General features: G+C 68.8%; 51 protein-coding genes, 1 other RNA gene, 1 pseudogene and 1 riboswitch (2 of these 54 running past the window's edge). Of the genes and pseudogenes, 14 read left to right on the forward strand and 39 right to left on the reverse strand.

Features of this window, described 5'->3' with window-relative positions; genetic code table 11:
• The 6 genes from JI752_RS05375 to rsmI all read right to left on the reverse strand — a co-directional run.
• Nucleotides 1-54: the 5' portion of a penicillin-binding protein 2 gene (locus JI752_RS05375; RefSeq protein WP_216960245.1), read on the reverse strand. The gene continues 1,887 nt to the left of window position 1, outside the view; 54 of the gene's 1,941 nt are visible here — the first part of the coding sequence; the start codon lies at nt 52-54; its stop codon lies off the left edge, out of view.
• A complete protein-coding gene (gene ftsL, locus JI752_RS05380) occupies nt 51-320 on the reverse strand; it encodes a cell division protein FtsL (RefSeq protein ID WP_216960248.1) in 270 nt (89 codons plus the stop codon). The genes JI752_RS05375 and ftsL overlap by 4 nt, the downstream gene beginning before the upstream one ends.
• Nucleotides 317-1,423, reverse strand: coding sequence for a 16S rRNA (cytosine(1402)-N(4))-methyltransferase RsmH (gene rsmH, locus JI752_RS05385; protein WP_216960251.1), 1,107 nt, complete (start codon nt 1,421-1,423; stop codon nt 317-319). The genes ftsL and rsmH overlap by 4 nt, the downstream gene beginning before the upstream one ends.
• Before the next feature lie 11 nt (nt 1,424-1,434).
• On the reverse strand, nt 1,435-1,881 hold the full coding sequence (gene mraZ / locus JI752_RS05390) for a division/cell wall cluster transcriptional repressor MraZ (RefSeq protein WP_216960254.1): 447 nt from the start codon (nt 1,879-1,881) through the stop codon (nt 1,435-1,437).
• Between the two features lie 647 nt (nt 1,882-2,528).
• Nucleotides 2,529-2,883: RNase P RNA component class A (gene rnpB, locus JI752_RS05395), an RNA gene on the reverse strand.
• A 298-nt stretch (nt 2,884-3,181) separates the two neighbouring features.
• Nucleotides 3,182-4,033 carry a 16S rRNA (cytidine(1402)-2'-O)-methyltransferase gene (rsmI, locus tag JI752_RS05400; protein WP_216960258.1) on the reverse strand — a complete coding sequence of 284 codons (852 nt, stop codon included), beginning with the start codon at nt 4,031-4,033 and terminating at the stop codon, nt 3,182-3,184.
• Between the two features lie 208 nt (nt 4,034-4,241).
• Here rsmI and JI752_RS05405 point away from each other — a divergent pair.
• The 5 genes and pseudogenes from JI752_RS05405 to JI752_RS05425 all read left to right on the forward strand — a co-directional run.
• Nucleotides 4,242-5,498 (forward strand): annotated as a pseudogene (locus JI752_RS05405) (penicillin-binding protein activator); the annotation flags it as partial.
• Nucleotides 5,482-5,862 (forward strand): YraN family protein, encoded by a 381-nt coding sequence (locus JI752_RS05410; RefSeq protein ID WP_216960265.1) that lies wholly within the window; start codon nt 5,482-5,484, stop codon nt 5,860-5,862. The pseudogene JI752_RS05405 and the gene JI752_RS05410, both read left to right, overlap by 17 nt.
• Nucleotides 5,863-5,951: 89 nt before the next feature.
• Entirely contained in the window at nt 5,952-6,956 is a 1,005-nt protein-coding gene (locus JI752_RS05415) for a DUF4349 domain-containing protein (protein ID WP_216960268.1), read from the forward strand.
• A 1-nt stretch (nt 6,957) separates the two neighbouring features.
• Nucleotides 6,958-7,491, forward strand: a complete 534-nt coding sequence (locus tag JI752_RS05420) for a metal-dependent hydrolase (protein WP_216960271.1) — start codon at nt 6,958-6,960, stop codon at nt 7,489-7,491.
• The gene (locus tag JI752_RS05425) at nt 7,488-8,870 is read left to right on the forward strand and encodes an FAD-linked oxidase C-terminal domain-containing protein (RefSeq protein ID WP_216960274.1); all 1,383 of its coding nucleotides are present in this window, start codon (nt 7,488-7,490) and stop codon (nt 8,868-8,870) included. Before JI752_RS05420 ends, JI752_RS05425 begins: the two co-directional genes overlap by 4 nt.
• Nucleotides 8,871-8,877: 7 nt before the next feature.
• Here the strand turns inward: JI752_RS05425 and JI752_RS05430 are convergent, their stop codons facing one another.
• From JI752_RS05430 to glyA, 10 genes are all read right to left on the reverse strand, one after another.
• Nucleotides 8,878-9,063 (reverse strand): hypothetical protein, encoded by a 186-nt coding sequence (locus tag JI752_RS05430; RefSeq protein WP_216960279.1) that lies wholly within the window; start codon nt 9,061-9,063, stop codon nt 8,878-8,880.
• A gap of 114 nt (nt 9,064-9,177) precedes the next feature.
• Entirely contained in the window at nt 9,178-10,137 is a 960-nt protein-coding gene (gene thiL / locus JI752_RS05435) for a thiamine-phosphate kinase (RefSeq protein WP_342317247.1), read from the reverse strand.
• 86 nt (nt 10,138-10,223) lie between these two features.
• The gene (gene nusB, locus JI752_RS05440) at nt 10,224-10,685 is read right to left on the reverse strand and encodes a transcription antitermination factor NusB (RefSeq protein ID WP_216960285.1); all 462 of its coding nucleotides are present in this window, start codon (nt 10,683-10,685) and stop codon (nt 10,224-10,226) included.
• Complete coding sequence (gene ribH, locus JI752_RS05445; protein WP_216960288.1) at nt 10,682-11,149, reverse strand: 6,7-dimethyl-8-ribityllumazine synthase; 468 nt, start codon at nt 11,147-11,149, stop codon at nt 10,682-10,684. Before ribH ends, nusB begins: the two co-directional genes overlap by 4 nt.
• Nucleotides 11,150-11,233: 84 nt before the next feature.
• A complete protein-coding gene (ribB, locus tag JI752_RS05450) occupies nt 11,234-12,346 on the reverse strand; it encodes a 3,4-dihydroxy-2-butanone-4-phosphate synthase (RefSeq protein WP_216960291.1) in 1,113 nt (370 codons plus the stop codon).
• Nucleotides 12,347-12,358: 12 nt separating this feature from the next.
• On the reverse strand, nt 12,359-12,964 hold the full coding sequence (locus JI752_RS05455) for a riboflavin synthase (protein WP_216960294.1): 606 nt from the start codon (nt 12,962-12,964) through the stop codon (nt 12,359-12,361).
• Between the two features lie 173 nt (nt 12,965-13,137).
• Nucleotides 13,138-13,330: riboswitch (FMN riboswitch) on the reverse strand.
• Nucleotides 13,331-13,472: 142 nt separating this feature from the next.
• Nucleotides 13,473-14,234: a class I SAM-dependent methyltransferase gene (locus JI752_RS05460; protein WP_216960297.1), complete on the reverse strand. Its 762-nt coding sequence runs from the start codon at nt 14,232-14,234 to the stop codon at nt 13,473-13,475.
• A 23-nt stretch (nt 14,235-14,257) separates the two neighbouring features.
• On the reverse strand, nt 14,258-15,352 hold the full coding sequence (gene ribD / locus JI752_RS05465; RefSeq protein WP_216960300.1) for a bifunctional diaminohydroxyphosphoribosylaminopyrimidine deaminase/5-amino-6-(5-phosphoribosylamino)uracil reductase RibD: 1,095 nt from the start codon (nt 15,350-15,352) through the stop codon (nt 14,258-14,260).
• Nucleotides 15,352-15,873: a transcriptional regulator NrdR gene (gene nrdR / locus JI752_RS05470; RefSeq protein WP_216960303.1), complete on the reverse strand. Its 522-nt coding sequence runs from the start codon at nt 15,871-15,873 to the stop codon at nt 15,352-15,354. Before nrdR ends, ribD begins: the two co-directional genes overlap by 1 nt.
• Nucleotides 15,874-15,972: 99 nt before the next feature.
• Nucleotides 15,973-17,226, reverse strand: a complete 1,254-nt coding sequence (gene glyA / locus JI752_RS05475) for a serine hydroxymethyltransferase (RefSeq protein ID WP_216960306.1) — start codon at nt 17,224-17,226, stop codon at nt 15,973-15,975.
• A 170-nt stretch (nt 17,227-17,396) separates the two neighbouring features.
• On the opposite strand from glyA, the gene lpxO reads away from it, so the two are divergent.
• The 3 genes from lpxO (at nt 17,397) to pyrF (ending at nt 21,240) form a co-directional block, all read left to right on the forward strand.
• Nucleotides 17,397-18,302 carry a lipid A hydroxylase LpxO gene (lpxO, locus tag JI752_RS05480; protein WP_342316983.1) on the forward strand — a complete coding sequence of 302 codons (906 nt, stop codon included), beginning with the start codon at nt 17,397-17,399 and terminating at the stop codon, nt 18,300-18,302.
• 190 nt (nt 18,303-18,492) lie between these two features.
• The gene (gene ettA, locus JI752_RS05485) at nt 18,493-20,154 is read left to right on the forward strand and encodes an energy-dependent translational throttle protein EttA (protein ID WP_216960325.1); all 1,662 of its coding nucleotides are present in this window, start codon (nt 18,493-18,495) and stop codon (nt 20,152-20,154) included.
• 273 nt (nt 20,155-20,427) lie between these two features.
• On the forward strand, nt 20,428-21,240 hold the full coding sequence (gene pyrF / locus JI752_RS05490) for an orotidine-5'-phosphate decarboxylase (protein WP_216960328.1): 813 nt from the start codon (nt 20,428-20,430) through the stop codon (nt 21,238-21,240).
• A gap of 375 nt (nt 21,241-21,615) precedes the next feature.
• Here the strand turns inward: pyrF and JI752_RS05495 are convergent, their stop codons facing one another.
• Together JI752_RS05495 and JI752_RS05500 are read right to left on the reverse strand one after the other, a co-directional pair.
• Complete coding sequence (locus JI752_RS05495; RefSeq protein WP_216960332.1) at nt 21,616-23,064, reverse strand: DUF1501 domain-containing protein; 1,449 nt, start codon at nt 23,062-23,064, stop codon at nt 21,616-21,618.
• Nucleotides 23,065-23,074: 10 nt separating this feature from the next.
• A complete protein-coding gene (locus tag JI752_RS05500) occupies nt 23,075-24,799 on the reverse strand; it encodes a DUF1800 family protein (protein ID WP_216960335.1) in 1,725 nt (574 codons plus the stop codon).
• Nucleotides 24,800-25,062: 263 nt separating this feature from the next.
• On the opposite strand from JI752_RS05500, the gene JI752_RS05505 reads away from it, so the two are divergent.
• Nucleotides 25,063-26,406 (forward strand): NCS2 family permease, encoded by a 1,344-nt coding sequence (locus JI752_RS05505; RefSeq protein WP_216960337.1) that lies wholly within the window; start codon nt 25,063-25,065, stop codon nt 26,404-26,406.
• 4 nt (nt 26,407-26,410) lie between these two features.
• Here JI752_RS05505 and JI752_RS05510 read toward each other — a convergent pair whose 3' ends face one another.
• The 14 genes from JI752_RS05510 to gspE form a co-directional block, all read right to left on the reverse strand.
• The gene (locus JI752_RS05510) at nt 26,411-27,277 is read right to left on the reverse strand and encodes a glycosyltransferase family 2 protein (RefSeq protein WP_216961831.1); all 867 of its coding nucleotides are present in this window, start codon (nt 27,275-27,277) and stop codon (nt 26,411-26,413) included.
• Entirely contained in the window at nt 27,264-28,118 is an 855-nt protein-coding gene (locus JI752_RS05515; protein ID WP_216960340.1) for a glycosyltransferase, read from the reverse strand. Before JI752_RS05515 ends, JI752_RS05510 begins: the two co-directional genes overlap by 14 nt.
• Entirely contained in the window at nt 28,115-30,379 is a 2,265-nt protein-coding gene (gspD, locus tag JI752_RS05520; protein WP_216960344.1) for a type II secretion system secretin GspD, read from the reverse strand. The genes JI752_RS05515 and gspD overlap by 4 nt, the downstream gene beginning before the upstream one ends.
• 8 nt (nt 30,380-30,387) lie before the next feature.
• Nucleotides 30,388-31,233: a general secretion pathway protein GspN gene (locus JI752_RS05525; protein WP_216960346.1), complete on the reverse strand. Its 846-nt coding sequence runs from the start codon at nt 31,231-31,233 to the stop codon at nt 30,388-30,390.
• Nucleotides 31,223-31,873, reverse strand: coding sequence for a type II secretion system protein GspM (gene gspM, locus JI752_RS05530; RefSeq protein WP_216960349.1), 651 nt, complete (start codon nt 31,871-31,873; stop codon nt 31,223-31,225). The genes JI752_RS05525 and gspM overlap by 11 nt, the downstream gene beginning before the upstream one ends.
• Before the next feature lie 4 nt (nt 31,874-31,877).
• Nucleotides 31,878-33,101, reverse strand: a complete 1,224-nt coding sequence (locus JI752_RS05535; protein ID WP_216960352.1) for a PilN domain-containing protein — start codon at nt 33,099-33,101, stop codon at nt 31,878-31,880.
• Nucleotides 33,098-34,003 (reverse strand): type II secretion system protein GspK, encoded by a 906-nt coding sequence (locus JI752_RS05540; protein ID WP_216960355.1) that lies wholly within the window; start codon nt 34,001-34,003, stop codon nt 33,098-33,100. The genes JI752_RS05535 and JI752_RS05540 overlap by 4 nt, the downstream gene beginning before the upstream one ends.
• Nucleotides 34,000-34,647 carry a prepilin-type N-terminal cleavage/methylation domain-containing protein gene (locus tag JI752_RS05545; protein WP_216960358.1) on the reverse strand — a complete coding sequence of 216 codons (648 nt, stop codon included), beginning with the start codon at nt 34,645-34,647 and terminating at the stop codon, nt 34,000-34,002. Before JI752_RS05545 ends, JI752_RS05540 begins: the two co-directional genes overlap by 4 nt.
• Nucleotides 34,644-35,066, reverse strand: coding sequence for a prepilin-type N-terminal cleavage/methylation domain-containing protein (locus JI752_RS05550; protein ID WP_216960361.1), 423 nt, complete (start codon nt 35,064-35,066; stop codon nt 34,644-34,646). Before JI752_RS05550 ends, JI752_RS05545 begins: the two co-directional genes overlap by 4 nt.
• Nucleotides 35,063-35,518: a GspH/FimT family pseudopilin gene (locus JI752_RS05555; RefSeq protein ID WP_216960364.1), complete on the reverse strand. Its 456-nt coding sequence runs from the start codon at nt 35,516-35,518 to the stop codon at nt 35,063-35,065. The genes JI752_RS05550 and JI752_RS05555 overlap by 4 nt, the downstream gene beginning before the upstream one ends.
• 24 nt (nt 35,519-35,542) lie before the next feature.
• Nucleotides 35,543-35,977, reverse strand: a complete 435-nt coding sequence (gspG, locus tag JI752_RS05560) for a type II secretion system major pseudopilin GspG (RefSeq protein ID WP_216960366.1) — start codon at nt 35,975-35,977, stop codon at nt 35,543-35,545.
• A gap of 133 nt (nt 35,978-36,110) precedes the next feature.
• On the reverse strand, nt 36,111-37,328 hold the full coding sequence (locus JI752_RS05565) for a type II secretion system F family protein (RefSeq protein WP_216960368.1): 1,218 nt from the start codon (nt 37,326-37,328) through the stop codon (nt 36,111-36,113).
• A gap of 137 nt (nt 37,329-37,465) precedes the next feature.
• On the reverse strand, nt 37,466-37,807 hold the full coding sequence (locus JI752_RS05570) for a GIY-YIG nuclease family protein (RefSeq protein ID WP_216960371.1): 342 nt from the start codon (nt 37,805-37,807) through the stop codon (nt 37,466-37,468).
• 88 nt (nt 37,808-37,895) lie between these two features.
• Nucleotides 37,896-39,617: a type II secretion system ATPase GspE gene (gspE, locus tag JI752_RS05575; protein WP_216960373.1), complete on the reverse strand. Its 1,722-nt coding sequence runs from the start codon at nt 39,615-39,617 to the stop codon at nt 37,896-37,898.
• A gap of 182 nt (nt 39,618-39,799) precedes the next feature.
• Between gspE and JI752_RS05580 the strand changes: the two genes are divergently transcribed.
• Nucleotides 39,800-40,333 carry a hypothetical protein gene (locus tag JI752_RS05580; protein WP_216960375.1) on the forward strand — a complete coding sequence of 178 codons (534 nt, stop codon included), beginning with the start codon at nt 39,800-39,802 and terminating at the stop codon, nt 40,331-40,333.
• 240 nt (nt 40,334-40,573) lie between these two features.
• On the opposite strand, the gene purL is transcribed toward JI752_RS05580, so the two are convergent.
• The 3 genes from purL to xerD all read right to left on the reverse strand — a co-directional run bounded on the left by purL (nt 40,574) and on the right by xerD (nt 47,284).
• The gene (gene purL / locus JI752_RS05585) at nt 40,574-44,482 is read right to left on the reverse strand and encodes a phosphoribosylformylglycinamidine synthase (RefSeq protein WP_216960378.1); all 3,909 of its coding nucleotides are present in this window, start codon (nt 44,480-44,482) and stop codon (nt 40,574-40,576) included.
• Between the two features lie 138 nt (nt 44,483-44,620).
• Entirely contained in the window at nt 44,621-45,472 is an 852-nt protein-coding gene (locus JI752_RS05590) for a DsbC family protein (RefSeq protein ID WP_216960380.1), read from the reverse strand.
• A gap of 858 nt (nt 45,473-46,330) precedes the next feature.
• Nucleotides 46,331-47,284 (reverse strand): site-specific tyrosine recombinase XerD, encoded by a 954-nt coding sequence (xerD, locus tag JI752_RS05595; protein WP_216960383.1) that lies wholly within the window; start codon nt 47,282-47,284, stop codon nt 46,331-46,333.
• 29 nt (nt 47,285-47,313) lie between these two features.
• Here xerD and JI752_RS05600 point away from each other — a divergent pair, with 29 nt between their 5' ends.
• The gene (locus JI752_RS05600) at nt 47,314-47,787 is read left to right on the forward strand and encodes an RDD family protein (RefSeq protein ID WP_216960386.1); all 474 of its coding nucleotides are present in this window, start codon (nt 47,314-47,316) and stop codon (nt 47,785-47,787) included.
• Nucleotides 47,788-47,846: 59 nt separating this feature from the next.
• On the opposite strand, the gene lptG is transcribed toward JI752_RS05600, so the two are convergent.
• Nucleotides 47,847-48,947: an LPS export ABC transporter permease LptG gene (lptG, locus tag JI752_RS05605; protein WP_216960389.1), complete on the reverse strand. Its 1,101-nt coding sequence runs from the start codon at nt 48,945-48,947 to the stop codon at nt 47,847-47,849.
• Nucleotides 48,944-50,050 (reverse strand): LPS export ABC transporter permease LptF, encoded by a 1,107-nt coding sequence (gene lptF, locus JI752_RS05610; RefSeq protein WP_216960392.1) that lies wholly within the window; start codon nt 50,048-50,050, stop codon nt 48,944-48,946. The genes lptG and lptF overlap by 4 nt, the downstream gene beginning before the upstream one ends.
• A gap of 303 nt (nt 50,051-50,353) precedes the next feature.
• Between lptF and JI752_RS05615 the strand changes: the two genes are divergently transcribed.
• From JI752_RS05615 to JI752_RS05625, 3 genes are all read left to right on the forward strand, one after another.
• Nucleotides 50,354-51,832, forward strand: coding sequence for a leucyl aminopeptidase (locus JI752_RS05615; RefSeq protein ID WP_216960395.1), 1,479 nt, complete (start codon nt 50,354-50,356; stop codon nt 51,830-51,832).
• Between the two features lie 101 nt (nt 51,833-51,933).
• A complete protein-coding gene (locus tag JI752_RS05620) occupies nt 51,934-52,356 on the forward strand; it encodes a DNA polymerase III subunit chi (RefSeq protein WP_216960397.1) in 423 nt (140 codons plus the stop codon).
• 92 nt (nt 52,357-52,448) lie between these two features.
• Nucleotides 52,449-55,220 (forward strand): valine--tRNA ligase, encoded by a 2,772-nt coding sequence (locus tag JI752_RS05625; protein ID WP_216960412.1) that lies wholly within the window; start codon nt 52,449-52,451, stop codon nt 55,218-55,220.
• Between the two features lie 127 nt (nt 55,221-55,347).
• Here the strand turns inward: JI752_RS05625 and JI752_RS05630 are convergent, their stop codons facing one another.
• Nucleotides 55,348-55,863 carry a hypothetical protein gene (locus JI752_RS05630; RefSeq protein ID WP_216960415.1) on the reverse strand — a complete coding sequence of 172 codons (516 nt, stop codon included), beginning with the start codon at nt 55,861-55,863 and terminating at the stop codon, nt 55,348-55,350.
• A 71-nt stretch (nt 55,864-55,934) separates the two neighbouring features.
• Nucleotides 55,935-56,399 carry the 3' portion of a ribosomal protein S18-alanine N-acetyltransferase gene (rimI, locus tag JI752_RS05635; protein ID WP_216960418.1) on the reverse strand. It continues 30 nt past the right edge of the window, so the window shows 465 of its 495 coding nt (coding positions 31-495); its start codon lies off the right edge, out of view; it ends in the stop codon at nt 55,935-55,937.

Consider the following 56,399-nt stretch of genomic DNA (forward strand, 5'->3'; position numbering starts at 1 on the left):
CGGCCCGCTGCGTCCGGACTTGTTGCCACGCGAATGCTTCGAAGGGCCGTTCATGGACGGATCACCACGGTTTCGGCGCCTTCGGGGAACTTCATGCCCAGGCGGTCGCGCGCGACCTGGTCGATGCGGTTGCTCTCCGCCCAGGTGGCCTGTTCGAGCTGGAGGCGGCCGAACTCGATGTTGAGTTCGTCGCGCGAACGCTCCAGACGGCTGAGCTGCACGAACAGCTGCCGGTGCTCATGGCGCGCCTGCACGACGGCCAGCGCCGAAACGACGTTGGCCACCACCAGCACGCTCAGCAGCAGGCGCACGACGCTCACAGTCGCGCCTCCTCGTGCCGCTCCACAGCAGCCGGGAATCGGGTACGCGGAAGACGGAATCGCCGGAGTTCCGGCTCACCGGGCGCCATCGCTTCCCGCCGGTCTCCACGGCCCGTTGCCGGCTGTGCCGTGTCGGAGACGCCGTCCGAGGCGTTTGCGCCTTCCTCGTTCCCGATTCCCAGCTTTTCCGCCACGCGCAGTACCGCGCTGCGAGCCCGCGGATTGGCCGAGGTTTCTTCGTCGTATGCCTTCTGCGCCGAACCGATCGCGCGCAGCACCGGCGTGAACGCCACCTCTACCGGCATGCGGCGGTTGGCCGGCGGCGCCTTGCTGTGGCGCGCGATGAACTGCTTGACGATGCGGTCTTCCAGCGAATGGAAGCTGATCACCGCGAGCCGGCCGCCGGGCTTCAGGCGCGCCAATGCGGCGTCCAGGCCGGTTTCCAGGTCGACGAGTTCGCGGTTGATGAAGATGCGGATGGCCTGGAAGCTGCGCGTGGCCGGATGGATCTTCTGGTCGCCGCGCGGCACCACGGAGGCAATGAGATCGGCCAGCTGTGCGGTGCGTAGCAGCGGCTGCGCGTCGCGACGGGCCACGATGGCGCGCGCGATCTTGCGGCTCATGCGCTCCTCGCCGTAGGTCCACAGGACGTCGGCGATCTCGCGGTCTTCGGCGCGCGCGAGCCACTGCGCCGCGCTCTCGCCGCTGTCGGGGTCCATGCGCATATCCAGCGGGCCGTCCTTGCCGAAGCTGAAACCGCGCTCGGCGACGTCCAGCTGCGGCGAAGACACGCCCAGGTCGAACAGCACGCCGTCGAGACCGGCGGCGGTTTCGTTCCACTGCGCAAGCTCGGCGAAGCTGCCACGGAAGACCGCGACGCGGGCGTCCTGCGCGAACTCGCGCATCGCCACCGCAATCGCTTCGGGGTCCTTGTCCATGAGCAGCAGACGGCCTCCGGGGCCGAGTCGTTCCAGCACGCCGCGCGCATGACCGCCACGCCCGAACGTGCCGTCCAGGTACGTTCCATTCCCGCGCACGTTCAGGCCGTCGAGCACCTGCGCGTACATCACGGGAAGGTGGCCGGAAAGCGCGCCGCGCTCCATGCCACCCACCGTCACAGCTGAAGGTCGAGCAGCTCCGCGCTCAGATCGTCGTCAGAGACCGTCTGACGGATCTGCGCGTGGTGCGCCTGCTCGCTCCACAGTTCGAACTTGTCGCCCATGCCCAGCAGCACGGCCTTCTTCTCGATGCCGACCGCGGCGCGGTGGCTGGCCGGGATGCTGATGCGCCCGTTGCCGTCGAGCTCGACGAACGCCGCCGCGCCGACGAGCTTGAGCTGCATGCTCCGGTTGACCGCCTTCGCCTTGGGCAGCGCATTGACCTGGTCGCGCAGCCGCTCCCACGCAGCCTGCGGGTACAGGTACAGCGAGCCGGACTCGAAGGGGTTGTAGGTGATGACCAGGCGACCGGCGCATTCACGCGCGACGACGTCACGGTAGACGGTGGGCACCGCCAGCCGGCCCTTGTCGTCAATCGTGATGGCGGTCTCACCCTGGAACATTGAGCACCTGTTGGGGCCGCCTCTAGGCGGGCGACTTGATCCTGGAAAACCACAAAAAACCCGGTTTTCCCTCAGATGCCCACCTTAGGCACGCCCCACAGGGTTGTCAACAAGTTTTAGGGAGCAAATTCACCTGTCTCGTCAATGACTTGCGAAGAACTTCACAGGTTTGTTCAAGACTTATCCACTACCCATTGTTTAGTCTCAAATTTTGAGACTTGACCACCTTGTCGCAGGACATTGGCAAAGCCCGGCCTAATGCCGAAAGGCCGATGCTGCGCCGCAGCACCGGCCTTCCATTTGCGAAAACGATCGGAATCCTTCGATCGATCACCGAGGCCTAACACGCCAGCCACCCTGACGAACGAGCCAGCCCCCTTTAGCAAAGGGGGCGCCGCGGCAGCGGCGGGTAATTGGTGGCGATGCCTCGGGGCCCGAAGTTTCGCTACGCGAAACTTTGGGGTTCTTCCCAGGCCAGCCTGGATCACCCGGACCTAACCCACCGATCACCCTGACGAAAGACGCCAGCCCCCTTTGGTAAAGGGGGCGCGGCGGCAGCCGCGGGGAATTGGAGGCGATGCCTCGGGGCCCGAAGTTTCGCTACGCGAAACTTTGGGGTTCTTCCCAGGCCAGCCTGGGAAGAACAGGCGCGGAGCCGGCCTGTAAGCCGGGTTCTGTCGTGGACAGTCATTCCTCTAGGCGCAGCGTCACCGCTACGCTCAAGCAACCTACCCGGAGACACCGCGGGCCGCGGCATTGCCTCCCTATTTGGTCTTGCTCCCGGTGGGGTTTGCCGTGCCGGTCCGTTGCCGGACTCGCGGTGCGCTCTTACCGCACCGTTTCACCCTTACCACGCACGTCTTGCGACGCCGTTCGGCGGTCTGCTCTCTGTTGCACTTTCCGTCGGCTCGCGCCGCCCAGGCGTTACCTGGCACCGTGCCCTGTGGAGCCCGGACTTTCCTCGGCATCCTTTCGGATGACGCGACTGCCTAGGCCGACTCCGCGAGGCGAATTCTACTGCTTCGCAGCTGAATTCACCTCCCGAAGTTTGCTGCGCAAACTTCGGGCCCCGCGCCGCCACTCCAATTCCCCGCGGCTGCCGCCGCGCCCCCTCTACTAAAGGGGGCTCTGGCTTCGACTACGGAGGGCTGGCTTCGAGGGGGTTGCCTTCGACCAAATGGGCTGTGGCGCCATGCCCGAGCCCGTGTTCCGCGGCGATGCCACCCCAAAAAGCCGTCATTCCCGCGAAGGCGGGAATCCAACTGTCCGGCCTATCACCCTCGCCGCAACGCGGGAGGCATCACTCGTCGGAGTGGTACAAGGCCTTGCGCGGCGCGCCGCTCAGCTCGGCCGCCAGCTTCGCCGCCTGCGACGGCTTCAGATGCTCGGTGAGCTTGGCGTACAGCCGGCGACCCTCGGCGATGGCGGCGTCGGCGTCCTCGCCCGCGCCTTCGACGATCACCACGAACTCCCCCTTGCGCTGGTTCGGATCGGCGGCGACACGCGAGCGCAGTTCGCCCAGCGTGGCATCGAGCACGGTTTCGAACAGCTTGGTCAGTTCGCGTGCGATTACGCCGCGCCGCGATTCGCCGAATGCGGCGGACAGGTCTTCCAGCGACTCTTCGATGCGGTGCGCGGATTCGTAGAAGATCAGCGTGCGCACCTCGCCGGTGAGCCGCGAGAGGCGTTCGCGGCGCGCGGACGCCTTCGCCGGGAGGAAGCCTTCGAATACGAAACGGTCGCTGGGAATCCCCGCCACGCTCAGCGCGGCGATCGCGGCGCACGCGCCCGGCACGGGCGAGACCCGCAGGTTGGCGGCGCGCGCGGCGCGCACCAGGCGGAAGCCGGGGTCGCTTACCAGCGGCGTGCCCGCGTCCGAGACCAGCGCGAATGATTCGCCCGCTTGCAGGCGCGCGACCAGGTGCACGGCCTGCGCTTCCTCGTTGTGTTCGTGCAGCGCGATCAGCGGTCGTTCCAGACCGAAGTGCGAGAGCAGCTGGCGCGTATGGCGCGTGTCCTCGGCGCAGATGGCGTCGACAGTCTTCAGGGTTTCCAGCGCGCGCGCGGAGAGATCGCCAAGGTTGCCGATGGGCGTGGCGACGACGTGGAGGGTGCCGGGGGCCTTCGAGGCGCCTGGTTGGGACGTGTGCATCGTGCGTCTGCGGTGGGGCCGGGTAGAATCCTAACCGGTTCCCTCAAGAACGCCGTGTAGCGGCGCGCGCATGCCGATGATCCAGGCTTCCAACCGTTGGGCAATGAAGTGGATGTTCGCGGCGGCCATCAGTGCCGCGCTGCTGGGCGGTTGCGCCACGGTTTCCACCACCGGCACGTCCAGCTCGCAGCAGAGCCGCAATCCGGCCATCGCCCAGGCCGGCGAGCTCGCCCGCAACGGCGCCGCGCTCACCGGTGCGGCGCGCAGCGCCAATGAGCGCGAGATCGAGCGCCTGCTGTCCACGCTCGACAACGCCACCCTCGCCCGCGAGGCCGCGTCGCTCGCCGCCGGCGACCCGCTCTACAACCACGCCGGCCAGGCGCTGCTGCGCCGCGGCCTGCCGCTGCCGCGGCCGTTCGACCGCACCGGCTGGAACTTCGACGCCGCCAATCGTCCGGCGGCCGAGGGCGACGGTTACCGCCCGCCGGTGAAGGTGGCCGTGCTGCTGCCGATGTCGGGCAATCTCGCCGTCGCCGCTGCGCCGGTGCGCGATGGTTTCCTCGCCGGCTACTACGGCGAACCGCGTCGCCGCCCGGACGTGAGCTTCTACGACACCGCCGACACGGCCGGCGGCGCGCTCGCCGCGTACGACCGTGCGGCGCTGGAAGGCAACGATTTCGTGGTCGGGCCGCTGGGCCGCGACGAGGTCAACGCGCTGTTCTCCAGGGGCCCGCTGCAGGTGCCGGTGCTCGCGCTCAACCGCGGCGATGCCGCGCCGCCGGCCGGCAACGCCAGCTTCTCGCTCTCGCCGGACGACGAGGGCATCGCCGCCGCCGAATACCTGCTGGGCCTCAACGCCAAGCGCGTGCTGGTGATCGCCGCCGCCGACGACACGCAGCAACGCGCCGTCGCCAGCCTGCGCGAACGCCTGGTTGCGCGCGGCGCGACGGTGACCGATGTCGTCGGCGAGGGCACGTCCGATTTCGTGCCCTACGCGCAGAAGGAAGGCGGCGTGGACGCCGTGTTCCTGGCGGTGAAGGGCAGCAGCGCGCGCCTGCTGATGCCCCGCCTCGCCCTCGCCGGCCTGGCCGGCAAACCGCGCGTGGCGACCTCGCAGCTGCTCTCGGGCACCGGCAAGGCCGAGGAAGACCGCGCTCTGGACGGCATCGCCTTCCCGACCGAAATCTGGACCACGCGCGGCGTGCCGGGCCTGCCGCCGGCGGCGATCGCCGCCGCGCAGCTCAACAGCACCAAGGGTCCGGCCGCGCGCCTGTTCGCGTTCGGCTTCGACGCCTGGCAGATCACCGCCTACCTGCAACGACTGGCGACCACCGCCGACGGCCACATCGACGGCGCGACCGGCACGCTGCGCCTGGACGGCTTCGGCAACGTGCAGCGCACGCCGGCCTGGTCGACCTTCACCGCCGGCATCGCCACGCCGCTGGCGGATGCGTCCCGCCGCTGATCGCCGCGCCCGCGGCGCGGCGGTGGAAGCCGCCGCGCGTGCGTACCTGGCTCGCGCGGGACTGCGCGATGTCGCCGCGAACGCGAGCTACCGTTTCGGCGAACTCGACCTGGTGATGCTCGACGGCGCCACACTGGTGTTCGTGGAAGTGCGCTACCGGCGCGACGCACGCTTCGGCGGCGGCGCGGCTTCGATCGACGGGCACAAGCGCCGCAGGATCGTGCAGGCCGCCCACGCCTTCCTCGCACAGCATCCAAAGCACGCGAACGCGCCGTGCCGCTTCGACGTGGTCGAAGCCGACGGCGATCCCGCCTCCCCTCGCCTGAACTGGCTGAAGGACGCCTTCCGCGCCGACGACGTCTGAGGGCAGTTCGTATTGCGCGTGACGATGGGCAACCCCGACTATCGCGGGCATCCGTTGGCCATGACGCCATGACGAGAGGGAACCGATCGATGCGTATCAAGCTCCATGCGGGCCTGCTGGCCTGCGCGTTGGTGTTGGGCGGGTGCTCCAGGCAGGACCACGCGGCCGATGCCGAGAGTGCGGCCGACGCCGCGATGGAGGCCCCCGCCGCGAGCGCGGCCCCCGCTGCAAGCGCGGCCGATGCCGCGATGGACGAGAGCGCGCCCCCCGCCGCGTCGGCTCCGGCGCAGCCCGCCTCCGCACCGGCCGATATGCAGACGCAGCTGGAATCGGCTGTGGCGACGCAGCCCTCGGGCGAACGGCGCTTCATCCGCACCGCCTCGGCCGAATTCCGCGTGGGCGATGTCTCCCGCTCTGCGCTTGCGATCGAGGATCTGGTGGCCCAGCAGGGCGGCTTCGTCGCCAGCAACCGCATCCAGACCCACGTGTTCGAACGGCAGACGCGCCCCAGCGGCGACGGCAAGCTGGTCGAGCTGTCCACGTACACCGTGCGCGGACAGCTGCAGGTCCGCGTGCCCAGCGAGCACACGCAAACGTTCCTGCGCGCGCTCGCGCAGCATGTGGAGTTCCTCGACAACCGCAACTTCGAGGCGGTCGATGCGCAGTTCGAACTGCTGCGCCAGCGCCTGGCGTATGCGCGCCACCAGGACGCGCAGCGTTCGCTCGGCGACGTCGCCGCCGAGCGCGGCAAGACCGGCGAAAAGATCGACGCGATCAACGCGCGCGCCGATGCCCAGACGCAGCGCGATGAAGCGACGATCGCACGGGCGACGCTGGAAGACCGCATCGCTTTCGCCACGATCGACCTGACGCTGTACCAGGCACCTCAGGTGAGCCGCGCCGAACGCATCGACGTCGAAGAGGTCGTGCGTCGCGATGGCCCGGGCTTCTTCGCGCGACTGGGTCATGCGCTGCAGGCGGGCTGGCGCGGCGCGCTGGACGTGTCCATAGCGCTCGCGCTGTTGTGGCCGCTGTGGCTGGCCATGCTGGCGGCGGCGTTCGTCGTGCTGCGCTGGCGCAGGCGCAAGCCCTGACATGCCGACCGTCTTCACCCATGCCGTGGTGCCGCTGGCGATCGGGATTGCACTGGGCCCGCGCGCCATCGATCGACGCTTGCTGCTCGCCGGCGCGGTCGCCGCGGTGCTGCCGGACGCGGACGTCGTCGCGTTCAAGCTGGGCATCGCCTATGCGGACGACTTTGGACATCGCGGCGCCAGCCATTCGCTGGTGTTCGCGGTGACACTGGGCCTGCTCGCGGCCTGCTTCCACGGCGCGCTACGCAGCGCACCATGGAAGGCGGCACTGTGGTGTTTCGCCTGTGCGTTGTCGCATCCGCTCCTGGACGCGCTGACCAACGGCGGGCTCGGCGTCGCGCTGTGGTGGCCCTGGTCGGATGCGCGCCTGTTCGCACCGTGGCGCCCGATCGCGGTGTCGCCGATCGGCGCGGGATTCTTCAGCGCACGCGGGCTTGCGGTCATCGCTTCGGAAATCCGCTGGGTGTGGCTGCCCTGCGCGTTCCTCGCGATGACGATCCTTGCACTGCGCCGGGCAGTATCCTCGCGTCCATGAGTTCTCTGCCGCACGCACTGACGTCCGAACTGCAATCGCTGCTCGGCGACGGCTGGCGCACGGACGCCAGCGAACGTCTCACGTATGCGTATGACAATTCGCGTCGGCAGGCGTTGCCCGACGCCGTCGCGCTGCCGACGACGACCGAACAGGTCGTCGCGCTGGTGCGCGCCTGCCGCGCGGCGCGCGTGCCGGTGATCGCGCGCGGGCGCGGCACCAACACCACCGGCGCGGCGGTGCCGGTCGCGGGCGGCGTGGTGGTGTCGTTCGAACGCATGAACCGCATCCTCGACATCCGCCCCGGCGATCGCTGCGCGGTGGTCGAGCCGGGCGTGCTCAACGGCGACCTGCAGGCGGCGCTGAAACCGCACGGCCTGTTCTGGCCGCCGGACCCGACCAGCGCCGGCTACAGCAGCATCGGCGGCAACCTCGCCTGCAACGCGGGCGGCCCGCGCGCGGTGAAGTACGGCGCCACGCGCGACAACGTGCTCGCGCTGACGGCCGTTACCGGCACGGGCGAGCTCATCCACTGCGGCACCGCCACGACCAAGGGCGCGACCGGCTACGACCTGCAACGCCTGCTGGTCGGCAGCGAGGGCACGCTGGCGTTGATCGTCGAAGCCAGCCTGCGCCTCACGCCCGCCCCGAAAGCACGCCGCGCGCTGCGCGCGATCTACCGTGACGTGTCATCCGCCGCGCAGGCCGTCGCGCGATTGATGGCGCAGCCGGTCACGCCGTCGATGCTGGAATTCATGGACTGCGATGCCGTTCGCCTGGCGCGCGACGTCGGCGGCGCGGACCTTCCGCCCGATGCCGGTGCTTTGCTGATGATCGAAGCCGACGGCGATGCCCAGACATTGCCGCACGACATGGAGGCGTTGATGCGCGCCGCCGACGGCGACGGGCTGGTGTCGCTCGACGATGCCGCCGACGAGTTCGCGCGCGAGAAGCTGTGGGCCGCGCGCAAGGCGCTGTCGCCATCGCTGCGCACGCTCGCGCCGGGCAAGATCAACGAGGACGTGGTGGTGCCGGTGTCGCGCATCCCGCAGCTGGTCGACGGCGTGCAGGCGCTGTCGCGCGAATTCGACCTGCCCATCGTCTGCTTCGGCCATGCCGGCAACGGCAACCTGCACGTCAACCTGCTTTATCACCCCGAGGACGATGCGCAAACCGCGCGTGCGCATGCGGCGATGGCACGCGTGTTCGCACTGACCTTGTCGCTGGGCGGCACGCTGTCGGGCGAACACGGCATCGGGCTGGCCAAGCGCGAGTTCATGCCGCAGGCGATCGACGCACCCACGCTGGCGATGATGCGCGCGGTGAAGGCGGCGTTCGATCCGGACGGGATCCTCAACCCGGGCAAGCTGCTGCCGGATTGACGCGGGTCTAGAGGAACTGGTCGAGCTTGCGCATCACCAGCATCATCCCGACCACCCAGCACAGGATCACCATCACCACCGCGCCCCAGTTGTTGGCCATCCTGCCGCGACGGCGCTGGACCCAGAACCCCACCGCAAGCAGCACGGTGGGCACGATGAAGAACAACAAGCCGAGCAGCAGCCTCGTCTCCACGCGAATCCTCCTTCGGGTTGGTGCCGGCGCAGCGGGTCGCCTCGGTGTTCGCGCGATGCATCGGCGCGTTCGATCTTACGCCGGGGCCGTGACGCTGGCGCGCTCCCTCCGGGCTCAGGTGAAATGCACGAAGCCGGCCCGGGCCGGCTGCCACTGGCTGCCGTCGGCAAGCAGGGCGCGCACCGCGTCGCCCTCCTCGATGCGGCCGATGCGCGCCACCGGCGTGCCGGCCTCGCGTGCGGCACGTTCGACCTCGTCGCGAAGGTCGGGCGATGCGGTGAAGCACAGCTCGTAGTCATCGCCGCCGCTCGCCTGGAGCGCGCGGCGCGTCTCGCCGTCGAACCTTGCGCGCAGGGCGTCGGATGCGGGCAGGCGCTCCAGGTCGATCTGCGCGCCCACGCCGCTGGCACGGCACACATGCGCCAGATCGGCGAGCAGGCCGTCGGACACGTCGATGCACGCATGCGCCACATCGACCAGGCTGCGCCCCAGTGAAAGGCGCGGCGTCGGGCGATCCAGCCGCGCACGCAGCCAGGCATCGCGTGTGCCGCCGTCGCGCCACTGCGCAAGCGCGCCGGCGGCGTCGCCCGGCGTGCCGCTGATCCAGACATCATCGCCCACACGGGCCGCATCGCGTCGCAGTACGCGGCCCGGCGCGGCGAAGCCATGCACGGTGACGCTGATCGACAACGGACCGCGCGTCGTATCGCCGCCGACCAGCGCGACGCGGTGGAGATCGGCCAGGCCGAGGAAACCGTCGAGGAAGGCCTCCACCCAGCGTTCATCGCCGTCGGGCAATGACAGCGACAACGTGCACCACGCCGCCTCCGCGCCCATCGCGGCCAGGTCGGACAGGTTCACCGCCAGCGACTTCCAGCCGATGTCGGCCGGCGCGGTATCGTCGGGAAAATGCACGCCGGCATTGAGCGTGTCGGCCGCGACCACGAGGAGCCGGCCGGGCGGCACGCGCAGCAGCGCGGCGTCGTCGCCGATGCCCAGTTCCACGTCGTCGCGACGGGGAACGCGGCGGCGGATGCGATCGATCAGATCGAACTCGGGCGCGATGCGATGCACTTCAGCCACGATCGTCTCCATCGCGCCGCGGCGCGTGACAGCGGCACAGTCGCGGCGTGAGGAATCGTCCGTGCGCCGCGATGTTCTCAGCGCGCCTTGGGCGCCTTCACTTCCGTTGCGCGCCACTCGGCGGCGGCGTGGTCGAGTACGCCGTTGACGTAGGTGTGACCGTGCTCGGCGCCGAAGCGCTTGGCCGTTTCGATGGCCTCGTTGATCACCACGCGGTACGGCACGTCCGGACGCAGGCGCAGCTCGTAGGCGGCGATGCGCAACACCGCGCGCTCGATCGCGTCGACCTGGTCGATATCGCGGTCGAGGAAGGGCTTGAGCGCCTCGTCCAGTTCGGAGACATGCTGGTCGACGCCGCGCACGAGGTCCTCGAAGTATTCCAGGTCCGCAGGCTCCTTGGCCTGTTCGTGTGCGAACTGCGCAATCACGTCGCGCGCGGTGGCGCCCGACATCTGCCACGCGTAGACGGCCTGCAGCGCGCGGCGACGCGCACGCGAACGGGCAACGGGATCGATTCCATCCGGACGACGACGGTTCATGGCAGTTGCCCCAGCAGGTGACTCATTTCCAATGCGGCCAGCGCCGCCTCTTCGCCCTTGTTGCCGTGCGTGCCGCCGGCGCGGGCCTCGGCGTCCTCGTGACGCTCCACGGCGAGCACGCCGTTGGCGACGGGCAGCCCGTAATCCAGTTGCACACGCATCAGGCCGTCCGAACAACCGTCGGCCACCTGTTCGTAATGGCGCGTGTCGCCGCGCACGACGCAACCCAGCGCGACCACAGCGGCGTGCTTGCCGGCCTTGGCCAGGCGCGTGGCGACCACCGGGATTTCCCAGGCGCCGGGCACGCGGATGACGTCGACCGCGCTTTCGGCCACGCCGTTGTCGGCAAAGGTCTTGCGCGCGCCCGCGACCAGCGTATCGGTGATGCGCGGGTTCCAGCGGCTGGCGATGATCGCGAAACGCGCGCCTTCGGGGCTGCGCAGGTCGCCTTCGTAGTGGGTCATGGGGTGTTCTTCGTGAAGGGCGGGAATTCTAACCCGTCGCGGCTCCCTCCCCTGTTTAGAGGGGAGGGTCGGGGACGCCGGGGTTCAGTGCGGCAATTCGACGTACTCGACCACTTCCAGCCCGAAGCCGGCCAGGCCAATCTGCTTGCGCGGCGTGCCCAGCACGCGCAGCCGGCCCAGGCCCAGGTCGGCCAGGATCTGGCCGCCGGCGCCGTTGCGCCGCCATTCGGCCAGTGCGTGGGCACGGGCGGACGGGGCCTCGTCGGCGTGCTGGGGCGCGCGGATGCGGGCCAGCAGGCTGTCGGCGTCGGCATGGTCGGCCAGCAGCACCAGCGCGCCACGGCCTTCGGCGGCGATGGTCCGCAGCACGTCGCCCACGGCGGGGCCGAAGTCCGGCCGGCGCCAATGCAGCGCGTCCGCCAGCGGGTTCTGCACATGCACGCGCACCAGCGTCGGCGTCGCGGGATCGGGCTCGCCGCGGCGCAGGGCGAAGTGCAGCGCGTGGCTCAGGCGATCGCGGTAGGTGACCAGTTCGAACGGGCCGTGCTCGGTCTCGATCGGGCGCGCGTCGACGCGCTCGACCGTGTGCTCGGTGTTCAGGCGGTAGCGGATTAGCTCTTCGATCGAACCGATCTTCAATCCGTGCTCGGCGGCGAAGGCCTCCAGCTCCGGCCGGCGCGCCATGCTGCCGTCGGGGTTGAGGATCTCCACCAGCACGCCGGCCGGCTCCAGGCCGGCGAGCAGCGCCAGGTCGCTCGCCGCCTCGGTATGGCCGGCGCGGTTGAGCACCCCGCCCGGCTGCGCCTGCAGCGGGAAGATGTGGCCGGGCTGCGACAGGTCGCTCGCCGCCGCGTCGGGCCGCACGGCCGTGCGCACGGTGTGCGCGCGATCGTAGGCGCTGATGCCGGTGGTCACGCCTTCGGCCGCCTCGATGCTGACGGTGAAGTTGGTGTGGTGCGGCGAAGTGTTGTCGCGCACCATCGGCGGCAGGCCGAGCTGACGGCAACGTTCGCGCGTGAGCGACAGGCACACCAGGCCGCGCGCGTGCGTGACCATGAAGTTGATGTCCTGCGGGCGCACGAGTTCGGCGGCCATGATCAGGTCGCCTTCGTTCTCGCGGTCCTCGTCGTCGACGATGACGACCATGCGACCGTTGCGGATCTCTTCGAGCAATTCGGGAATCGGGCTGAAAGGCATGCGTGCGTTCCCTTATGCGTTGACGGCGCGATCGGCCAGCAGCCGTTCGACATAGCGCGCGACGAGGTCGATCTCCAGGTTCACTGCATCGCCCACGTTCGTGTGCGCGAAGCGCGTGTGCGCGACGGTGTGCGGGATCAGCGCGACTTCGAAGCCGGTGTCGTCCGCTTCGTTCACGGTGAGGCTGACGCCGTCGACGCAGATCGAGCCCTTCTTGGCGATATAGCGCAGCAGCGGCGCCGGCGCGGTGAAGCGCCAGCGCTGCGCGCGCGCGTCGGGTTCGATGCGCTCCACGCGGCCCACGCCATCGACGTGCCCGCTGACCAGGTGACCGCCGAGGCGATCGGTCGGACGCATCGCGCGCTCCAGGTTCACCGCGTCGCCGACCGAGAGCGCGCCCAGCGTGGTGAGCGCGAGCGTTTCATTCGATGCATCGGCGGCGAAGCCGCGCGCGTCGAATTCGATGACGGTCAGGCATACGCCGTTGACGGCGATGCTCTCGCCCAGTTGCACGGCGTCGAATGGGAGCGTGCCGACTTCGACGCTCAGGCGGACATCGCCGCCGCGATGCTCGGTGGCGGCCAGCCGGCCGACGCCTTCGATGATGCCGGTGAACATCAGCGCCCTCCCCGCTTCAGGCGCGAAAGGGAGACGAAGGCTACTGGCGAGGTTCCGGCACGCGGATGCGCCGGCGATTGCGGTAGGAGCTGCATATGAAACGTTTCCCGATCAAGAAATGAGCGAAAAACGCCTCAAGGCATGAGGCAGGCGCACGGCACGGGGCCGTGTGCGGCTGTCTTCTTTCATCCGGACTTTCCGGAGCCCACGGTCGCCCGCGATTTCCGACCGTCGGCTCCGGCATTGGACCGGATCTGCTGACCTTCGCGCATTGAGTCTTGCATCAATGTCGAAGCGCTCGCGGGCTCGCACGGACGAACCGTGCCTACCGCCGGTGGGGAGTTCCACCCCGCCCTGAAGACGTTACGAGTTGTTTTTGCCGGCGAACCGGCCCGCGAATTCTAGCACCCGGTCCAGCGCGGGCCCGGCGGATGGTGTGTTCCGGCGATGGTGCGGAAAGGCCGCCGAAGCCCTGCCCGTTCATGCGGACTGGGCGAAGCGGTCCGCCCTAGGCCTTCCGCCGCAAATGCAGGAACAGCGGCCACTGGATCGTCCGCGCCTCGTCCGCATCCCCCCAGGCTGCCGCCAGTGCGGGCGCGTGCCGCGCGACGGGGTCTTCGCCGGTGTCAGCCGCGCAGCGGGCCACGGCGGACATGCTGGACAGGTAACGCAGGAACTGCGGCAGTCGCCATTCCATCTCCAGCCAGAGCGAAGGCGCCGGCAGTGCCGGGAACGGCCACTCGTAGCCGGCGTAATGCGCATCCACCTGCGCCCGCTCCGGCGGCCAGTACGGTTCGATGCGGGAGCGGAACGCCGCCACGGCCTCGACCATGCCCTCGGGCGCGATGAAATCGCCATAGCCCCATGCCGCCAACACGCCACCGGGCGAGAGTACGCGTTCGCACTGCGCGAAGAACGTCGGCCGGTCGAACCAGTGCAGCGCCTGTGCGACCGCCACCAATTGCACGCTCGCGTCGGGCAGTGTCGTGCGCTCACCGGGTTCGACCGCGAGGCTCACCTTGTTCGTGCCCGGCTGCGCCCAATGCTGCGCGAGCTGCTTCGCACTCGGCTCGGTCGCATGCACGTGGGCGAAGCGCGCCGCGAGCCCGCGCGTGGCCTGGCCGCTGCCGCAACCGGGCTCCCACACGCGCGCCGTGCGCGGCACGACGTCGGCGATCGCATCGAACAGCGCGTCGGGGTATTCCGGTCGCGCCTGCGCATACGCATCGGCGATGCCGGAGAAGTGGTCTTTGAAATCCGCGCCGGTCATGGCGGCTACTCGAGTGCATGGACTCAGGTTTGCGGATCGGGCCTCATCAGCAGGCGGATGTCCTGTCCGAGGTAGCGCGATTCGACGATCGACATCTTCACCTTCTGCGCCATCGTGTCGATCGCCAGGCCGTCGAACATCGGCCGCGCGCGCTCGCCCAGCAACACCGGCGCGACGTACAGCAGGACTTCGTCGACGAGGCCGGCGCCCAGGAACGCGCCCGCCAGCGTCGCGCCGGCTTCGAGCTGGATTTCGTTGACACCGCGTTCGGCCAGCAGTCGCAGCACGGCGTCGAGGTCGAACCGGCCTTCGTGCACCGGCACGGCCGCATGATCGGCCTGGAAACCGCGCGGCGCTTTCGCATCGGGCGCGTGCAGATAGAGCGTGGGCGCATCGCCCTCGCGTACGCGACCGCGTGCGACGGTGGCCAAGCCCGGATCAAGCACCACGCGCAGCGGCGGCACGAAGGGCGTGTCGTCGGGGAAGCGCACGGTGAGCGCGGGATCGTCGGCGAGCACGGTGCCGGCGCCGGTGACGATCGCGCCGCTGCGCGCGCGCCAGTGCTGCACGTCCAGGCGCGAGGCTTCGCCGCTGATCCACTTCGATTCGCCGCTGGCGAGCGCGCTGCGTCCGTCCAGGCTGGTCGCCAGCTTCACGCGCAGCCACGGCCGACCGCGCTGCATGCGCGAGAGGAAGCCGCGGTTGATCGCGCGCGCCTGCGTTTCCATCAGACCCGATTCCACCGCGATGCCGGCCGCGCGCAGCTTCTCGAAGCCGGCACCGTCGACCTGCGGGAACGGGTCGCGCATCGCCGCGATCACGTGCGAAACGCCGGCGGCGATGAGCGCATCGGCACACGGGCCGGTGCGGCCGGTGTGCGCGCAGGGTTCGAGCGTGACGTAAGCCGTCGCACCCTTCGCGCGTTCGCCCGCCTCGCGCAGCGCGAACACTTCCGCGTGCGGTTCGCCGGTGCGCTGGTGCCAGCCTTCGCCGACGACCTCCTCGCCGTGCGCGATCACGCAGCCGACCATCGGGTTGGGCTTGGTCGTGTACGCGCCGCGCTCGGCCAGGCGCAGCGCGCGGGCCATCATCGCGTGATCGGTTGCGGTGAAGGCCATCAGCGTTTGCCCTTGCGTGGGGACGGCTCGGCATCTTCGTCGAGCAGCGGCAGCTGCCCTTCGCCGGCGTTGTCGCTTTCCAGCCGGTCCAGTTCCTCGCGGAAATCGGCCACGTCCTGGAACGCTCGGTAGACGGAAGCGAAGCGCACATAGGCGACGTGGTCGAGCTTGCGCAGCTCGGTCATGACGAAATCGCCGACGCGGCGCGAAGGCAGTTCGCGTTCGGCCGTCATGCGCAGGTGATGCACGACGGCGCGCACGGAGGCTTCGATCTGCTCCTCCGACACGGGCCGCTTCTGCAGCGCGCGGTCGAAGCTGGCGCGCAGCTTGCGCGTTTCGAACGCCTCGCGGCGACCGTCGCTCTTGATGATCAGCGGCAGCTTGAGCTCGATGGTTTCCAGCGTGGAAAACCGCTCGCCGCAGGCTTCGCACACGCGACGGCGGCGGATCGTCGCGCCGTCGTCGGACACACGCGAATCGATCACGCGGGTGTCGTTGTGCTGGCAGAAGGGACAGTGCATGAGGACCGGGATTCGTGATTAGGGATTCGTGATTCGGAAGGGCGAAAGCCGGTGGCGTCGATTACGAATCCCGAATCCCGTCATCCCGAATCCCGCTACTCAGCCGTAGACCGGGAACTTCTTGCACTGTGCCGTCACCTTCTCGCGCACGGCGGCGATGACGGTTTCGTCCTTGGGCGCGTCGAGCACGTCGCAGATCCAGTTCGCCAGTTCGACGCAGTCCGCTTCCAGGTAACCGCGCGTGGTGACGGCGGGCGTGCCGATGCGCAGGCCGGACGTGACGAACGGCTTCTGCGGGTCGTTCGGCACGGCGTTCTTGTTGACGGTGATGTGCGCCTTGCCGAGCGCGGCTTCCGCGTCCTTGCCCGTCACGCCCTTGCCGATCATGTCGATCAGCATCAGGTGGTTCTGCGTGCCGCCGGAGACGATCTTGTAGCCGCGCTCGATGATGACCTTCGCCATCGCCTGCGCGTTCTTCACGACCTGCTGCTGGTAGGTGGTGAATTCCGGCTCCAGCGCTTCCTTGAAGGCGACCGCCTTGGCGGCGATGACGTGCATCAGCGGACCGCCCTGGATGCCCGGGAAGACGATCGACTGCAGCTTCTTCTCGATTTCCTCGCCGGCGCCCTTGGCGACGATGATGCCGCCGCGCGGGCCGCGCAGCGTCTTGTGCGTGGTCGAGGTGACCACGTGCGCGTGCGGCAGCGGGTTGGGGTACACGCCCGCGGCGACGAGGCCGGCGACGTGCGCCATGTCGACGAAGAGGTACGCACCGACCTTGTCGGCGATGGCGCGGAAGCGTGCCCAGTCGATCTGCTGCGAATACGCCGAGAAACCGGCGACGACCATCTTCGGCTTGTGTTCGACGGCCAGGCGTTCGACTTCGTCGTAATCGATCAGGCCCTGGTCGTTGACGCCGTACTGCACGGCGTTGAACAGCTTGCCCGAGGCGTTGACCTTGGCGCCGTGGGTCAGGTGGCCGCCGTGGGCCAGCGACATGCCCAGGATGGTGTCGCCCGGGTTCAACAGGGCGAAGTACACGGCCTGGTTGGCCTGCGAGCCCGAATGCGGCTGCACGTTGGCGTAGTCGGCGCCGAACAGCTGCTTGAGGCGGTCGATGGCCAGCTGCTCGGCCACGTCCACGTACTCGCAACCGCCGTAGTAGCGCTTGCCGGGGTAGCCTTCGGCGTACTTGTTGGTCAGCACGCTGCCCTGGGCCTCCATGACGCGCGGGGAGGCGTAGTTTTCCGAGGCGATCAGCTCGACGTGGTCCTCCTGGCGGCGCGCCTCGTTGGCGATGGCCTGGGCGAGTTCATCGTCGTAACCGGCGATGCGGGCGGAGCTGGGGAACATTCGCGAACCTCGGGCGTGGGGTGAACGGGGGGCCGGCGGGGGCCCGAAAAGCTGGCGCGGCCGGGGCGAAGATGGTAGCCCAGGCCTTAAAATGCAGCCAGCGAGCACGCCGGCCGGAAGGCCGTCAACGCGAACATCCCGCCCCAAACCCCACAGGGAATCCTCCGACCGTGAAATGGGTCTTTGTCCTGCTGTTCCTCGCCAGCGCGGTGTACGTGCACCTGCGCGGCCGGGTCCGGCACCGCCTGGGCCGGCAATTGCTGGACCACTCCACCTTCATGGCGCCGATCAACGTACTGATGTACGCCTTCTCGCGCGTGCCGACGACGCCGTTCATCCAGGAGCCCGGCCAGCACTTCCCCGAGCTGGAACCGCTGCGCCAGAACTGGCAGGCCATCCGCGAGGAGGCCCGCCGCCTGCGCGAGCTGCAGCACATCAAGGCCGCCGACGGCTACACGGACGTGGGCTTCAACTCGTTCTTCCGCCGCGGCTGGAAGCGCTTCTACCTGAAGTGGTACGACGAGGCCCACCCCTCGGCGGCCGAGCTGTGCCCGACCACCACCGCCCTGCTCCGCCAGATCCCGAGCGTGAAGGCGGCGATGTTCACCGAGCTGCCGCCGGGCAGCGAGCTGCGTCCCCACCGCGACCCCTACGCCGGCTCGCTGCGCCTGCACCTGGGCCTGGAAACGCCCAACGACGACGGCTGCTTCATCGACGTGGACGGCCAGCGCTACAGCTGGCGCGACGGCCAGTGGACGATGTTCGACGAGACTTACATCCACAGCGCCCGCAACGACACCCAGGCCAACCGCATCATCCTGTTCTGCGACGTGGAGCGGCCGCTGCGCTTCGGCTGGGCCCGCGCCTTCAACCGCTTCGTCGCCCGCAACCTGATCGCCGCCGGCGCCTCGCCGAACATGGAAGGCGACAAGACCGGCCGGATCAACCGCCTGTTCAAGTACTTCTACGCCCAGCGCCTGAAGGCCAAGGCCCTGCGCGAACGCAACAAGACGCTGTATTACGGCCTGAAGTACGCGGCCGTGGCGCTGGTGGTGGCGTTCATCGTCTGGATTTGACGCCGCCGGGCGCTCTCATGCCCCTCCCCCTGCCTCGCAGGGGGAGGGGGCGATTGAGGGAGCGCCCAACCTGAAGCCCGCAGCCGTCAGGCTGGGAAACCGCACCCGCCTGCGGGATAATCGCCGCTTCCAACCGCCCGACGCAGGCCATTCCCGGCCGGCACGGGCGCGTCCCGGTTCCGGAGAGCGCATGCAATACATCTACACCATGAACGGCGTCAGCAAGGTCGTGCCGCCGAAGCGTCAGATCATCAAGGACATCTCGCTGTCCTTCTTCCCGGGCGCGAAGATCGGCCTGCTGGGCCTCAACGGCGCGGGCAAGTCCACGGTGCTGAAGATCATGGCCGGCGTGGACACCGACTTCGTCGGTGAAGCGCGCCCGCAGCCGGGCATCAAGGTCGGCTACCTGCCGCAGGAACCGCAGCTGGATCCGGAAATGACCGTGCGCCAAGCCGTCGAAGAAGGCGTGGGCGATGTGATCAACGCCCAGGCCGCGCTGGAAGCGGTCTACGCCGCCTACGCCGAGGACGGCGCCGATTTCGATGCGCTGGCCAAGGAGCAGGAACGCCTGGAAGCCATCCTCGCCGCCGGTGACGCGCACACGCTGGAGAACCAGCTGGAAGTCGCCGCCGACGCGCTGCGCCTGCCGCCGTGGGAGGCGGTCGTCGGCAAGCTCTCGGGCGGTGAGAAGCGCCGCGTCGCGCTGTGCCGCCTGCTGCTGCAGAAGCCGGACATGCTGCTGCTCGACGAACCGACCAACCACCTCGACGCCGAGTCCGTCGAATGGCTGGAGCAGTTCCTCGCGCGCTACACCGGCACCGTCGTGGCCGTCACGCACGATCGCTACTTCCTCGACAACGCCGCCGAGTGGATCCTCGAACTCGACCGCGGCCGCGGCATTCCGTGGAAGGGCAACTACACCGACTGGCTCGTGCAGAAGGACGAGCGCCTGAAGCAGGAAGAGAACCAGGAAAAGTCGCGCCAGAAGGCCATCCAGAAGGAACTGGAATGGGCCCGCCAGAACGCCAAGGGCGGCCGCTCCAAGGGCAAGGCGCGTCTTGCGCGCATCGACGAGCTGCAGTCGGTCGACTACCAGCGCCGCCAGGAAACGAACGAGATCTTCATTCCGCCGGGCGAGCGCCTGGGCAACAAGGTCATCGAGTTCAAGAACGTCAGCAAGAAGTTCGGCGACCGCCTGCTCATCGACAACCTGTCGTTCTCGGTTCCGCCGGGCGCGATCGTCGGCATCATCGGCCCCAACGGCGCCGGCAAGTCGACGCTGTTCAAGATGATCACGGGCCAGGAGAAGCCCGACAGCGGCGAGATCGACATGGGTTCGACCGTGAAGCTGGCCTACGTCGACCAGAGCCGCGACAAGCTGGAAGGCAACCACAACGTCTTCCAGGAAGTCTCCGGCGGCCTGGACATCCTCAACATCAACGGCATCGAGATCCAGTCGCGCGCTTACATCGGCCGCTTCAACTTCAAGGGCCAGGACCAGCAGAAGATGGTCGGCTCGCTGTCGGGCGGTGAACGCGGCCGACTGCACATGGCCAAGACGCTGCTGCAGGGCGGCAACGTGCTGCTGCTCGACGAACCGTCCAACGACCTGGACATCGAAACGCTGCGTGCGCTGGAAGACGCGCTGCTGGAGTTCCCGGGCAACACGTTCGTGATCTCGCACGATCGCTGGTTCCTGGACCGCATCGCCACCCACATCCTCGCCTTCGAAGGCGACTCGCACGTGGAGTTCTTCCAGGGCAACTACCGCGAGTACGAGGAAGACAAGAAGCGCCGCATGGGCGACGAAGCGGCCAAGCCGCATCGCCTGCGCTTCAAGGCGTTGAAGTGACGATCTGACCCGCGCCCGCATCTGCGGGCGCGGCTTTGTCAGATCGTCATCCCGGCGAGGCCGGGAGCCAGGCCCGCATGCTGTCCGACGCAAGTGAGTTCGTTACAGATCTGGAGCTGTCATCCCCGCGAAGGCGGGGATCCATACCTCCGCCGTATCACGCCTGACGAAGGGTGACGCGTTTGCGAGTTGGATGGTGCCGCCATTCGGCGGCCCAGAAGACCCCGCCTTCGCGGGAATGACAACAAAGAACAAGAAAGACAAGGACCCAGCATGACCTTCATGTCATCCCTGAAACATCGCTGGAGTGAAGCCGACTCCCTGGTCTGCGTCGGCCTCGATCCCGAACCTTCCAAATTCCCGGCAAAGTTCGCGAACGATCCCGATGCGGTCTTCGCCTTCTGCCGCGACATCGCCGACGCCACCGCGCAATACGCCTGCGCGTTCAAGCCGCAGATCGCGCACTTCGCCGCCCTGGGCGCGGAAGGCGCGTTGCAGCGACTCATCGCGCACATCCACGCCACGCATCCCGGCGTGCCGGTGATCCTGGACAGCAAGCGCGGCGACATCGGCAGCACGGCACAGCATTACGCGTCCGAAGCCTTCGACCGCTACGCCGCCGATGCGGTGACGGTGAACCCGTACCTGGGCCGCGATTCCGTGCAGCCCTTCCTGGATCGCGCCGATCGCGGCGTGGTGATCCTGTGCCGCACGTCGAATCCGGGCGCGGGTGATCTCCAGGATCTCGTCATCGACGGCCGCCCGCTGTACCAGCACGTCGCCGAGAAGATCGCGCGCGAATGGAACGGCAACGGCAACTGCTCGCTGGTCGTCGGCGCGACATGGCCGGCGCAGCTGAAGGAAGTGCGTGCGATCGTCGGCGAGGTGCCGTTCCTGGTGCCTGGCGTCGGCGCGCAGGGTGGCGACGTGGAAGCGGTCGTGACGAACGCGAAGACCGCTGACGGCACCGGCCTGATGGTGAGCAGCTCGCGCGCGATCCTGTATGCCTCGTCGGGCGCGGATTACGCGCAAGCGGCTGCGAATGCGGCGCGTGAGTTGCGCGATCAGATCAACCGGTATCGCTGAAATCCACGCGCCGGTTCGCTGAACCACGCGCGCCGTGGGTGCTTGAGCCCCTCTCCCACCGGGAGAGGGGTTGGGGTGAGGGTCGGCGGAGTGTCAGCGCCGGAGCTCGCGGGGCCGCTATCAAGCCGATCGCAAGAAGCAAAATGGATTCCAGCTTTCGCTGGAATGACGGTGAGCAGCGTCGAGGCTGCGGGCCTGGATCCCGGCCTTCGCCGGGATGACAGCAGGGTTCTGCAGTGCCGCACAGTCACGGATTTCGATAGCGAGATCGCTGCCATCCATGGCGTCACGCAACGGGCTTCGGATCGCCCTGCCCGTCCATCCATGGCCGGGCGTTCGGCAGGCCACGCGGCAGTGCCGCGTAAGCGGCCTGCCTCACCCCAAGAACCCCACCTTCGACGAACCGAAGTTCTCGATCCCCGGGAAGATCGTGCTCACCTCGCCAGCCGGCAGACCGAACCACTGCGCCAGCGTCGCACCCATCTGGTTCACCGACATCGTCGGCACCATGCGTCCGCGACCGACCGCCTGCGCGCCGTCGAGTTCCAGCAGCGGGTAACTGCCCCACACCTGTTGCCCGCGCAGCGCGCCGCCGTTGGCCGCCGCACCGCCCATCACTAGCTGCACGCCGCCCCAGCCGTGGTCGGTGCCGTTGCCGTTGCTGTTGAGCGTGCGACCGAAGTCGCTCATCGTGAACGCCGTGGTGTCGTTGAGCGCGCCGATCTCCGCCAGCGCCGCGCGGAACGCCGCCAGGCCTTCCGACAGCTGCCGCAGCAACTGGCCGTGGCCGTTCGCCGCCATCTGGTTCTGGTGCGTGTCGAAACCGCCCAGGCTTACGTAGTAGATCTGCCGGCGGTGATTGATCGCCGACGTCCGGCTGGCCTTGATCATGCGCGCGACCATGCGCAGCTGCGAGGCGATGTTGCTGCCGGTCGGGAACACGGTGGCGATGTCGCCGCCGTTGACCGGGTCCAGCGCCACGCGCAGCGTGTCGTTGAGGTTGATCGCGCTTTCGCCGATCACCGCGTACTGGTCCTGCATGATCGGCGTGTGCGAGGCCTCGATGATCCCGCGCAGCGATTCGTAGCGGATGCGGTCGGCATTGTTGCCGTTGTTGCGGAAGCGGTTGATCGTCGCCGCGCCGCCGGAGGACATCGCGAACGGCAGCGTCGTCTGGCCGAACTGGAACAGGTTGCTGCCGGAGATCGAGATCGACGGCGGCAACGACTGCAGCCCCAGGTTCGACGCTTCCACGCGGTCGCCGAGCAGACCGCCCCAGCCGGTGACGCCGGCGCGGTTGGTGTGCCCGCGCATCCACAGCTTCTGCTGATCGTTGTGCGAGTACAGGTACGGCGGCAGCGCCTTCAGGCGGCGGACGACGTCGTCCTTCGTCAGCGGCACCGTCAGCGGCCCGACGTTGGCCAGGAACGCCAGTTCACCCGCATCGAACAACGGCTTCATCGCCGCGCAGCCGGGATTGAGGCCCCAGGTCTTGCCGCCGGTGTCGGTGACCTGCACCAGCGCGTCGCGCGCATAGCCCAGGCCGAACGGATTGGTGGTGGCCTCGAACACGCCACCGCGGCTGGTCAGGTACGCCGCATGCTCGGCCGCCTCGTGCGGGATCAGCATGTTGAACGAGTCGCTGCCGCCGAACAGGAAGATGCATACCAGCGCCTTGTAGTCGTTGCCCGGCAACGGCTCGGCGGCGAATGCGCGGCCGACGAGTTCGAGCTGCGGCATCAGCGCATAGGCGGCGCCGCCGGCGATCACGGCCTGCACGCGGCGCAGGAACGCGCGGCGGTCTTCGCGAATGGAACGGGACATGGTCGGGCTCCTAGCGCTGGATCGCGAATTCGGGGGTGGCCATCGCCAGCAGCACCAGCGACTTGGCGCGGTTGCCGGCGGACTCGTTGGCGGTGGCGAGGCGGTCGAGCATCCCCACCATCGCCTGCGACGTGGCGGCGCTGAGCGCGCCATGGAACATCAGCAGGTTCACCCGCTGCACCATGCCGGCGTGATCCTTCGCTTCGGCCAGCGCGGTGAGCTGCACGAGGTCGAGGTACGGCGCATTCGAGGTCGTCGTCGGCGGTGTGGCGGCGTTGTTCCAGACCAGCGAATCGTGCTGGTTGAGCATGCTCAGGTACGTCGCTTCCGTGAGGATCTGGAACTCCGGCGCGAACATGCCCTGCACGCCGTCGGCGGCGGGAAGCCGGTAGTCGGGCTCGAAGAAGTTGAACACCGACGGCGCGCGTTGCGATTCCTGCTGCAGCGAGGCGCTCAGGTCGCCCGCGTTGGAGAACGCGAAGCGCACCTCGCCCGTCGCGGCAGGCACGTAGCGCGCGTTGAAGGCACGCCACACTGTGGCCAGCTTCACCAGCGGTTCGCGTGCCTTGCCGAAGCTGCCGCTCGTGGGCGGCAGGCGTGCTTCGATGTCCAGCAGCACGGCGCGGATCACGCGACCCAGATCGCCCCGGCTGTCCACCCACACGTTCGCCACGCGCTCCACGTATTCGCTGCTGGGATTGCTGGTGACGAAACGCTGGATCAGCTGGCGGCTGATGAACGGCGCGACGTTGGAATGCCCGGCGAGCGCGTCCAGTGTCTTGCTCAGGCTCGCCACGCAGTTGTTGCCTTCGTTGATGACGATGCCATCGAAGATGGTCTTGGGCTGGTCGTCGTGGAAGGCGGCGTGGCATTCCATCGGTGCGTAGCTGGTGTTGTCGCCGCGGCCGAATTGCGCGTCGGTCTGGCCGGCATAGGTCCACCCGGTGAACACGCGCGCCATGCCGCTGACGACCTGCTCGTCGTAGGTCGGAATCGTCTGGCCGCTGGCATCCAGCACCGGCGTGAAGTTGCGGTTGCGCTTCACCAGGCCGATGGAGAACAGCTGCATCACTTCGCGGCCGTAGTTCTCGTCGGGGGTGATGTTGCGGCGCGGATCGGCCTTGCGGTTGCCGACGTGGCTGAGGAAGTAGCCCATCGCCGGATGCACGCTCACCTGCTCCAGCAGCGTGCGGTAGCTGCCGAACGCGCCACGCGCCAGCGTGTCCTGGTAGTCGGCGATGCGGAACACGGTGGCGTTGGAATCGGCGACTTCGCGATCGGACACCACCATGATCTCGCTCAGCGCGAAGGCCATGCGCAATCGCAGCTGGTCGCGCCCGTTCGCCGCCTGCCACAGCCAGTAGTTGCGGCGATTCTGCGGCGTCGGCGTGGCGACGCCGTTGGCGACGAGCTGCTGCAGGTGCGGCAGCATCAGCGTCGGCGTCTCGGCGATCTGCTCGTCGATCCAGCGCTTGTAGCCGATCTGGCGCACGCGCGTGATCTCGGCCGCGGTTGGTCCGAACGTCGCCTGCGTGAGGAAGCGCGCCGCGTCGGCGTCGGTGGCCGGGATGTCGGGATACGGCGCCGGCTGCTGCGGCGTGCCCGGCGAACCCCCGCTCCCGTCGGACGGCGGCGCGAAGGTGCCGCCATCGCTACCACCGCCGCCCCCGCACGCGGTGAGCACGCAAAACGCGAGCGCGAGCATGCCGGCTCGCGCGCCCTGCCTGATGTCCATGAGAATCCCCTGTCGGCCGCAAAGCACGCGGCGAGCGGTGCGCACGGTAGCGCGCACACCCCTGCCACAATCGGCGCTACGTCCGGGTTTCAAAATCCTGAACGTGACCGGTGTATCAACTCTGCAACGCGGCTTTTGCCGCCTGGGGCGATCGGACGGCCGGGGCCGGTGGGCGGCATCACGCGGCGCAGGCGACGATTTCCCGATGCTGCGCTGCGCGACACCGCGCTAACCTCCACGCCCGCCCTCCCCCAGGACTCGCCATGTCACGCCCTGCGCCCCGCTTCCTGGACTCGCTGTTCAAGCTGGGACGGCACGGAACCGACGTGCGAACCGAGGTGATCGCCGGCATCACCACCTTCCTCACCATGTCCTACATCGTGTTCGTGAATCCGAGCATCCTCGGCAACACGGGCATGGACACCGGCGCGGTGTTCGTCGCCACCTGCCTGGCCGCGGCGATCGGATCGCTGGTGATGGCCTTCGCCGCCAACTACCCCGTCGGCATGGCGCCGGGCATGGGCCTGAATGCGTTCTTCGCCTTCACCGTGGTCGGCGCGATGGGCTACACCTGGCAGCAGGCGCTGGGCGCGGTGTTCGTGTCCGGCGTGGTGTTTTTGCTGCTCACCATCACCGGCGCGCGCGCCTGGCTGATCGCCGGCATTCCGCATTCGCTGCGCAGCGCGATCACCGCCGGCATCGGCCTGTTCCTGGCGATCATCGCGCTGCAGAAATCCGAAGTGATCGTCGGTGATCCCGACACGCTGGTCGCGCTCGGCAACCTGCGCCAGCCCGAGCCGCTGCTCGCCGTCGCGGGCTTCCTGCTGATCGCGGTGCTGGAAGCCTGGCGCGTACGCGGCGCGATCCTGATCGGCATTCTCGCCGTCACCGCCACGGCGCTGCTGTTCGGGCGCGTGCAGTACCACGGCATCGTCGACCTGCCGCCGAGCCTGGCGCCGACCTTCATGCAACTGGACATCCGCGGCGCGCTCGGCGGCGGCGAAGGGTTTTCGCTCGCGGCGATGCTGCATGTGGTGATCGTGTTCGTGCTGGTGGAGGTGTTCGACGCCACCGGCACGCTGATGGGGGTCGCGCGCCGTGCCGGGCTGCTTCCACCGGACGATGCGTCCGCCGCGCAGCAGAAGCGTTTCGGACGTGCGCTGTTCGCCGACAGCACGGCGATCCTCGCCGGCTCCATGCTCGGCACCAGCAGCACGACGGCGTACATCGAAAGCGCCTCGGGCGTGCAGGCCGGCGGCCGCACCGGACTCACCGCGCTGGTGATCGCCGCGCTGTTCCTGCTCGCATTGCTGTTTTCGCCACTGGCCGCGATGGTGCCGCCGTACGCGACCGCGCCGGCGCTGCTCTTCGTTGCCGGGCTGATGCTGCGCGAACTCGGCGACGTGCACTGGGAAGACCTGACCGAAGCCATCCCCGCCGCGCTGTGCACGCTGGCGATGCCGTTCACCTACTCCATCGCCAACGGCCTGGCTTTCGGCTTCATCGCCTATGCGGTGCTCAAGCTGTTCACCGGACGCGCGCGCGAAGCGCATGCGGCCGTGTGGGTGGTGGCGGGGTTGTTCGTGCTGCGGTTTGCGCTGGAGTGAGCGCTCAGGCCTTCATCCGCGCACGCAGATACGCCACCGGAAACCGCAACCAGATCGCCGCGAACACCGCCGCCGCCATGCCCGTGCTGCGGCGTGGCGCTTCGAACTTGCGGAAGTAGCGCCACAGGCCGCGGTGCTTGTGCCATTCCACGAAGAACGGGCGCGAGCGGCTCGACACACCGCGCACGTGCAGCACGCGCACGTGGTTGGCCACGGCGACCAGCGCGCCGGATTCGCGCGCGCGACGCGACAGGTCGAGGTCTTCGGCGTGCAGGCGGTAGCCTTCGTCGAAGCCGTGCAGTCGTTCGAACAGCGCGCGCGGCATCAGCATCAGCGCGCCGGACACGGCTTCCACCTGCTGCAGCGCGCGCGTGTCGTCGATGGGAAGCTCCAGCTTCGGCGCCGGCGTGCCGCCGAGCGCGGCGCTGAGCATCGCGCCGAAGTCCGGATCCCGGCGTCGTGCCGCGCCGTCGCGCACGCCGTGGTCGTCGACCAGGTCCGCGCCGAGCAGCGCTTCGCCCTGCGGCGCGGCGAGCGTGCGCAAACGCGCGAGCGTGTCGCGTTCGACCATGCAATCGGGATTGACGAAGGCCAGCCACTGCTCGCCTTCGCCCACGTCGCGCGCGCCCTGGTTGCAGGCCACGCCGAAGCCGGGATTGTCCGGGTTGGCGATGAAGCGCACGCGCGCGTCCGCGCTGGCGTGGCGCTGCACGATTTCAAGCGTGCCGTCGTCGGAACTGTTGTCGACCACGCGGATCGCGCTCACGCCGTCCGCGGCGCGCAGGCGCACCAGGCAGTCGTCGATGGTTTCAGCGCTGCGGTAAGTCACCACCACCGCAGCGATGCCGGCGTTGGGGTCAGGCGAAGAGATCACGTTGCGGTTCCGGCGGTCCAAGGTTGTCGAGCAATGCGGTGAGCTGGACACGCGAGGCACGCAGCGGGTCCTGCATCAGATAGTTCGCCAGGCGCGCGTGCCAGTCGGGCCAGCGGGCAGCGAGCGCATCCATGTCGCCGTCGAACGGCAGGCCCTCGGCTTGCCGGCCGACGAAGGCGGTGTCGCACAGTACATTGCGCCAGCCCAGGCCCGCCAGTCGCAGCGAGAGGTCGATGAGCGCCGCGTACCACGACCCGTAACTGCTGGCGTCCAGCCCGCCCGCACGGCGTCGGGCGACGCCGCGCACCAGCACGGCGTGGCTGACCGCGGCCGGCAGTTCGGGATGCAGCGCCGGCATCGCCTTGGCTGCGCGCGCGATGCGGTCCAGGTCCGGCGGCACGGGGTCGATCTCGCCGATGCGCGGCCAGGCGGCCGCTTCGCCTGCATTGCACCAGGGCGTCGCCGTGGCGATCGCGCCGTCGCTGGCAAGGCCGGCCGACAGGCGCGCCAGCCAGCCCGGCGCCGGCACGGCATCGCTGGCGAGCACGACGACGTCGGCATCGCCGCAGGCGGCCAGCACTTCGTCCAGATGCGCGACTTCGCCCACGCTGCGCTGGCGGCGGGTGTAGTCGGCCTTCAGCGCGGTGCGCGCGACCCAGCGCTCGATGATCGCGTAGCCGCGCGGGCCGGCCTGCGCATCGTCGGCCAGCCACACCGGCGTGCCGGGGGCGGTGGCGGCGTCGAGCGCCGCGAGGCAGGCGTCGAGCGCTTCGTCGTCGCGGCCCACCGGCACGACGACGACCGGGCCGGCGATGGACGACGAAGCCGTCGTCGTCACTGCTGGCCTGGCCGTCGCGGCTTGCGCTGCAGGGGTTCCATCGCGCGGAAACGACGCCCGTACTCGTCGGTGAGATCGCGCGCTTCCTGCGGGTTGCGGACGATGGTCGGCGTGAGCAGGACGATGACTTCGTTGCGCGTCTTGCTCGAACGCTGCGCTCCGAACAGGCCGCCGATCACGGGGATGCGGCTCAGTCCCGGGAAGCCGGACGCGCCACGCTCCACACCGTCGCTGATCAGGCCGGCGAGCATCACGGTATCGCCACTCTGCACGACCGCTTCGGTCTTGAGCTTGCGCGTGTCGATGCGCACGTTGCCATTGGGATCGGCCGTGTCCGGCGCACCGGGCGAGCTGACCTCCTGGACGATGTCGAGGAACACGACGCCGTCCTTCGCCACGCGCGGACGCACCTTGAGGATCGTGCCGGTATCCAGGTACTGCACCTGGCTGTAAGAGTTGTCGACGCCGACGCCGGGATTGACCGTGACCGAGGAGATCGGGATGCGGCTGCCGACATTCAGCGTGGCCTCCGCGTTGTTGCGCACCATCACCGACGGCGTCTGCAGCAGTTGCAGGTCGGTGACCGCGTCCAGCGCGCTGATGACGGCCGCCGCGTTGCGCCCGAGGAAGGTCCAGGCCAGGCCGGCGGGGTTGCCGGTGGCGGACTGGACGCTGCCGGCCAGCGTGCTCCACGTGGTGCGACCGACGGCATCGGGGAGGCCGGCGTCGGTGACCGCGCGCTCGAAGTACCAGTTGACGCCGTACTCGAGCTCGCCCTTGAGCTGGACTTCGACCACCTGCGCCTCGATGTGCACCTGCATCGGCATCACGTCCAGGCGCTCGATCACGTCGCGGATCGACTTCCACGCAGAAGGGCTGGAGCGGACGATGATCGAATTGGTTTCCTCCACCGCAGACACGCCGACGCGGTCGCCGTTGACGTCGAGCGTGAGGCTGGTGTTGCCGGCTTGCCGGCCGTTGAGCGAAAGGGAACCGCCCGAACCGCCTGTGCCCGAGCTGCCGCCGATGCCCGTGTCGCTGCCCGAATCGTAATTGCCTCCCAGCGTCGCGGAGCTGCCGCCGTCGGTGTCCTTCAGTTCCACCGATTCCAGGCCCGGCATCAGCGACGGAGGGCCGCCGCCGTTGTCGCCTCGCCCGGAGCGCCCGGAACCGAACACGTCCGACAGCCGGTCGGCGAGGTCCTTCGCCTTGATGTACTTCAGCTCGTACGAGTACAGCTGCACGCTGCCACCCGCGCTGTCGATGCGGTCCAGCCACTGCTGGATGTCGTCCAGGTAGTTCGCCTGCGAGGTGATGACCAGCACGGCGTTGGCGCCTTCCAGCGGCATGAAGCGGAACATGCCCGCGACCGGCGACTTGCTCTGCTCGCCGAAGACCTTCTCCAGGTCGGCCACGACCTTGGTCGCCTTGCCCGACTGCAACGGGAACACGCCCACCGACATGCCGGCGAGCCAGTCCACGTCGAACACTTCGATGGTGCGCAGGTAGTTTTCGAGTTCGGCGCGGCTGCCGCCGACGGTGATGACGTTGCGCGAGTTGTCGACGTTCACTATCGCGTTGGGTCGCGCGTACGGCTTGAGGATCTTCTCCATCTCCGTCGCCGAGACGAACTTCAGCGGCACGGTGCGCACTTCGAAACCGCGCGCGGTGTTGGCCGCGCCGGTGCGTGCGGCGACGTTGCCGGCCAGCGCCTGGTCGGAAGGCACGATGTTGTAGCGGCCACCGCTGTAGACCAGGCGCGCGTTGTTCCAGCCCAGCACCATCTCCAGCAGGTTCAGCGCTTCGGCCGGGCTTACCGGCTTGGGCGTGGCCAGCGTCACCGTGCCCTGCACGCCCGGCGCGATGACGTAGTTCTGGCCGAGCATGTCGCCCAGGATCGCCTTGACCACGGCGTGCAGCGATTCGCCTTCGAAATTGAACGTGGCCGAGCCGGTGGTGCCGCCCAGGTTCGGCGGCGGTGCGGTCGCGGCGCTGCGGTTGATGACCTGCCCCGTGCCCCGACGGATCTGCGGACGCGCATCGCCGCCCACGGTCGACTGCGGCAGCGGTTCCTGCGCGCCCGGTGCGGCGGCGGTGTTGCCGGGCTGCGGTCCGGGCACGCCGTCGCGTCGCACGCTGGGCACCGGCGCGGTCGCGCACGAGGCCAGCAGGCTGGCGATGGTGGCCGCGGCCAGTGCCTGCGTGGCGCACGCTCTGGCCTTGGAGCGGAGGGGACGTGGTGTTATCGGGCGGTGCTTCATGCGGTCTCTCATGGCGTCTGGCCGGGGGGCGCGGCTTGCTGCTGCCGCATCTGCGCGCGACGTGCTTCGATCCGCTTGCGGATCGCTTCCATCTGCGCCTCCGGCGTCATGGGCGCGTTTTCGCTGGGGTCGACCACCGGCGGCGTAACGGGGGTCGTCGGGGGACTGGCTGGCGTGGCGGCGTTGCGGTTCTGGGACGGGGCGTTGCCGCCCGAGGGCGGCGCCACGCGCTGGGCGGTGATCTGGCTCTTGTCGCCCGGCGGCGGTGGTGGCGGCACCGGCACGCCGACCGGCAGCGGACGGTTCATGCCGGGCGCTGCGGTGTTGATCGCGGTCGGCGGCTGGCCGCCCTGCCCGTCGAACACGCGCAGGGTCATTTCGCGACGGCCTTCGGGTCCTTCGAAAACGGCGCTGCGCGCGTCCAGCGACGTCAGTCGCCAGGCCGGATGCGAGTCGGGCACTTCGCCCAGCCGCACACGCACCGACTCGCTGCCGTCGGCCGGCTGCAGGATCGCCATGCGCAGGTTCGGCGTGATCAGCACGCTGGTCAGCACGTAGTCGAACGCGGTCTGCTGCCCCTCGCCGTCGCCCTGCCCTTGCAGGAAGAACGGCTTGGGTTGGCGATCCTGCGTGAACAGCGGGCGCTGCGCGATGGCGGCGTACTGCGGGAACGGTCCCAACCGCTGCGGCGCCGACGCGCGCGCCTGCGGCAACGGGCGCAGCAGGCCGGGATCGGGTTCCAGCGCGTCGGCATGGCGCCCCATGCCGAGCAGCGCCAGCAGCCATGCAAGCAGTGCCCAGCCGGCGACGGTCGCCAGCAGCCAGGTGCGGGGGCCGGCGTCGTCAAGGCGCACGCGTCGCCTCCGTGCCGGTCGGTGCCGGTCGCAGGTAGCCGTAGAGATCGAACGACACGTCCAGGCCGCCGTCGCCGGTGGGCTGGGTGTTGCCCGGCAGGAAGTAACCGCGCGAGGACAGCACGTTGAGATTGCCGACGAACAGGCGCGGTGCGCCGCTTTCCAGTGCGTAGAGCACGCTGGCCAGTTCCGGCGTGCCGCAGCGCATGCGCACCTGCACCACCACGCGCGCGTAGCGTTCGCGGCGGGGCTCGCTGAGCGGCGAACGGTTGCTGATCTGGCAGCTGCGATTGCCCGGACTGGCCTGCGCGACCACCGCTTCCAGCCGCTGCACGAGGCTGGCCGTGGCCAGTTCGGCGCTGCTCTCGGGCAGGAAACCCGGCGTGCGCGCCTGCTGCGCGCGCACCTGCGTCAGCCGTTGCTGCACCTGCGGCGCCTGCTGCAACTGCATGCGCTGGCGCAGTTCGCGCTGCTGCAGGGAGGCGATGCGTTCGTTCGCATCCAGCATCGGCACCGTCCACCACGGATGCACGAGCACCAGGTACCCCATCGCCAGCGCCGCGAACAACAGGCCCAGTGCGAGCCATTGGTCGCGGCCGATGCGGCGCGCGGGTGTGGCAGGCACGTGGGCGAGGGTCATCGGATCAGCCGCCATCGGCGTCCTCCGTCGATGGCGGCGGGCTTTGGGCGCGCGAAGCGGCGGCGGGCGTGGCGGGGCCGAGCTCCGCGGTCAGGGTGAAGCGATCCCGGCCGCTGGCCGGATCGGGCATCAGCGCGCCGGTGAGCGAAGGGGCGCGCCACAGCTTGGATTCCTGCAGGCGCTGGATCAGCGACGGCGCTTCGCGGCTGAGGCCGATCATCAGCAGGTTGTTGTCCTCGATGGCCAGCTTTTCCAGGTACGTGGTGTCGGGCAGACGACGGGTGAGTTCGTCCATCACCTCCACCGCAGTCGGACGCTGCGCGCGTTCCCGGTCGAGGAAGGCCTGGCCTTCGATCAGGTCGATCAACGCCTGCCGCTGCGCGGCGGCGCTGCGTGCGGCGGCGGCCTGGCTGGCGATGCGCTGCTGGAGTTCGTCCGCGGCGGCGCGGCGGTTCTCCAGCAACTGCCACATCGTCGCCGCAACGGCGACCACCGCCACCGCGGCGAGTGCGAGATTCCAGAAGCGGAACGCGTCGCCATGGCGACGGCGCTGCGCGGGATCGAGCAGGTTGACGCCCAGCGGCGTGCCGTTCTCGGCGCACAGGTCCACGCCCGCCAGCGAGCGCGCGAGCGGGCCGAGCGCGGCCAATGGCGCGTCCAGGCGCTGGCGCGGCACGACCACCAGTTCGGCGTCGATCAGGCCATCGCCATCGCGGCGTGCCAGCACGCGTGCGTCGTAGGCGACGGTCTCGACGGTGAAGGGCGTCTGCCGGTCGATCTCGAAGCCCACCACGTCGCGCAGTCGCTCGCCCGCGGCGGCGGGCAACGACAGGCGACGGCGCAGGCCGGTCGCGGCCGGCAGGAGCAGCCAGCGCGGCAGGTCGGTCAGGCGCGCGGGCAGCAGGGTCGCCAGCGGATCGACCGGGGCGACGATGGCGTTGTCGTCGGGCAGGCCCAGTTGCGGCACGGTGCCCAGGTCGCGCAGGTCGCCGCCTTGCTGCAGGCGAAGCTGCACGCCATCGACTTGCAGTTGCAGCAGCAGGCGGCCCCGGTCGAAGCCGAGCACGCGCCGCACCCGCGCCGGCAGCCATGCGGCGAGGTTGTGCGCCCACCAGTGGACGAACCCGCCCGCGCCGGGCGCCAGCCGCGCGCCGAGGCGGCGCAGCGTGTCCTGCGCCCAGTCGGCGGCAGGCCGGTTTCCAGGCCGGCTTTCGCTCCTTGCGTTCATCGCGGTGATGCTCCCTCCTCCCAGCGCAACGGCACATACGCCATGCCAGGCAGGCCCCCTCCGCCCGTGCGAACCACCGCTCGCAGCAGCGACTGCCGACCATCCGGAAGCCGTGCGCGGCTGTCGATACTATAGGTGCCGCTGCCGGCGCCGACCATGTTCGCACCTGGCAGGGCTCCGTCCACGGGAAGGCCACCGCCCGGCCCTCGCCGCTGGGCAACCAGGTCGGTGCCGTTCATCCCCATCGCGTCGAGCACCTCCGCCGAGGCATACGCCGGGTCGGGCTGGGCACGGCCACTGAAGACGGTGAGGTCCGGCTCCAGCTTCGCGTACAGCGCCGGCGTCATGCCCAGCACCTGCTGGAGTTCGGCCACGCTCTCGAAGTCGGCATCCTTGGCCCCGTAGGGCCGGCCGGCGGCTTCGTAATCGCCGTCCTCGGCGCCACCTGCGGGCTGGGTGAGCGGATCGGAGTCGCGCCAGTCGATGATCGCCGCGGCGATTCGCTCGGCCTGCTGCGGCTCGGCTCCGGCCTTGCGGACCAGAGCCGACAGCAGGGGATGCCCGGCCTGGTTGAGATCGACCTTGCCGTTCTCGTCGACGATCTTCACTTCCACCTGCGCATCGCCGAAACGCCAGCGGTAGGGGCGTCCGTCGGGCTTCCATTGCAGGCGCGGATCGGTGAGCGGAATGCGGGTCAGCGCGTATTCGAGCCCGGCGCGCGAGGCGTTGGACGCGACCAGCCCGCGCACCAGCACGCGCCCCTGCAAGGCCTCCACGCGCGCGGCGAGGGCGAAGCCGCCGATCAGCGCCGTCAGCAGCACGATCAGCCACAGCACCAGGATGAGCGCCGCACCGCGCGACGCGGCGCCACGCACGGGAACTGGGGTACGCGCGCGACTCATTGCGTCTGCACCGGCGCGGCGAAACTGCTGAAGGCCGGCGCCAGCGGCAACGCGACCACCACCGGCGGCCAGGCGGCGCCGTTGCGATCGATCATCGTGACCTCGACCAGCAGCGGCAGTTGTTCGCTTGCCTCCCACTTGTCGAGCCACTCGCCCAGGCGTCCTTCCTCGTCCAGCGCGCGGTAGCGGAAGCGCGCTTCACGCAGTCCATCGACCAGCACTTCCGGCGGTCGTGCGTCGCGTTCCTCCACGGTCTTGCCGGCTAGCACCATGTTCAACGCCAGCGTCATGCGGACTCCGTCGCCGTCGTCCTCGACGGTGAAGTCGTGCAGATACGGGCCGCCGCGGCCGAGGTAGTCCGGCAGATCGGCGACGAAACGCATGCGCTCGGGCTCGCCGATGAAGCGCACCGCCACCGCGCGCGATTGGTCGAAATCGAAACCGACCGGACGCGAGCCGGTGATGCGCGTGCGCAGGAAACCTTCGACCGCGCGCATGCGCTCGCTGCGATCGGCCATCGCCTCGCCCCGCGCCGCGGTGCGCGTGGCGGCGCCGAGCGTGGCGAACGCCAGCGCCAGACCGGCCACGAGCAGCACCATCGCGATCAGCACCTCGATGAGCGTGAAGCCGTGCGCGCGCCTCATGGCAGCGAGCCCCCGCTGCCGGCCGCGGCGATGCGCAGCGTGCGCAGTTGCAGGCGCTGGTTCGGGCCGTCTCCCCACTGCATCGCCAGGGTGATCTCGAACAGTTCCGGCGCGGCCATCGCCATCGGTTGGTTACTCGCGGCCACGGCGGCATCGCGCCAGGGCGACACACGCAACTGCCAGCGGTAGCGGCCTTGCTCGAATTCGCCGTCGCGCTGGCCGGCGGCGATGCGTTCGCCCACGCCGACCTGGTCCATCAGCGACTGCGCATACAACGCCGCGCGTCCTGCATCGCTCGACACGCGCACCTGCCGCGCCGCGCCCGAGAGAATGCCCAGCAACAACGTCAGCGCCATCGCCAGCAGGGCGAAGGCGACGATCACTTCCAGCAACGTGTAACCGCGTTGGGCGCGTCTCATTGCGACACCTGCGCGCGCTTGAGCTTCACTTCACCGGTCAGCCAGGCGACGTCGATGTTCCATGCCGCCTTGCGCGCACCCAGTTGCACGCGACCGCCGGTGCTGGCGCCGTCGGGAAAGAACACGATCGCCCCTTCGCTGCGCCTGGGCTGGACTTCGCGCGCGCCGGTGAAGGTGATGCGCAGGTTTGGCGGAATGTCGCCGCTGCGGCCCATCGGCGCGGTCCACGCGTGTTTGGCCGGATCCAGCGTGAACCGCTGCGGCTGTCCGGTGGCGATGGCGTGCGTGCGTGTGAAGCGCAACGCCGCCGCCACCGTCTTGGCTTGCGAGCGCAGTTGCAGGCCTTCGCGTCCGCCGCTCATTGCCGACAGGGCGAGCACGCTGATCGCGGCGATCAGCGCGATCACCAGCAGCATCTCCAGCAGGGAAACGCCGCGTGCCCGACGATGCATGGGAAGACCCCGGACCTGTCTGGCTTACTCGTACTTGATGTCGCCGTCGACGCTGGTGCCGCCGGGCTTGCCGTCCTTGCCCAGGCTGACCAGGTCGAACGGTCCGCTCTCGCCCGGCGCGCGGTACTCCAGCGCGTGGCCCCACGGATCCTTCAATTCCGCCGGCTTGGCATACGGACCCAGCCAGCCGTTGACGTCGCTGGGCTGGGTGACCAGTTCATCCAGCGCGGTCGGCAGGCGCCCGGTGTCCATCTGGAACGACTCGATTTTGCCCGCCATCGTCTGCACCTGCGCCTTGGCGATGTTGTAGTCGCCACGGTCCTTGCCACCGAGCACGCGGCTGCCGACGAAGGCCAGCACCGCACCGATCAGCACGATCACGATGATGATCTCGATCAGGCTCATGCCGCGCTGGCGGGCGGACGACGGCGAACGGGTCAAAGAGCGGCGATTGCGCATGTGGGTTCCTTGTCGAAAGGCGTCCGGGGTGAACGTGGGTCGAATGATGATCGCAAAGCAGGGGTATCAGGGTGACTGCGCGGGACGGCGTTCAGTTCCATGACTGCGCAGAACGCTTGCCGCGTGAGCGCGATCACCCTATCGCATTGGTCAGTCCATACAGCGGCATCAGCACGGCCATGACGACGATGCCGACGACCGCGGCCAGCACGATCGTCACCACCGGCACCAGCGCCGCCAACATGCGGTCGAGCGCGAGCGAGGTTTCCTGCTCGAACGTCTCGGCCGTCTTCACCAGCATCGCGTCCAGCGCACCGGACTCCTCGCCCACCTGGATCATCTGCAGTGCCAGGCGAGGGAAGCGCTTGCCGCGTCCGAGCGCGGTGGACAGCGCGATACCGTTCTTTACTTCCTGCGCCGCCGCTTCCACGTCCGCCGCCAGCACGCGGTTGCCCAGCACGTTGCGGCCGATGCCCAGCGCGGTGATCAGCGGCACGCCGTTGCGCACCAAGGTTCCGAGCGTGCGCGCCAGGCGCGCGGTCTCGGCCTTGGCCACCAGGCCGCCGACGAAGCGTCGCTGCAACAGCCACGCATCGAAGGCTTCGCGGAATACCGGATCGCGGCGCTTGCGGTCAAACCACCACAGCGCCAGCGCGGGCAATGCCAGCAGCACGATCCACCAGTCGCGCACGAACAGGCCGATGCCGAGCACGATGCGGGTGAACAGCGGCAGCTCGGCGTCGAGGCTTTCGTACATCGCGCCGAACTGCGGGACCACGTAACCGAACAGGAACAGCAGGCTGCCGCCAACCATCACCAGCAGGATCGCCGGATAGATCAGCGCGTTGACGACCCTGCCTTGCAGGGCGCGCGTGCGTTCCAGGTAATCGGCCAGGCGCGCGAGGGTTTCCTGCAGGCTGCCGCCGGCTTCGCCCGCGCGCACCATGTTCACGTACAGGCGCGAGAACGTGCCGTGCTGGCGTTCCAGCGCCGCAGACAGCGAACTGCCGCCGCGCACGGCATCGCGCACGTCGCCGATGGTGCGGCGTGCGGCCTCGTCTTCGGGCAACTCGAGCAGGATCGTCAGCGCGCGATCGAGCGGCTGGCCCGCACCGAGCAAGGTCGCCAGCTGCTGGGTGAACTGCACCAGGCGTGCGCCCGCGAACGGCCTGGGCTTGAACAGCGTGCGCCACGTCGAAGCGCCCGACGCCTCGCTGGCGAGTTTCGCCTCCACCGGCAGATGCCCCTGCTCCTGCAATCGCGCGACGACTTCGGCGCTCGTGCCGGCTTCCATCTGGCCGTCGAGCAGTTCGCCGCGCGGGTTGAGCGCCTTGTAGTGGTAGAGGGGCATTGTCGGCCGGGATTCGGGATTCGGGATTCGGGATTCGGGATTCGGGATTCGGGATTCGGGATTCGGGATTCGGGTAGAGCGTATCTGTGTTGCACGTCATTCCCGCGAAAGCGGGAATCCAGTGACTTCCTTGCGCCTCAGGTCGCTTGATCGCCGCTTTGGCGAGGATGACGAATAGGCGATTGCGCGCCTGTCATCTCCGGCCACAAGTCACGCCAATAGGGATTGCCCGCCTCGACAAGCCCGATCTTCCATTGCCGCCGCCACTTCTTGATCTGCTTCTCGCGTGTGATTGCCGACTCCATCGTCTCGTGCGCTTCGTACCAGACCAGACGAGTCACTTCATACCGATCACTGAACCCCTCGACTACATGCTCGCGGTGCTGCCAGATGCGCTTGACTGGATCGCTCGTCACGCCCAGGTACAAGGTGCCGTTTCGACCACTCGCCAGGAGATAAACGCAAGGCTGCCTTTCCATTCTCGTCCGTGAAAGATAAGTCGCTGGATTCCCGCTTCCGCGGGAATGACGTGAGGGGATGACTACGCTCCCAACGACATCAGTACGCTCACGCATCCTCCGTAACGCGCAAAACCTCCTCGATCGTCGTCTCCCCGCGCAGCGCCTTGGCGATGCCGTCCTCGTACATCGTGCGCATGCCGTGCTGGCGCGCGATCTGCTCGATCTCGCCCATGCCCGCATGACGCATCACCGCGCGGCGCAGCTCGTCGTTCATCACCAGGAATTCCATGATCGTCGTGCGACCGTGATAGCCGGTCGTCGACAGCGGCGACGGCATCGGGTGGTACAGGAAGATCTCGCCTTCGGGCTGGTAGCGGCGCAGGTTGAACTTCTCGATCTCTTCCGGCGAGGCCGGATAACGCCGTGCATGCGTCGGCTCCAGGCGGCGCACCAGGCGCTGGGCGAGGATGCCGTTGACGGTGGAGGTGAGCAGGTAATCCTCCACGCCCATGTCGAGCAGGCGCGTGATACCGCCGGCGGCGTTGTTGGTGTGCAGCGTCGACAGCACCAGGTGGCCGGTCAGCGCGGACTGGATCGCGATGCGGCACGTCTCCAAGTCGCGCATTTCGCCGATCATGATGATGTCGGGGTCCTGTCGCACGATGCTGCGCAGCGCATGGGAGAAATCCAGCCCGATCTGCGGTTTCGCCTGGATCTGGTTGATGCCTTCGATCTGGTATTCCACCGGATCTTCAACGGTGATGATCTTGACGTCCGGCGTGTTGAGCTTGCTCAGCGCGGTGTACAGCGTGGTCGTCTTGCCCGAGCCGGTCGGGCCGGTGACGAGCAGGATTCCGTGTGGCTGGTCCAGCACTTTCTGGAACTGCGGCAGGAACGCGTCGGTGAAGCCCAGCCGCTTGAAATCGAAGACGACGGTTTCGCGATCCAGCAATCGCATCACCACGCTTTCGCCGTGCGCGGTCGGCACGGTGCTTACGCGCAAGTCCAGTTCCTTGCCCTGCACGCGCAGCATGATGCGGCCGTCCTGCGGCAGGCGGCGTTCGGCGATGTTGAGCTTGGCCATGATCTTGATGCGGCTGATCACGGCGGCGGTGAGATTGGCCGGCGGGCTTTCGCCTTCGCTGAGCACGCCGTCGATGCGGTAGCGCACCTTCAGACGATTCTCGAACGGCTCGATGTGGATGTCGGAGGCGCGCAGTTCGACGGCACGCTGGATGATCAGGTTCACCAGTCGGATCACCGGCGCTTCGGACGCGAGGTCGCGCAGGTGCTCCACGTCGTCGAGGTCGCCCCCGGCGCCCTCGCCTTCGGCCGTTTCCACGATGGCACCCATCGCGCTGCGGCCCTGGCCGTACCAGCGTTCGACGAGGTCACCGATTTCCGAACGCAGCGCCACCGCCGGGCGGATGTCGCGGCCGGTGGCCAGGCGCAGGGCATCGAGCGTGTAGAGGTCCTGCGGATCGGCCATGAGCACGTCGACCGCGCTGTCGCTCTCGCCGACCGGACAGACGGCGAACTGCTTCATGAAGCGCATGGACAGCGTGACGCCTTCCGGTGGCAGCTCCGGCGCGTCCTTCACGCTGACCAGCGGCAGGCCAAGGACCTCGGCGCAGGTTTCGGCGTGGTCGCGCTCGGACACCAGGCCCAGTCGCGCCAGCAATGCGAGCAGGCTGCCGCCCGTCTCGTCCTGCAGGCGGCGCGCGCGGACGAGGTCGGCGTCCTTGAGGCGTCCTCTGGCGAGCAGCGCATCGACGATGCGTTCCTCGGCGGCGGAGGCCATGGCGATGTCGTGGGCGACTGCGTTCACGCTCTCCAGGTCGTTGCCGACCTCCTCCGCTGTGGTCCCGCCGACTTTAGCAGGCAGGCGTCGACGTTAGCGCGCACGCGGCAGGGCCCGGTGCACCGATTGAGACATTCACCGCACCCGCCCCCATTGGCGCCGCAGGCACTGCTTGCGTAGGCTCTCCCCATTCACCAGGGGAAACACGCATGAAGACCTCTCTCGCGGCCGTCGCGGCCGTGATCGTGTTCGTCGCGGGCGCCGGCGTCGGCTACACCGCACAGAAGCAGCAGCGCACCGCCACCGCGATGTACCACGCGAAGGAGAACCAGGACGCCGCCCGCGAACTGCTCGCCGTTGCCCGCATCCAGGCCGGCAAGGGCAGTTGGGAGCAGATCGCGGTGGGCCGCGTCTATTACCTGGGCGGCTACAAGCCGGACGGACAGGCGATCTTCGACGCGATCCTCGCCGGCAAGCACGAGGACAGCGACGTCTACCGCATCGCCCGCGTCTACAGCGAGGCCGGCGAATGGGACAAGGCGAAGGACCTGTTCCAGCGCTACTTCAAGGGCACCGACGACGATGCCGCCGCCTACGCCGAAGTCGGTGCGCTGTATCTGCTGAAGGGCGACCGTCAGACGGCCGAGCAGATGTTCGACCGCTCGGTGGCGATCGAACCGGAAGACCTGTGGGCGACGCTGCACATCGCCGGTGCGTACCTCAATGTGAGGCCGCAGGAGTAAAGGGAGCTTCCTTCTCTCCTTGGGGCGACCGTAGGAAGTGCAGAGCTGAGAAGGTGGTGCGAAGCGCCGAAAGAGGGACGCGCAAAGCGCGGGCTTTCCGTCGTCGCCCCTCTCCCTGGCCGCCTTCGGCGGCCTGTCCCTCTCAGCTCTGCACTCCCTACGGTCGCTTCAAGGCGAGAGGGATGGCACTTCCCTTGCTACAGCCGCTTCCATTGCGGCTGACATAGCGAAGGACGCCGCTCAGCCCACCCAGACCCGCGCGTTGCGGAACATCCGCATCCACGGCGAATCCTCGCCCCACTCGGCCGGTGCCCAGCTCAGGTTGGCGCTGCGCAGGGTGCGTTCCGGGTGCGGCATCAGGATCGTCGCGCGGCCGTCGGCACTGGTCAGGCCGGTGATGCCGTCGGGCGAGCCGTTCGGGTTGAGCGGATAGCGCGTGGCCACGTTGCCGTTGCCGTCGATGTAGCGCAGCGAGACGTGCGCGGCCGACTGGTCCAGCGAGCTGTCGAAATCCGCACGACCTTCGCCATGCGCCACCGCCACCGGGATGCGCGAGCCGGCCATGCCGCGGAAGAACAGCGACGGCGACTCGACGACTTCCAGCAGGCCCAGGCGTGCTTCGAACTGCTCGCTGCGGTTGCGCAGGAACTTCGGCCAGTGCTCGGCGCCCGGAATGATGGGCTTGAGCTGCGAGAGCATCTGGCAGCCGTTGCACACGCCCAGCGAGAAACTGTCTTCACGCGCGAAGAACGCGGCGAAGGCATCGCGCAGCGCGCTGCGCTCCAGCACCGACGTCGCCCAGCCACGACCCGCGCCGAGCACATCGCCGTAACTGAAGCCACCGCAGGCGGCGAAGCCCTTGAAGTCGGCCAGGTCGAAGCGGCCGGCGATGAGGTCGCTCATGTGCACGTCGACCGCTTCGAAGCCGGCGCGCGTGAACGCCAACGCCATTTCGACCTGGCCGTTGACGCCCTGCTCGCGCAGGATCGCCACGCGCGGACGCACGCCGGTGTTGATGAACGGTGCGGCGACGTCGTCGGCGGCAGCGAAGGTCAGCTTCGGCTTCAGGCCCGGCGCGTTGAAGTCGCGCGCGACCGTGCGTTCCTCGTCGGCGCCTTCCGGGTTGTCGCGCAGCTTCTGCAGCGCATGGCTGGTGGCCCACCAGGCGTCGAAAAGTTCTTCCCAGCGCCATTCGACCAGCGTCTTGCCTTCGTCGCGCACGCGGATCACCGGCGCCGTGGTCGGCTTGGCGATGCGCTGGGCGCAGTCGATCAGGCCGTGACGCGCGACGAGGTCGGCGAACTCCGCGCGGTCCTCGACGGACACCTGCACGATCGCACCGAGCTCCTCGTTGAACAGCGTGCGGAAGGGATCGTCGCCCCAGCCGTCCAGGTTGATGTCGAGGCCCGTGCGCGAGCAGAACGCCATCTCGCACAGCGCAGCGAACGCGCCGCCGTCGGAACGGTCGTGGTAGGCCTTGGCGATGCCGGCCTCGCGCGCGTCGCGGATGAGTTCGAAGAAGTCGCGCAGGCGCTGCGGGTTGTCGAGGTCAGGCACGCCCAGCGCGCCGGCGAACGCCGGCAGCGTGCCGTTGCCGTCGGCCGCTTCGGGGTGGCACTGGGCCAGCACCGAACCACCCAGGCGCTGCTTGCCGGCGCCCAGGCCGATCAGCCACAGCTCGCTTTCTTCTTCGCGCGCGAGCAGCGGCGTGAGCTGCGCGCGCACGTCGACCACCGGCGCGAAGGCGCTGACGATGAGCGACACCGGCGACACCGACTTGTGCGCCTTGCCGTCGGCATGCCACTGCGCCTGCATCGACAGCGAGTCCTTGCCGACCGGGATGCTGAGGTCGAGTTCCGGGCACAGCTCCAGGCCCACGGCCTTCACCGCGTCGAACAGGCGCGCGTCCTCGCCGTCGTGGCCGGCGGCGGCCATCCAGTTGGCGGACAGCTTGATGCGGTTGAGCGATTCCACCGGCGCGGCGCACAGGTTGGTGATCGCCTCGCCCACGGCCATGCGCGCGGCGGCGGCGGCGTCGATCAACGCCAGCGGCGTGCGCTCGCCGATCGCCATCGCCTCGCCGACGAAACCGTCGAAGCCGGCGAAAGTGATCGCGCAATCGGCCACCGGCAGCTGCCACGGGCCGATCATCTGGTCGCGCGCGGTCAGGCCGCCGACGGTGCGGTCGCCGATGGTGATCAGGAAGTTCTTCGAAGCGACCGCCGGGTGCGCCATCACGCGCAGCGCGGCGTCGCGCAGTTCCAGGCCGTCCCAGCGCAGCGCCGGCCACGGCGCGGCGGGCGGGTGGCGCGCGTCGCGGTGCATCTTCGGCGGCTTGCCGAACAGCACGTCCATGGGCAGGTCGATCGGCCAGTCGCGGCCGGCTTCGCGCGCGGTCTCGCGCGTGGCGCCGTAGCCGACGACCAAGCGCTCTTCCGCCGTGGCGAAGCCGACGGCCGCGAACGGGCACCGCTCACGGGCGCAGATCGCGGCGAACTCTTCGACGCGATCGGCGGGAATGCCGAGCACGTAGCGTTCCTGCGATTCGTTGCACCACAGCTGCATCGGCGACAGCGACGGATCGTCGCTGGGCACCTTGGCCAGGTCGATGATGCCGCCCAGGCCGGAGTCGTGGAGCAGTTCGGGAATCGCGTTGGACAGGCCGCCGGCACCGACGTCGTGCGCGGTGGCGATGGGGTTGTCCTCGCCGCGCGCGACGCAGCGGTCGATGACTTCCTGCGCGCGACGCTCCATTTCCGGGTTGTCGCGCTGCACGCTGGCGAAATCGAGTTCCTCGTGGCTGTCGCCGGAGGCCACCGAACTGGCGGCACCGCCGCCCAGGCCGATCAGCATGGCCGGGCCGCCGAGCACGATCACCGCATCGCCCGGCTGCAGGCCGAGCTTTTTCACCTGCACGCGGTCGATGGCGCCCAGGCCGCCGGCGAGCATGATCGGCTTGTCGTACGCGCGGGCGTGCGTGCCTTCGTCGAGCTCGAAGCTGCGGAAGTAACCCGCCAGGTTCGGGCGGCCGAATTCGTTGTTGAACGCGGCGGCACCGATCGGGCCGTCGAGCATGATTTCCAGCGCCGAGGCCATGCGCGGGTTGAGCGAACGCTCGCGTTCCCACGGCTGCGGCAGCGTCGGGATGCGCAGGTGCGAGACGCTGAAACCGCACAGGCCGGCCTTGGGACGGCCGCCGCGCCCGGTCGCGCCTTCGTCGCGGATCTCGCCGCCGTTGCCGGTGGATGCGCCCGGGAACGGCGCAATCGCGGTGGGATGGTTGTGGGTTTCGACCTTGATCGCGAAGGCCGAATCGACCTGCGCTTCCTCGCGGTACGCGTGCGTGAGCGGGTCCGGACGGAAGCGGCGGCTGGCGTAGCCTTCCACCACCGCGGCGTTGTCGCTGTAAGCCGAGAGCGTGTGCTCGGGCGTGGTCGCGTGCGTGTGCTTGATCATCTTGAACAGCGACGTGGTCTGCTCGACGCCGTCGATGGTCCAGGACGCGTTGAAGATCTTGTGGCGGCAGTGCTCGGAGTTGGCCTGCGCGAACATCATCAGCTCGACGTCCGCCGGCTCGCGGCCGAGCGCGGTGTAGCGCTCGCGCAGGTAGGCGATCTCGTCTTCGGCCAGGGCCAGGCCCAGGCGCGTGTTCGCCAGTTCCAGGTCCACCAGGGGGATGCGCTCCAGTTCGCCGCGGGCCGGCACGGAGAACAGCGCGACGGCGTCCTCGCGTGCGTCCAGCAGCGACTGGGTCATCGGGTCGTGCAGCACCTTCGCCAGCGCGCCCTGCGTGGGCGCGTCGGCCGGCCAGCCGGTCAGGTCGAACCGGGTGCCGCGCTCCACGCGCTTGACCGGCAGACCGGCGCCGTGGAGGAGCTCGGTCGACTTGCTCGCCCAGGGCGAAAGCGTGCCCAGGCGCGGCGTGACGTAGCGGGAAATCGCCTCCGGCGCGCGAGGTGCCTCGGCGGGCTCGGCCTGGAGGATGCGACGCAGCGCATCCGGATCGGGCGTTGCACCGGCCTCCGGCTCGACCCAGTAAACGGGCCAGGCGCCGAGGACGCGGATGGACGGATGGAGGGCTTGCAGGCGGGCTTGGAGCCGTTCCAGGCGGAACGGCGACAGGGCGGAAGCGCCCTCGAGGACGATCATGTCCGGGGAACCGTGCAACGTCGGGCCCGCCATTGTACTCAAAGCGCCCGCCTGCCCCACGCCGGAACCTGACCGATGTGGGGTCCGGAAACGCCGACGCCGCCCGTAGGGGCGGCGTCGGTGGGTCTGTCGGAGGTTTCAGGCGCCCGGTTTGGCGGGCGTGGCCGAGGCGGTATGCGCCTGCTCTGCCGCCAGCTTGTCCAGCGCCTCGCGCAGGGCGGCCGGCGGGATGTAGCCGCCGAGCTGGACGCCCTCGCGGGTCAGGATCATCGGCGTGCCGGTCAGACCGACGCGCTGGCCCACGTCGTACTGCTGGTTCACGCTCGACTTGCAGTCGGCCTTGGTCGGGCCGCGGTCGTTCTTGGCATCGGTCAGCGCCTTGCGGCGGTCCGGCGCGCACCACACGGCTACCATCTTGCGGTAGTCCTCGCTGCCCAGGCCCATGCGCGGGAAGGCCAGGTATTCGATGGCGATGCCCTGCCGGTTGTATTCGGCGATCTCGCTGTGCAGCTTGCGGCAGTAGCCGCACTCCACGTCGGTGAAGACGGTGACGGTGTACTTGGGCTTGGCCGGCGAGAAGACGATGCGCTCGCTGGTGGGAATGGTGCCGAGCAGGTCGCGGCGCACGGCGGCCATCGCGTCCTCGCTCAGGTTCTTTTTCGCGGCGACGTCGAACAGCGCGCCGCCGGAACCGGGCAGGAACAGGTAGCGGCCGTCGTCGCTGACATAGACGACCTGGCCGCTGACGATGGCCTCGCGGAAGCCGGGCATCGGCGCGGCGGTCACGTGGTCGACCTGGACCTGCGGGTTGAGCCTGCGCACGGCCTCGATGGCGCGAGCCTCCGGCGTTCCCGCGGCCGGCTTGGGCGCGGCGGCCTGCTTCACCGGGGCGCTCGCGGCGGTGGGCGCCTGCGCGGCGGTTCCGCTGGGCGCCTGGGCGCAGGCAGAGAGGCTGATGGCGCCGAGCACGGCAAGGACGAGTCGCTTCATTCAGGAATCCTGTCGGGGCAGCCCGGGGCCGCTGGGGGAATGGCCGATTGTGGCACGCAGGGGCGGCGGGGCGCGTGTCGTTGGTCCCAGGCGAGAGTGGTGTTCAGGAGCGGAAGTTCTGCAGGGTTCTGGCGGGGAACGGAGGGGCCATGCACCGGGGCCGCGGGACTGCGGGCCTGGGTCCCGGCCTGCGCCGGGATGACAGCGGGAAGTGGGAGGCTTCGGGCGTTCGGCAGGCCACGCGGCAGTGCCGCGTATGCAAGGGCTTCGAGCTGGTTGCCGTTGCCGTCCATGGCGGCACGTGACCCGCTTCGGGTCGCCCGGCCCGGCCATCCATGGCCGGGCGTTCGGCAGGCCACGCGGCAGTGCCGCGTATGCAAGGGCTTCGAGCTGGTTGCCGTTGCCGTCCATGGCGGCACGTGACCGGCTCCGGGTCGCCCGGCCCGGCCATCCATGGCCGGGCGTTCGGCAGGCCACGCGGCAGTGCCACGTATGCAAGGGCTTCGAACTGGTTGCCGTTGCCGTCCATGGCGGCACGCGACCGGCTCCGGGTCGCCCGGCCCGGCCATCCATGGCCGGGCGTTCGGCAGGCCACGCGGCAGTGCCACGTATGCAAGGGCTTCGAGCTGGTTGCCGTTGCCGTCCATGGCGGCACGCGACCGGCTCCGGGTCGCCCGGCCCGGCCATCCATGGCCGGGCGTTCGGCAGGCCACGCGGCAGTGCCGCGTATGCAAGGGCTTCGAGCTGGTTGCCGTTGCCGTCCATGGCGGCACGCGACCGGCTCCGGGTCGCCCGGCCCGGCCATCCATGGCCGGGCGTTCGGCAGGCCACGCGGCAGTGCCGCGTAAGCGGCCTGCCTCACCCCCTAGGATGGTGCTTCGCGTGCAGTTGCTTGAGTTGCTCCCGCGCCACCAACGTGTAGATCTGCGTCGTGGACAGCGAGCTGTGCCCCAGCAGCATCTGCAGCGCGCGCAGGTCGGCGCCGTGGTTGAGCAGGTGCGTGGCGAAACTGTGGCGCAGTCCGTGCGGGCTGATCCGCGCCGGATCGATGCCGGCCAACGCGGCGTACTTCTTCACCAGTTGCCAGAACTGCTGCCGCGTCGGCACCTCACCACTCACGGCCAGGAACAGCGGCGCCAACGCGCGCTTGCCGGCGATCTGCGGGCGCGACTGCGCCAGGTAGCGTTCGAGCCAGTGCTGCGCTTCCTCGCCCAGCGGAACCAGGCGTTCCTTGCTGCCCTTGCCCATCACGCGAAGCACGCCCTGGCGCAGGTTCACCGCGGTGGCGGGCAGGTTCACCAGTTCGCTCACGCGCAGGCCGGCGGCGTACATCAGCTCCAGCATCGCGCGGTCGCGCAGGCCCAGCGGCGTGGCGATGTCGGGCGCGGCCAGCAGTGCCTCGATCTGGCTTTCGGCCAGGGCCTTGGGCAACGAACGCGGCAGCTTGGGCGGGTCGAGCAGCGCGGTCGGGTCGTCGCCTCGCGCGCCGCGGCGCACCAGCCACGCGTAATAGGCACGCAGCGCGGACAGCAGGCGCGCATTGCTGCGGGGCGAATAGCCCTGCTTCGAACGCCAGGCGAGGTAGTCGAACAGCGCAGCGCGATCGGCCCCGTCGAGCCCGCCATTGCGTGAACCACGCCAGCGCGCGAGCAGTTCGAGGTCGCGCCGGTAGCTGTCCAGCGTGGGCTGGGCGAGGCCGTTCTCGGCCCAGATCGCATCGAGGAAGCGGCCGATCTGCGCCGCATCGGCATCGGCCAGTTCCGGCAACGCCATGGCGATGGTGCGGCGTTGCGCAGGCGTGCGTGCAGTCATCGCCGCAGCTTAGCGGCTATCCTGATGCGATGGCATCGGCTCCCACTTCTCCCCGTCCTTCCGCGCTCATCGGCTGGCGCTTGCTCGCGATGGTCTACGACCTGTGGCCGGTGCTCGCGTTGTGGATGCTCGCCTCGCTGGTGTTCACCGTCGGCTTCACGCTGAGCGGGCATGCAAGCCGCGAAAACATCGCGCCCTTCAGCGGTCTGCAATGGCTGCTGTGGCTGGTGTGCTGGCTCATCACCGCCGCCTATGCGTTGCCGAGCTGGCGCCGCGGCGGGCAGACGCTGGGCATGCGTCCGTGGCGATTGAAGGTGGTGGGTGCGGATGGGATTGCTTCGCCGACGTGGCGCGCGCTGTGGCTGCGTTACGCCGTCGGAACCGTCTCGTTGCTTCTGGGCGGGCTGGGCTTTTGGTGGGCGTGGTTCGACCGCGACCGCCTTACCTGGCACGACCGCGCGAGTGGGACGCGGATGGTGCGGATGGCGAAGCAGGTGAAGTAGCGCACTGCCGTCTTTTGATCTACTCGCAAAAAAAGGGCGCCATCGGCGCCCTTTTTTCTTCAACCCGACCGGCGTTTGAACAGGAAGTACGACACCGCGAGCATGATGATCGTTGGCAGCAGGTAGGCGAACCGAAGATCGAACTTCACCACCTTCGCCAATCCGACCGCTTGTGTCTGCAACTGCCAGAAGATGAGCGAGAACACGATGCCGATGAACAACCGCTTGCCCATGCCGCCGCTGCGCAGCGTGCCGAAGGCGAACGGCACGGCCGCCAGGCACAGCGCCAGCACGTTGATCGGGTAGAACCAGCGGCCCCAGTAGTGCTCTTCGAACTCCGACGCATCCAGGTCGTTGCGCTTGCGGTACTGGATCGCATTGCGCAGGTCCATCGCGGAGAGATAGCGCGGTCGTTCGGTCCCCGCCGACAACGCGGCGGCGTCGAGCTGCGACTTCCAGCGCTCCTCCGGGATTTTTTCCTGGCGGACCGAACGTTCCTCGAAATGCGTGCGGGTCACGTCGCGCAGCAGCCAACCGCCGGGGCGGTGTTCGGCGATGCGCGCGTAAGCCATCGAATGCATGTGCCCATCGGGCGCGAACTCGAACAGCGTGACGCCGTGCAGTTCGAGCCAGCGGTCGCCATTGCGCTCGCGTTCCTGTCCGCCGGCCGCGCTGAGGATGGTCTCGCCCTCGCGCGCCCACAGGCCGCTGTACTGCGCCATCACCGTGTTGCCGGACTTGGCGTTCGCCTTCAGTGCGTCGGCACGCTGCTGCGTCCACGGCGCGATGCTCTCGCCGTTGATGACCATCAGCGCCGTCAGCAGTGCCAACGCGCCCGCGACCGCCAGGCCCAGTCGGCGACGCGACAGGCCGAGCGCGCGCAGCGCGGTCAGCTCAGACGTCGCGGCCAGTTGGCCCAGCGCCATCAGCGAGCCGATCACCGCCGCGTACGGGAACAGGTAATACAGGCGTCGCGGAACGCTGAGCGCCATGTAGACGAAGGCTTCGGACAGGCCGTACTTGCCCTTGCCGATGTCGCCGAACTCGCTCACCAGGCCGAGCATCACGTCCAGGCCCGCGAGCACCGCCCAGGTCAGCGCCACCGTGCCCAACACGGTGCGGCCGACATAGAGGTCGTGGAGCTTCGGGAACGGCTTCATGGCGTCGCCCCCGTGACTGCGGCCGCGGATTTGCGCCGGCCCAGGCGACCGTCGGTGAAGTACAGCCACAGGGCGATCGCCATGATCGGCACCACCAGCCACCACAGCCCCAGGACGCTGGCGATGCGGCCGCTTTCCAGCCAGCCGCGCCCGGCGGTCATCAGGTTCTGGCCGATCAGATAGGCGAGGAAGCCGATGAGGATGCGGCCGTAACGGGCCTGGCGCGGCATGCTGCGCGCCAGCGGCACCGCCATCAGCGCGAAGGCCAGCGCCAGCAGCGGCGGGGCGATGCGGTAGTGCAGCTGGGCGCGTGCCTCGCGGCTGTTGTCGCCGAGCAGGGTGAGGGTCGACTGCGTTTCCGGGTCGTCCGGGTCGTAACGCATCTCGTTGGCGGGCAGGAGGATTTCGTTGCGCGCGTAGCGCAGCAGGCGGAAGTCCTGCGCGCCTTCGCGCTGGCCTTCGATCTGGAAGCCCTTGTTGAGCGTGAGGTAACGATGGCCCGCCTCATCGACCGTGAGCTTGCCGTCGTTGGCGGTGACCACGTCGATGCGGTTCTCGCCGGCGTCGCGGTAGACGAAGATTTTCTCCAGCCCGCTGCCGTCCTTGGACATGTTGGAGACGTAGATCACGCCGCCGCCGTTGGGAATGCCGGTGAAGGAGCCCGGCTCCAGTCCGGCCATGACCAGGCTGCGGTTGGCGTCGTTGATCATCTGCCTGGAGACGCGGTCGGCCCAGGGCCCCAGCCAAAGCGAGCAGGCCGCCACGACGCCCACGAGCGGACCGACGACCAGCAGCAGCGGCTTGAGCATCCGCTTGGGGCCCACGCCGATCGAGGAGATGACCGGCATCTCCGAATCGCGATAAAGCCGGCCCACGCCCATCATCAGGCCCAGCATCAGCGCCAGCGGCAGGATCAGCGGCAGCCACTTGAGCAGCACCAGTCCGAGCTGGGCGAGCATCAGCCCAGCCGGCACGCGGCCGCGGGCGATGTCCTGCAGCACGTCGGTGAAGGCGCCGCCGACGGTGACGATCAGCAGCACGGCCAGGGTGGCGAAGATCGACTGGGCGAATTCGCTGATGAGGTAGCGGTCCAGCTTGAGCATTGAGTCGGTTCGGCCGGGTGCGATCGGGTTGGGGGACGGGCCAGTGTGGGGCAGCCGGCGCATGCGGCGCGTCTTCGCCGGCCAGGGCCGGGAAGCCCGCCCGCGCCGTCGCGCCGCATACGCTTGAACCTTCACCAGCCCCGGAGCCCGCGGGTCCGCGGGCCGGGTTCGGTGGCCTGCTAGAATCGGGGGTTCGTCCGAGGGCGTGAGGTGGCTGCGCAACGCGCGGCCCGGGAACAAACATCCCCCTCACCGCTCGATTGTACGTAACTGACTCTTCAATCTGCTTCGGGAATCTGTTGGATGGCCCTCGAATTCGACCTGAACCGCGACGCGCCTGCCGCCGCCCACACTGACTGCATCGTGATCGGCGCCTTCGCCGACAACAGCCTGACGCCCGCGGCGAAGGCCATCGACGAGGCCAGCGGCGGCCGCATTCGTGCGCTGCTCGAGCGCGGCGACGCCAGCGGCAAGACCGGCAAGACCGCACTGCTGCACGACCTGCCGGGCGTGACTGCGCCGCGCGTGCTGGTGATCGGCCTGGGCGATGCCACCAAGTTCGGCGTGCCCCAGTACCTCAAGGCCGTGGGCGATGCCGCCCGCACGCTGCGCAGCGGCCCGGTGGCGACGGCGGTGTTCACCCTGTCCGAGCTCACCGTCGCCGGCCGCGACAACGCCTGGAACATCCGCCAGGCCGTGATCGCCGCCGACCACGCCTGCTACCGCTACACCGCCACGCTGGGCACCTCGCGCAAGAAGGAAGAACCGGGCCTGCGCACGTTCTCCGTGCTGGGCGAGGATGCCACCGCGCTGGCCCACGGCCAGGCCATCGCCGCCGGCGTGCAGTTCTCGCGCGAGCTGGGCAACCTGCCGCCGAACATCTGCAACCCGGCCTACCTGGCGCAGCAGGCGCAGGAATTCGCCGGCCGCTTCCCGACCGCGTCGTGCGAGGTCCTCGACGTCGCGCAGATGACCGAACTGGGCATGGGCTCGCTGCTGGCCGTCGGCCGCGGTTCGGCCAACCCGCCCAAGCTCATCGTCCTGAAGTACAGCAACGGCGGCGACGCGAAGCCGTTCGTGCTGGTCGGCAAGGGCATCACCTTCGACACCGGCGGCATCAACCTCAAGACGCAGGGCGGCATCGAGGAGATGAAGTACGACATGTGCGGTGGCGCCACCGTCATGGGCACCTTCGTCGCAGCGGTGGGCATGCAGTTGCCGATCAACCTCGTCGTCATCGTGCCGGCCGTGGAGAACATGCCCGACGCCGACGCGTACCGTCCGTCCGACGTGCTCACCAGCATGTCCGGCAAGACGATCGAAGTCGGCAACACCGACGCCGAAGGCCGCCTGATCCTGTGCGACGCGCTGACCTACGCGCAGCGTTTCGAACCGCAGGCGCTGGTCGACGTGGCCACGCTCACCGGCGCCTGCATGGTCGCGCTGGGCAAGTTCGCCTCGGGCCTGATGAGCAAGCACGACGACCTGGCCGCCGAACTCATCGACGCCGGCGAGAACGTGTTCGACCGCGCCTGGCGCCTGCCGTTGTGGGACGAGTACCAGACGCTGCTGGAATCCAGCTTCGCCGACGTCTACAACATCGGCGGCCGCTGGGCCGGCGCCATCACGGCCGGCTGCTTCCTCGGCCGCTTCGCCGAAGGCCAGCGCTGGGCGCACCTGGACATCGCCGGCTCCGCGTCGGACGAAGGCAAGCGCGGCATGGCGACCGGCCGACCGGTCGGCCTGCTGAGCCAGTGGTTGCTGGACCGAACCGGGATTTGAGATTGGGGATTCGGGATTCGCAAGAGCGCAAACCGCTCGCGAGTCCCACCGCCCGCATCCCGCCTTTGCGAATCTCCAATCCCGAATCACGAATCCCATCTATGGCGCGTGCCGATTTCTACCTGATCCAGAAGGAGCGCTTCCGCGAGGAGCCGCTCCTGCTGGTGTGCGAACTCGCGCGCAAGGCGCACGACGCCAATCTGTGGACGCTGGTGCTGGCGCGTGACGACGAACAGGCGCAGCGGCTGGACGAACTGATGTGGGAATTCGACGCCGACGCGTACATCCCGCACCAGGTGGCCGGCGACGAGGAAGACGAGCTCACGCCCGTGCTCATCGCCACGCCCGACAGCGACACGCCGATGCGTGCACTGGTGATCAATCTGCGCGACGACCCGGTCAACGGCAGCTTCGAGCGCGTGCTCGAAGTGGTACCCGCCGACGACTCCGCGCGCGGCCCGCTGCGCGAGCGCTGGAAGCAGTACCAGGCGCGCGGACTGGAATTGAAGAAGTACGACATGTAAGTGCCGGGATTCGGGATTGGGGATTCGAGATTCGCCCCACCCGGCCGGCGCTCTTACGAATCCCGAATCCCGAATATCGAATCCCCGCTCCCATGTCCCTCGCCTCCTCCTACGATCCCAAGCAGTTCGAAACCCGCCTGTACGAAGAGTGGGAGCGCAGCGGCGTATTCCAGCCGCGCGGCGAGGGCGAGCCGTACTCGATCCTGCTGCCGCCGCCCAACGTCACCGGCACGCTGCACATGGGCCACGCGTTCCAGCACACGCTGATGGACGCGCTGATCCGCTACCACCGCATGCGCGGCTTCGATGCGCTGTGGCAGATGGGCACCGACCACGCGGGCATCGCGACGGAAATGGTCGTCGCGCGCAACCTCGGACGCGAAGGCATCACGCGGGACCAGCTCGGCCGCGACGGCTTCATCGAGAAGGTCTGGGAGTGGAAGCAGCAGTCCGGCGACACCATCGAGCGGCAGATGCGCCGCCTGGGCACGTCCGGCGACTGGTCGCGCAGCGTCTTCACGATGGACCCGATGGCCGCCGAAGCCGTGGTCGAGGCTTTCGTGCGACTGCACGAAGAAGGCCTGATCTACCGCGGCCAGCGCCTGGTCAACTGGGACCCGGTGCTGAAGACCGCGATCTCCGACCTGGAAGTGGTGAACGAAGAAGAGGACGGTTTCCTGTGGTCGATCAGCTATCCGCTGACCGACGGCAGCGGCGAGCTCGTCGTCGCCACCACGCGTCCGGAAACCATGCTCGGCGACGTCGCGGTCATGGTGCATCCGCTCGACGAGCGCTACACGCATCTGATCGGCAAAACCGTCACGCTGCCGCTGACCGGCCGCGAAATCCCGGTCATCGCCGACGATTACGTCGATCGTGAATTCGGCACCGGCGTGGTGAAGGTCACGCCCGCGCACGACTTCAACGACTACGCCGTCGGCCAGCGCCACGGCCTGGCGATGATCAACATCTTCACCCCCGATGCGGCGGTGAACGACAACGCGCCCGACAAGTACCGCGGTCTCGATCGCTACGAGGCGCGCAAGGTCGTGCTCGCCGATCTGGAAGCCGAAGGCCGCCTGGTGGAAACCAAGCCGCACAAGCTGCAGGTGCCGCGCGGCGACCGCACCAACCAGGTGATCGAGCCCTACCTCACCGACCAGTGGTTCGTGAAGATGGACGGCTTCGGCGCGCGCGGCCTCGAACTGGCCGAAAAGGGCGACGTGAAGTTCGTCCCGCCGAACTGGATCAACACCTACCGCCACTGGATGGAAAACATCCAGGACTGGTGCATCAGCCGCCAGCTCTGGTGGGGCCACCGCATCCCGGCGTGGTACGACGACGACGGCCACATCTACGTGGGCCGCAGCGAAGAGGAAGTGCGCGCCAAGCACGGCCTCGGCGCTGGCGTGAACCTGTCGCAGGACAGCGACGTGCTGGAGACCTGGTTCTCCTCCGCGCTGTGGCCGTTCTCGACGATGGGCTGGCCGAACCAGGCGCGGATGGACGAGCGCGGTTTCGACCGCTACGTGCCGTCGAGCGTGCTGGTCACCGGTTTCGACATCATCTTCTTCTGGGTCGCTCGCATGATCATGACGACCGACCACTTCACCGGGCGCGTGCCGTTCCGCGACATCTACATCACCGGCCTGATCCGCGACGCGCAGGGCCAGAAGATGTCGAAGTCGAAGGGCAACGTGCTCGATCCGCTGGACCTGATCGACGGCATCTCGCTCGACGACCTGCTGGCCAAGCGCACCACCGGCCTCATGCAGCCCAAGCTGGCCGAGAAGATCGAGAAGGCCACACGCAAGGAATTCCCCGAAGGCATCCCGGCCTTCGGCGCAGATGCGCTGCGCTTCACGATCTCCGCACTCGCCACGCACGGCCGCGACATCAAGTTCGACCTGGGTCGCGCCGAGGGCTACAAGAACTTCTGCAACAAGCTGTGGAACGCTACACGTTTCGTGCTGATGAACACCGAGGACGCGCAGTTCACCGACGCGCCCGAACCGCGCACCGACGCCGAGCGCTGGATCCTCTCGCGCCTGTCCACGGTCGCCGCCGAAGCGCAGACGCACTTCGCGTCCTACCGTTTCGATCTGCTCGCGCAGGCGCTGTACGAGTTCGCCTGGAACGAGTTCTGCGACTGGTTCGTCGAACTCGCCAAGCCCGCGCTGCAGGGCGACGACGCAGCGGCGGCGGCGAGCACGCGCCACACGCTGCTGTTCGTGCTCGAGCGATTGCTGTCGCTGCTGCACCCGCTGGTTCCGTTCGTCACCGAAGAGCTCTGGCAGCAGGTCGCGCCGAAGCTCGGCGTCTCCGAGAAGACGATCATGCTGCGTCCTTATCCGCAGTCGTCGGACTTCGCGGGCCAGCACTACGCCTCCGCCGAAGCCGACGTGGAGTGGCTCAAGGCGATGGTCACCGCGCTGCGCAAGATCCGCAGCGAACTCAACGTCGCGCCGTCCAAGACCGTGCCGCTGCTGGTGGCCGATTGCAGCGCCGGAGACCGCGAGCGCGTGGCGCGCTTCGATTCGCAGCTGCGCTTCCTGACGCGGCTGGAGTCGATCGCCGTGCTCGACGACGCCAATGCCGCGCCGGCCGCGGCCACCGCGGTGGTGGGCGAGATGAAGTTGCTGGTGCCGCTGGAAGGCCTGGTGGACCTCGGCGCCGAGCGTGCGCGTCTGGACAAGGAACTCAAGCGCGTCGACGGCGAGATCGCCAAGTGCCACAACAAGCTGGCCAGCGAGACCTTCGTCGCCAACGCACCGCCCGCCGTCGTCGAACAGGAGCGCAAGCGCCTGGCCGACTGGAACCTGCAGCGCGAAGCGCTGGCGTCGCAGCGGGCAAAGCTGGGCTGAGGCTTTACGGGACCCGGTTACGCCGCTGGGCGCAACCGGGATCACGGCGTTATTGCGGGCCCGGCCCTACTTCGACTTCGGTTCCGGACGGATGCGGCGAGGGGTCGCGTCTTGCGTTCGCGGCCTTTCAATCCTTCGCATACACATCGTTCGAGAAGGCCCTTTCCGGCTTGCCGCGCGAGCGCGCTTCCAGTTCCGCCAGCTTCACCGGCTTCAGCGGGCATTGCGCCAGCGCTTCGGGAGTCATGCGGATCGCGCCACCGCGCAGCTTCACGTACACCGGCTTGCGGCTGCGCTTGCCGTTGTAGGTGAAGTACACGCCCTGGTGGAAGCGCAGCACGACGGCATTGGCGCCCTTGTCCTGCGCGGCATCGGCGAGCTTGTCCATGGCCAGGCCGTACTCGACCGTGGGCACTCTGGGATCATGGGTGATCTCGCTGACCTTCTCGCCGGCGCTGACTTCCACCGTGCCGAGCTTCTCGTGGTCGCAACCAGGCGATTCCCAGACGATGGGCACGCGGGTATCGATCACCTCGACACGCTCCAGATCGGTCGCGTCCGTGCCGGGCTCACCGGCCAGGAGCGGGCCCATCTGGGCGATCAGGCCCAGCGCGAACAGCAGCGATCCGTGCGAACGACGCATGCTCCACTCCCCTGTCATGTCCCTGCCCGCGAGCATGCCAGCTTTGCGGTCGCGAAGGGGCTCGCCGTCGATTACAACTCCGGCGGCAACAGCTCGATGGCCATCACCTGCGCATCCTCGCGGCCGTCGCGCGCCGGGTAGTAGCGCGGGCGGCGGCCAATCTCGTTGAAGCCTTCGGAGTGATAGAGCGCGATCGCCCCGGCATTGGAGGGGCGTACTTCCAGGAACACGCGTTCGGCCTTGCGGCCGCGCGCGACGTGCATGAGCGCACGCAGCAGCTGGCGGCCGTGCCCCTGGCCCTGAAAGGCCGGGTCGATGCAGATGTTGAGCACGTGCGCTTCGTCGGCGGCGATGCTCATCAGGAAGTAACCGATGATGCGCCCGTTGTGCTGCATCACCCAGGCCGGGTAATCGGCGCGCAGGCAGTCGCGGAAGATGCCGACCGTCCACGGAAATTCGTACGCCCGGATCTCCACCGCGTGCACCGCGTCCAGGTCGTCCTCGCGCATCGGTCGCAACGCCCCTTGCAGCGGGCG

This window comes from Lysobacter sp. MMG2, from assembly GCF_016735495.2.
Taxonomy (GTDB): Bacteria; Pseudomonadota; Gammaproteobacteria; order Xanthomonadales; family Xanthomonadaceae; genus Lysobacter_J.

Coding starts and splice junctions, on each gene's coding strand:
- JI752_RS05460 (WP_216960297.1), bottom strand. CDS start 14,234: ATGACCGGCGCGGATTTCAAAGACCACTTCTCCGGCATCGCCGATGCG.
- gspM (WP_216960349.1), bottom strand. CDS start 31,873: ATGACCCTCGCCCACGTGCCTGCCACACCCGCGCGCCGCATCGGCCGC.
- JI752_RS05545 (WP_216960358.1), bottom strand. CDS start 34,647: ATGAGGCGCGCGCACGGCTTCACGCTCATCGAGGTGCTGATCGCGATG.
- pyrF (WP_216960328.1), top strand. CDS start 20,428: ATGACCTTCATGTCATCCCTGAAACATCGCTGGAGTGAAGCCGACTCC.
- ribD (WP_216960300.1), bottom strand. CDS start 15,352: ATGGCCTTCACCGCAACCGATCACGCGATGATGGCCCGCGCGCTGCGC.
- JI752_RS05550 (WP_216960361.1), bottom strand. CDS start 35,066: ATGAGACGCGCCCAACGCGGTTACACGTTGCTGGAAGTGATCGTCGCC.
- JI752_RS05570 (WP_216960371.1), bottom strand. CDS start 37,807: ATGGAAAGGCAGCCTTGCGTTTATCTCCTGGCGAGTGGTCGAAACGGC.
- nrdR (WP_216960303.1), bottom strand. CDS start 15,873: ATGCACTGTCCCTTCTGCCAGCACAACGACACCCGCGTGATCGATTCG.
- JI752_RS05555 (WP_216960364.1), bottom strand. CDS start 35,518: ATGCATCGTCGGGCACGCGGCGTTTCCCTGCTGGAGATGCTGCTGGTG.
- JI752_RS05620 (WP_216960397.1), top strand. CDS start 51,934: ATGGCGCGTGCCGATTTCTACCTGATCCAGAAGGAGCGCTTCCGCGAG.
- lptF (WP_216960392.1), bottom strand. CDS start 50,050: ATGCTCAAGCTGGACCGCTACCTCATCAGCGAATTCGCCCAGTCGATC.
- rsmI (WP_216960258.1), bottom strand. CDS start 4,033: ATGCACACGTCCCAACCAGGCGCCTCGAAGGCCCCCGGCACCCTCCAC.
- JI752_RS05565 (WP_216960368.1), bottom strand. CDS start 37,328: ATGCCCCTCTACCACTACAAGGCGCTCAACCCGCGCGGCGAACTGCTC.
- JI752_RS05600 (WP_216960386.1), top strand. CDS start 47,314: ATGGCATCGGCTCCCACTTCTCCCCGTCCTTCCGCGCTCATCGGCTGG.
- xerD (WP_216960383.1), bottom strand. CDS start 47,284: ATGACTGCACGCACGCCTGCGCAACGCCGCACCATCGCCATGGCGTTG.
- JI752_RS05580 (WP_216960375.1), top strand. CDS start 39,800: ATGAAGACCTCTCTCGCGGCCGTCGCGGCCGTGATCGTGTTCGTCGCG.
- JI752_RS05495 (WP_216960332.1), bottom strand. CDS start 23,064: ATGTCCCGTTCCATTCGCGAAGACCGCCGCGCGTTCCTGCGCCGCGTG.
- JI752_RS05415 (WP_216960268.1), top strand. CDS start 5,952: ATGCGTATCAAGCTCCATGCGGGCCTGCTGGCCTGCGCGTTGGTGTTG.
- ribH (WP_216960288.1), bottom strand. CDS start 11,149: ATGACCCACTACGAAGGCGACCTGCGCAGCCCCGAAGGCGCGCGTTTC.
- ribB (WP_216960291.1), bottom strand. CDS start 12,346: ATGCCTTTCAGCCCGATTCCCGAATTGCTCGAAGAGATCCGCAACGGT.
- glyA (WP_216960306.1), bottom strand. CDS start 17,226: ATGTTCCCCAGCTCCGCCCGCATCGCCGGTTACGACGATGAACTCGCC.
- JI752_RS05420 (WP_216960271.1), top strand. CDS start 6,958: ATGCCGACCGTCTTCACCCATGCCGTGGTGCCGCTGGCGATCGGGATT.
- ettA (WP_216960325.1), top strand. CDS start 18,493: ATGCAATACATCTACACCATGAACGGCGTCAGCAAGGTCGTGCCGCCG.
- rsmH (WP_216960251.1), bottom strand. CDS start 1,423: ATGGAGCGCGGCGCGCTTTCCGGCCACCTTCCCGTGATGTACGCGCAG.
- JI752_RS05500 (WP_216960335.1), bottom strand. CDS start 24,799: ATGGACATCAGGCAGGGCGCGCGAGCCGGCATGCTCGCGCTCGCGTTT.
- JI752_RS05625 (WP_216960412.1), top strand. CDS start 52,449: ATGTCCCTCGCCTCCTCCTACGATCCCAAGCAGTTCGAAACCCGCCTG.
- JI752_RS05630 (WP_216960415.1), bottom strand. CDS start 55,863: ATGCGTCGTTCGCACGGATCGCTGCTGTTCGCGCTGGGCCTGATCGCC.
- gspG (WP_216960366.1), bottom strand. CDS start 35,977: ATGCGCAATCGCCGCTCTTTGACCCGTTCGCCGTCGTCCGCCCGCCAG.
- nusB (WP_216960285.1), bottom strand. CDS start 10,685: ATGAACCGTCGTCGTCCGGATGGAATCGATCCCGTTGCCCGTTCGCGT.
- JI752_RS05535 (WP_216960352.1), bottom strand. CDS start 33,101: ATGAACGCAAGGAGCGAAAGCCGGCCTGGAAACCGGCCTGCCGCCGAC.
- JI752_RS05410 (WP_216960265.1), top strand. CDS start 5,482: ATGCGTCCCGCCGCTGATCGCCGCGCCCGCGGCGCGGCGGTGGAAGCC.
- JI752_RS05615 (WP_216960395.1), top strand. CDS start 50,354: ATGGCCCTCGAATTCGACCTGAACCGCGACGCGCCTGCCGCCGCCCAC.
- gspD (WP_216960344.1), bottom strand. CDS start 30,379: ATGAAGCACCGCCCGATAACACCACGTCCCCTCCGCTCCAAGGCCAGA.
- lptG (WP_216960389.1), bottom strand. CDS start 48,947: ATGAAGCCGTTCCCGAAGCTCCACGACCTCTATGTCGGCCGCACCGTG.
- JI752_RS05505 (WP_216960337.1), top strand. CDS start 25,063: ATGTCACGCCCTGCGCCCCGCTTCCTGGACTCGCTGTTCAAGCTGGGA.
- JI752_RS05590 (WP_216960380.1), bottom strand. CDS start 45,472: ATGAAGCGACTCGTCCTTGCCGTGCTCGGCGCCATCAGCCTCTCTGCC.
- mraZ (WP_216960254.1), bottom strand. CDS start 1,881: ATGTTCCAGGGTGAGACCGCCATCACGATTGACGACAAGGGCCGGCTG.
- JI752_RS05425 (WP_216960274.1), top strand. CDS start 7,488: ATGAGTTCTCTGCCGCACGCACTGACGTCCGAACTGCAATCGCTGCTC.
- JI752_RS05540 (WP_216960355.1), bottom strand. CDS start 34,003: ATGAGTCGCGCGCGTACCCCAGTTCCCGTGCGTGGCGCCGCGTCGCGC.
- purL (WP_216960378.1), bottom strand. CDS start 44,482: ATGATCGTCCTCGAGGGCGCTTCCGCCCTGTCGCCGTTCCGCCTGGAA.
- JI752_RS05455 (WP_216960294.1), bottom strand. CDS start 12,964: ATGTTCACCGGCATCATCGAAGGCGTCGGCCGGCTGGCCGCCACCGAG.